This window comes from Salegentibacter salarius (genome assembly GCF_900168265.1).
GTDB classification, from domain to species: domain Bacteria; phylum Bacteroidota; class Bacteroidia; order Flavobacteriales; family Flavobacteriaceae; genus Salegentibacter; species Salegentibacter salarius.
On record NZ_FVZF01000020.1, the window covers coordinates 1 to 57,671 of the forward strand.

49 protein-coding genes and 1 pseudogene (1 of these 50 running past the window's edge) are annotated in these 57,671 nt (G+C 34.8%); 30 read left to right on the plus strand and 20 right to left on the minus strand.

The window, feature by feature from the left end; genetic code table 11:
- Positions 1 to 267 (plus strand): integrase core domain-containing protein (locus B5440_RS11230; protein ID WP_143533308.1); only part of this gene is annotated, 267 nt, incomplete at its 5' end.
- Between the two features lie 57 nt (positions 268 to 324).
- Here B5440_RS11230 and B5440_RS11235 read toward each other — a convergent pair.
- The 6 genes from B5440_RS11235 to B5440_RS11260 all read right to left on the minus strand — a co-directional run bounded on the left by B5440_RS11235 (position 325) and on the right by B5440_RS11260 (position 5,623).
- Entirely contained in the window at positions 325 to 624 is a 300-nt protein-coding gene (locus B5440_RS11235) for a hypothetical protein (protein ID WP_143533309.1), read from the minus strand.
- 102 nt (positions 625 to 726) lie between these two features.
- Positions 727 to 1,746, minus strand: coding sequence for a medium chain dehydrogenase/reductase family protein (locus B5440_RS11240; protein WP_070053914.1), 1,020 nt, complete (start codon positions 1,744 to 1,746; stop codon positions 727 to 729).
- Positions 1,747 to 1,900: 154 nt separating this feature from the next.
- Positions 1,901 to 2,197, minus strand: a complete 297-nt coding sequence (locus B5440_RS11245) for a hypothetical protein (RefSeq protein WP_070053915.1) — start codon at positions 2,195 to 2,197, stop codon at positions 1,901 to 1,903.
- 38 nt (positions 2,198 to 2,235) lie between these two features.
- Positions 2,236 to 3,231, minus strand: a complete 996-nt coding sequence (locus B5440_RS11250; protein ID WP_079711128.1) for a S41 family peptidase — start codon at positions 3,229 to 3,231, stop codon at positions 2,236 to 2,238.
- 135 nt (positions 3,232 to 3,366) lie between these two features.
- On the minus strand, positions 3,367 to 4,029 hold the full coding sequence (locus tag B5440_RS11255; RefSeq protein ID WP_070053917.1) for a hypothetical protein: 663 nt from the start codon (positions 4,027 to 4,029) through the stop codon (positions 3,367 to 3,369).
- 292 nt (positions 4,030 to 4,321) lie between these two features.
- On the minus strand, positions 4,322 to 5,623 hold the full coding sequence (locus tag B5440_RS11260; protein WP_079711129.1) for a paraquat-inducible protein A: 1,302 nt from the start codon (positions 5,621 to 5,623) through the stop codon (positions 4,322 to 4,324).
- 1,810 nt (positions 5,624 to 7,433) lie between these two features.
- Between B5440_RS11260 and B5440_RS11270 the strand changes: the two genes are divergently transcribed.
- Entirely contained in the window at positions 7,434 to 7,790 is a 357-nt protein-coding gene (locus B5440_RS11270; RefSeq protein WP_070053919.1) for a BfmA/BtgA family mobilization protein, read from the plus strand.
- Between the two features lie 403 nt (positions 7,791 to 8,193).
- On the opposite strand, the gene B5440_RS11275 is transcribed toward B5440_RS11270, so the two are convergent.
- The 5 genes from B5440_RS11275 to B5440_RS11295 all read right to left on the minus strand — a co-directional run bounded on the left by B5440_RS11275 (position 8,194) and on the right by B5440_RS11295 (position 11,531).
- Positions 8,194 to 8,850: an ATPase gene (locus B5440_RS11275; RefSeq protein ID WP_070053920.1), complete on the minus strand. Its 657-nt coding sequence runs from the start codon at positions 8,848 to 8,850 to the stop codon at positions 8,194 to 8,196.
- Positions 8,834 to 9,541 (minus strand): hypothetical protein, encoded by a 708-nt coding sequence (locus B5440_RS11280; protein WP_070053921.1) that lies wholly within the window; start codon positions 9,539 to 9,541, stop codon positions 8,834 to 8,836. The genes B5440_RS11275 and B5440_RS11280 overlap by 17 nt, the downstream gene beginning before the upstream one ends.
- 1 nt (position 9,542) lies before the next feature.
- Positions 9,543 to 9,821, minus strand: a complete 279-nt coding sequence (locus tag B5440_RS11285) for a helix-turn-helix domain-containing protein (protein WP_070053922.1) — start codon at positions 9,819 to 9,821, stop codon at positions 9,543 to 9,545.
- A gap of 265 nt (positions 9,822 to 10,086) precedes the next feature.
- A complete protein-coding gene (locus tag B5440_RS15905) occupies positions 10,087 to 10,206 on the minus strand; it encodes an RteC domain-containing protein (RefSeq protein WP_079711133.1) in 120 nt (39 codons plus the stop codon).
- 257 nt (positions 10,207 to 10,463) lie between these two features.
- Positions 10,464 to 11,531 carry a leishmanolysin-related zinc metalloendopeptidase gene (locus B5440_RS11295; protein ID WP_070053923.1) on the minus strand — a complete coding sequence of 356 codons (1,068 nt, stop codon included), beginning with the start codon at positions 11,529 to 11,531 and terminating at the stop codon, positions 10,464 to 10,466.
- Positions 11,532 to 12,005: 474 nt separating this feature from the next.
- Between B5440_RS11295 and B5440_RS11300 the strand changes: the two genes are divergently transcribed.
- Both B5440_RS11300 and B5440_RS11305 read left to right on the plus strand, forming a co-directional pair.
- Positions 12,006 to 12,245 carry a hypothetical protein gene (locus tag B5440_RS11300; RefSeq protein ID WP_070053924.1) on the plus strand — a complete coding sequence of 80 codons (240 nt, stop codon included), beginning with the start codon at positions 12,006 to 12,008 and terminating at the stop codon, positions 12,243 to 12,245.
- A 10-nt stretch (positions 12,246 to 12,255) separates the two neighbouring features.
- Positions 12,256 to 12,546: a hypothetical protein gene (locus B5440_RS11305; RefSeq protein WP_070053925.1), complete on the plus strand. Its 291-nt coding sequence runs from the start codon at positions 12,256 to 12,258 to the stop codon at positions 12,544 to 12,546.
- Positions 12,547 to 12,584: 38 nt separating this feature from the next.
- Here the strand turns inward: B5440_RS11305 and B5440_RS11310 are convergent, their stop codons facing one another.
- Entirely contained in the window at positions 12,585 to 14,150 is a 1,566-nt protein-coding gene (locus B5440_RS11310) for a Fic family protein (RefSeq protein WP_070053926.1), read from the minus strand.
- A 176-nt stretch (positions 14,151 to 14,326) separates the two neighbouring features.
- Here B5440_RS11310 and B5440_RS11315 point away from each other — a divergent pair, with 176 nt between their 5' ends.
- From B5440_RS11315 to B5440_RS11425, 24 genes are all read left to right on the plus strand, one after another.
- The gene (locus B5440_RS11315; protein ID WP_070053927.1) at positions 14,327 to 14,554 is read left to right on the plus strand and encodes a hypothetical protein; all 228 of its coding nucleotides are present in this window, start codon (positions 14,327 to 14,329) and stop codon (positions 14,552 to 14,554) included.
- Position 14,555: 1 nt separating this feature from the next.
- A complete protein-coding gene (locus B5440_RS11320) occupies positions 14,556 to 15,044 on the plus strand; it encodes a YqiA/YcfP family alpha/beta fold hydrolase (RefSeq protein WP_070053928.1) in 489 nt (162 codons plus the stop codon).
- 87 nt (positions 15,045 to 15,131) lie between these two features.
- Positions 15,132 to 16,028 carry a helix-turn-helix transcriptional regulator gene (locus B5440_RS11325; RefSeq protein ID WP_070053929.1) on the plus strand — a complete coding sequence of 299 codons (897 nt, stop codon included), beginning with the start codon at positions 15,132 to 15,134 and terminating at the stop codon, positions 16,026 to 16,028.
- 38 nt (positions 16,029 to 16,066) lie between these two features.
- The gene (locus tag B5440_RS11330) at positions 16,067 to 16,732 is read left to right on the plus strand and encodes a class I SAM-dependent methyltransferase (protein ID WP_070053930.1); all 666 of its coding nucleotides are present in this window, start codon (positions 16,067 to 16,069) and stop codon (positions 16,730 to 16,732) included.
- Between the two features lie 181 nt (positions 16,733 to 16,913).
- Positions 16,914 to 17,351 (plus strand): hypothetical protein, encoded by a 438-nt coding sequence (locus tag B5440_RS11335; protein WP_070053931.1) that lies wholly within the window; start codon positions 16,914 to 16,916, stop codon positions 17,349 to 17,351.
- Between the two features lie 167 nt (positions 17,352 to 17,518).
- Positions 17,519 to 17,845 carry a hypothetical protein gene (locus B5440_RS11340; RefSeq protein WP_070053932.1) on the plus strand — a complete coding sequence of 109 codons (327 nt, stop codon included), beginning with the start codon at positions 17,519 to 17,521 and terminating at the stop codon, positions 17,843 to 17,845.
- A 199-nt stretch (positions 17,846 to 18,044) separates the two neighbouring features.
- A complete protein-coding gene (locus B5440_RS11345; protein ID WP_070053933.1) occupies positions 18,045 to 19,085 on the plus strand; it encodes a hypothetical protein in 1,041 nt (346 codons plus the stop codon).
- 15 nt (positions 19,086 to 19,100) lie between these two features.
- Positions 19,101 to 19,478, plus strand: coding sequence for a hypothetical protein (locus B5440_RS11350; protein ID WP_070053934.1), 378 nt, complete (start codon positions 19,101 to 19,103; stop codon positions 19,476 to 19,478).
- Between the two features lie 431 nt (positions 19,479 to 19,909).
- Entirely contained in the window at positions 19,910 to 20,239 is a 330-nt protein-coding gene (locus tag B5440_RS11355; RefSeq protein WP_070053935.1) for a hypothetical protein, read from the plus strand.
- 42 nt (positions 20,240 to 20,281) lie between these two features.
- Complete coding sequence (locus tag B5440_RS11360; RefSeq protein ID WP_070053968.1) at positions 20,282 to 21,169, plus strand: AbaSI family restriction endonuclease; 888 nt, start codon at positions 20,282 to 20,284, stop codon at positions 21,167 to 21,169.
- A 27-nt stretch (positions 21,170 to 21,196) separates the two neighbouring features.
- Positions 21,197 to 21,853, plus strand: a complete 657-nt coding sequence (locus tag B5440_RS11365) for a hypothetical protein (RefSeq protein WP_070053936.1) — start codon at positions 21,197 to 21,199, stop codon at positions 21,851 to 21,853.
- Positions 21,854 to 21,968: 115 nt separating this feature from the next.
- A complete protein-coding gene (locus B5440_RS11370) occupies positions 21,969 to 22,451 on the plus strand; it encodes a hypothetical protein (protein ID WP_070053937.1) in 483 nt (160 codons plus the stop codon).
- 269 nt (positions 22,452 to 22,720) lie between these two features.
- A complete protein-coding gene (locus B5440_RS11375) occupies positions 22,721 to 26,014 on the plus strand; it encodes a helicase-related protein (protein WP_070053938.1) in 3,294 nt (1,097 codons plus the stop codon).
- Positions 26,007 to 29,639, plus strand: a complete 3,633-nt coding sequence (locus tag B5440_RS11380) for an Eco57I restriction-modification methylase domain-containing protein (protein ID WP_070053939.1) — start codon at positions 26,007 to 26,009, stop codon at positions 29,637 to 29,639. The genes B5440_RS11375 and B5440_RS11380 overlap by 8 nt, the downstream gene beginning before the upstream one ends.
- Positions 29,640 to 29,677: 38 nt before the next feature.
- A complete protein-coding gene (locus tag B5440_RS11385) occupies positions 29,678 to 30,748 on the plus strand; it encodes a hypothetical protein (protein WP_070053940.1) in 1,071 nt (356 codons plus the stop codon).
- On the plus strand, positions 30,741 to 30,863 hold the full coding sequence (locus B5440_RS15825) for a hypothetical protein (protein ID WP_262506380.1): 123 nt from the start codon (positions 30,741 to 30,743) through the stop codon (positions 30,861 to 30,863). The genes B5440_RS11385 and B5440_RS15825 overlap by 8 nt, the downstream gene beginning before the upstream one ends.
- A gap of 19 nt (positions 30,864 to 30,882) precedes the next feature.
- Complete coding sequence (locus B5440_RS11390) at positions 30,883 to 33,549, plus strand: AAA family ATPase (protein ID WP_070053941.1); 2,667 nt, start codon at positions 30,883 to 30,885, stop codon at positions 33,547 to 33,549.
- 3 nt (positions 33,550 to 33,552) lie between these two features.
- Positions 33,553 to 34,830, plus strand: coding sequence for an McrC family protein (locus tag B5440_RS11395; protein ID WP_070053942.1), 1,278 nt, complete (start codon positions 33,553 to 33,555; stop codon positions 34,828 to 34,830).
- Between the two features lies 1 nt (position 34,831).
- On the plus strand, positions 34,832 to 35,341 hold the full coding sequence (locus tag B5440_RS11400) for a hypothetical protein (RefSeq protein WP_070053943.1): 510 nt from the start codon (positions 34,832 to 34,834) through the stop codon (positions 35,339 to 35,341).
- 35 nt (positions 35,342 to 35,376) lie between these two features.
- Positions 35,377 to 35,637 carry a hypothetical protein gene (locus B5440_RS11405; RefSeq protein ID WP_070053944.1) on the plus strand — a complete coding sequence of 87 codons (261 nt, stop codon included), beginning with the start codon at positions 35,377 to 35,379 and terminating at the stop codon, positions 35,635 to 35,637.
- Between the two features lie 239 nt (positions 35,638 to 35,876).
- Positions 35,877 to 37,718 carry an AlbA family DNA-binding domain-containing protein gene (locus B5440_RS11410; protein WP_070053945.1) on the plus strand — a complete coding sequence of 614 codons (1,842 nt, stop codon included), beginning with the start codon at positions 35,877 to 35,879 and terminating at the stop codon, positions 37,716 to 37,718.
- 60 nt (positions 37,719 to 37,778) lie between these two features.
- The gene (locus B5440_RS11415) at positions 37,779 to 39,464 is read left to right on the plus strand and encodes a hypothetical protein (RefSeq protein ID WP_070053946.1); all 1,686 of its coding nucleotides are present in this window, start codon (positions 37,779 to 37,781) and stop codon (positions 39,462 to 39,464) included.
- Entirely contained in the window at positions 39,454 to 40,311 is an 858-nt protein-coding gene (locus B5440_RS11420) for a hypothetical protein (protein WP_070053947.1), read from the plus strand. The genes B5440_RS11415 and B5440_RS11420 overlap by 11 nt, the downstream gene beginning before the upstream one ends.
- A complete protein-coding gene (locus B5440_RS11425; protein WP_070053948.1) occupies positions 40,308 to 42,311 on the plus strand; it encodes a DUF6339 family protein in 2,004 nt (667 codons plus the stop codon). Before B5440_RS11420 ends, B5440_RS11425 begins: the two co-directional genes overlap by 4 nt.
- Before the next feature lie 23 nt (positions 42,312 to 42,334).
- On the opposite strand, the pseudogene B5440_RS11430 reads toward B5440_RS11425, so the two are convergent.
- Positions 42,335 to 43,466: pseudogene (locus B5440_RS11430) on the minus strand (IS3 family transposase).
- A gap of 251 nt (positions 43,467 to 43,717) precedes the next feature.
- Between B5440_RS11430 and B5440_RS11435 the strand changes: the two are divergent.
- Together B5440_RS11435 and B5440_RS15835 are read left to right on the plus strand one after the other, a co-directional pair.
- On the plus strand, positions 43,718 to 45,106 hold the full coding sequence (locus tag B5440_RS11435; RefSeq protein WP_070053950.1) for a hypothetical protein: 1,389 nt from the start codon (positions 43,718 to 43,720) through the stop codon (positions 45,104 to 45,106).
- An 80-nt stretch (positions 45,107 to 45,186) separates the two neighbouring features.
- Positions 45,187 to 45,294 (plus strand): hypothetical protein, encoded by a 108-nt coding sequence (locus B5440_RS15835; RefSeq protein ID WP_079711132.1) that lies wholly within the window; start codon positions 45,187 to 45,189, stop codon positions 45,292 to 45,294.
- Here the strand turns inward: B5440_RS15835 and B5440_RS11445 are convergent.
- The 7 genes in view from B5440_RS11445 to B5440_RS11475 are tightly spaced (at most 57 nt apart) and all read right to left on the minus strand, a layout consistent with a single transcriptional unit that may run on beyond the window.
- Complete coding sequence (locus B5440_RS11445; protein WP_070053951.1) at positions 45,273 to 46,937, minus strand: AAA family ATPase; 1,665 nt, start codon at positions 46,935 to 46,937, stop codon at positions 45,273 to 45,275. The two genes, B5440_RS15835 and B5440_RS11445, sit on opposite strands and share 22 nt — an antisense overlap.
- A 57-nt stretch (positions 46,938 to 46,994) precedes the next feature.
- The gene (locus tag B5440_RS11450) at positions 46,995 to 47,525 is read right to left on the minus strand and encodes a hypothetical protein (protein ID WP_070053952.1); all 531 of its coding nucleotides are present in this window, start codon (positions 47,523 to 47,525) and stop codon (positions 46,995 to 46,997) included.
- A gap of 2 nt (positions 47,526 to 47,527) precedes the next feature.
- Positions 47,528 to 49,303, minus strand: a complete 1,776-nt coding sequence (locus tag B5440_RS11455) for an AAA family ATPase (protein ID WP_070053953.1) — start codon at positions 49,301 to 49,303, stop codon at positions 47,528 to 47,530.
- A 4-nt stretch (positions 49,304 to 49,307) separates the two neighbouring features.
- Entirely contained in the window at positions 49,308 to 51,767 is a 2,460-nt protein-coding gene (locus tag B5440_RS11460) for an Hsp70 family protein (protein ID WP_070053954.1), read from the minus strand.
- A 15-nt stretch (positions 51,768 to 51,782) separates the two neighbouring features.
- On the minus strand, positions 51,783 to 52,706 hold the full coding sequence (locus B5440_RS11465; protein ID WP_070053955.1) for a hypothetical protein: 924 nt from the start codon (positions 52,704 to 52,706) through the stop codon (positions 51,783 to 51,785).
- A gap of 2 nt (positions 52,707 to 52,708) precedes the next feature.
- Complete coding sequence (locus B5440_RS11470) at positions 52,709 to 54,721, minus strand: hypothetical protein (RefSeq protein WP_070053956.1); 2,013 nt, start codon at positions 54,719 to 54,721, stop codon at positions 52,709 to 52,711.
- 2 nt (positions 54,722 to 54,723) lie between these two features.
- On the minus strand, positions 54,724 to 57,671 hold the 3' portion of the coding sequence (locus B5440_RS11475; RefSeq protein ID WP_070053957.1) for a UvrD-helicase domain-containing protein. The gene runs 343 nt beyond the window's last position; only the last 2,948 of its 3,291 coding nucleotides appear in the window; its start codon lies off the right edge, out of view — the gene reads right to left on this strand; its stop codon occupies positions 54,724 to 54,726.

Consider the following 57,671-nt stretch of genomic DNA (forward strand, 5'->3'; position numbering starts at 1 on the left):
GAGATCTTTACGGGTAGCATACGCTCTCGGGATATTAAGTTAAGTATGGATGGTAAAGGAAGAGCTATCGATAATGTTTTTATAGAACGCTTATGGAGAAGTGTGAAATACGAAAACATCTATCTCAATCCTCCGGAATCCGGGGTAGGTTTATACAGGCAACTCCGGGACTACTTTGATTTTTACAACCATAGGAGAAGGCACCAGGGAATAGAAAATGAAATACCTATCAACCGATATTTAAAACAAGAAAGAAATGCTGCTTAAAAAATAAAAAATAGAACTTAATTTAGCAGCTAAGCTGTCCTAACAAATGGGGGTTCTTCAAATAAATTCAAATTCTAACTCAAATGTATTTATAAAAATTGAGCTTTTAAATACATCAATTGCCCATAAATCACAACTGTCAGCGCCGATTCTTTCCTCAATTATCTCTAATTTTCTTTGCTGTGCTTTGGCAGAAAAGGAAATATCCTGCTGACTTATATAGCTTAGGGTAGAATCTTGTTCAAATGGGATTAGATTTTTATCATTTTCTGATAATTTATAAGAAGCTACGATTTGATCCCTGCAACAACCGGTTATAGAAAATAAAATAATAAGCAAGTAGGTAATATTTTTCATTAAAATTTGATTTTTCCTATAAATTTCACCAAACGTGTTATGAACAGTTGGGGATTTCTTGCCCTGACTTTTCGGTTTAGCAATGATCTTTGATTTATTCAATTATTTTCCGTCACTTACATTCAGAATTATTTTCCCCTCGACTTTGGCATTTTCAACTAACCTATGTGCTTCAACTGCGTCTTCCAATTTCATTGTTTTTCCAATTTCAGGCTTTATTTTTTTCTCCAGGAGCAATTTAAACAAGACTTGTAAATCTTCTTTAAACCATTCCGGGTGCTGTTTTCTCATGGAGGTTATCAAGTAAAAATTTGCGTGAGGTTTGTTCGGAAGTAGATTCCACCATTTTACTTTCAGAAAGTCTAAAATCATATTTCCACCATTTCCACTTGCAGAGTTTTGAAAACCAAAAGCTACTAAAGTTCCCTTTTTCTTCAGCAAACTCAGTGAACGAGGAAAATAATCGCCACCCATTGGGTCAAAAACTGCATCAATTCCATTGGGTTCTTTCTCTTTAATTACTTTTACAAAGTCTTGATTTTTGTAGTCAATTGGAATTGCCCCCATTCTTTGTATAAATTCGTGCTTCCCTTTCGAGGCTGTGCCATACATTTTTAAGTTCATTAGTTTGCCCAATTGGAGTATTGCAGTTCCAACTGCACCGGAACAAGCGTGTATCAAAATGGTCTGCCCGTTTTTAATTTTTGCAGAACGGTGCAGCATTTGATAAGCGGTAAGATATGACAGAATTAGGCTTACGGTTTCCCCATTATCCAAATTTTCTGGAACAGGAACAACCGAATTTGCAACGAGACAAATGTATTCCGTGTAAGATCCAATGACGGTCAAGTCTGCAACTTTTTGACCTATTTTCAGATTGTGGACATTTTCTCCAATTTCATCAACAACTCCAATCAGGTCATAGCCCGGTGAAAAAGGTAGCTTTGCCTTTATGTTCGGATAAATTCCCCTTCTGACAAGTGTATCGGTAAATGAAGCACTTGTCGCCAATACTTTTACCCTTACTTCACCTTTCTTTGGTATAGGCAGTTCTTTTTCAACTACTTTTTCAAGCACCTCGGGTTCTCCAAATTTTGAAATGACGATTCTAGTATATTCCATTATTTTTTAATTACCGCTAATGGTCACGTCTAAGGTAAGTAGCGTGTAGGGAAGAGCTAACTTGTCGGCCTAACCAAGATTGATTTAAACTTCTAAAATAGAGAATTTTAGCTAGATCAAAACTATTTTCTTTAACCGATGCTGCCCACTGCAGCTAAGTTAATTTCTTTCTTCCTACAATTTTTAGTGTAGACCAAAATAAAAAGCCAAAAATGATAATTATTGGAATTGTTGTGATTGGAGCTAGAGTTCGTGCTGTATCACCGGCAACTATTTCCTGTATAATCTGTTGCTTTTTTGTTCTTTCATTTTCTTCAAAAAAGCCATTTTCGTTTAGATCGTAATTTTTTAAGTTATCTTCATAATATTTTTCCTGTATTATAATAAATAAATTAGCCAGGAGATAAAGCACTAAAGAAAATATTAAACTGTACTTGATCTTATTTTTCATCAATTTCACTTAAGTTTAATTTTTGGAATAAACATCAGCTAACCATTGTTAACAGCGGTATTTTTGCTGAACCATTCTAAAATTTCATTCTTTAAGTCATCTGTTTCAGAAATCTTGAAATTCGGTTTTACTCCATTCCAATATTCCTTTTTTGTATAGTCAGCCATCACGCCAGAAGTTAGTATTAAAACATCATTGTTTTTTAGAGTAATAGTGCTATTTGATGTTGTATAGCCAGCTGTATTGTTGCCAAAAAACTTAACGTTTGGATTACTCATTAATGCAATAGCTGCAGCTTCACCTGAACTTGCGGTATTTCCGTTTATTAAAACAGCAATTTTTAAGTTCTCGTTTTTGAGTTTATATTCAAGTGGGGCATCTATAAATTTTTTAGTTTGATTCGATGAGCCGTTAATTATTTGATTTTCTTGCTTGCTCCATTCGTGCCATTTTTCTTCTATTAAGAAATAACCTAGAATTTCGTTTTCTAAAAATGGGGTTAGTGAAATGAGCATTGGCCACATATTCCCTCCATTATTCTTTCTTAAATCAATGACCCAGCCTTTTAATTTTTTAGAATCTTGTTTTTTTATATTCTCCAGATTTTCAGTAATATATTCTGCGCCTTTTTTTAGAGTTTCGTCAAGACTTTTTCTGGAATCAATAAAGGGGAGTATATTTATGTAACCTAAGGTTTCTTCATTTTCGAATGGTTCTATTTTTTTATAGCTATAAGCTTTCTTTCCCTTTGCAGATAAGTAGGTCTCTGCAGTTTGATCGTAATAACTTGAATGTTTTTCTCCATTTAAAGTTAATGCAGTAATTACGGCTGAATCCTTAGAAAATACAGCACTTTGCCAAACTTTCTTTTCAAAATTCTTCCAGTCTATTGAATCTTTATTAATGGAATTTCTTTCAAATTCTCTTATCATCTTTTTGATGGACTTCTCATCATTTTTTGAAAGCTCATTATATTGAGAATGAGAATTTTGAAAACTGAGTATTAGTATAAATAAAAGTAGTGTGTTTTTCATATTACTTGGCGCCAATTGCGAATATGCGATGTTTTTAATTATAGATTTCGGCCTAACGATTTTGCTTCTTATGGAAAATAATTTAGCACTTTCCTATTAAATCCGGCATTTGCGATGTGTTGTTGGATCCAGTATTTATTTAATCGGATGATCTATTAGAAGATTTACCATATTATAATATAGAGCAAAAGCAACTACCAGCTTAGTCATATCATTTTCGAAATCTTCTTTTTTTAATTTTGAATTCATTGCTCCTGCAATAATAGAAGGAGAAATATCACCATATTTTGTTTGAGCATTTAAAACTTCTTTGATAGTCTCGTTTGTATAATTACTATTTAAGCATTTTAAATAATCTCCGTCTGGATTTAAAACATATGTAATCAATTCTTCTTGTTCAGATTCTTCTTCTATCTCATCAGAAAAGGAAACTAGAGTTATTTCTTGTTCAGAATTATTCACTTCATACTTTGTCCATATTTTCTGAAATGTCCTATTTTCCTTCAGTTTTTTGATTATTTCAACAGCTTTTTCATTCACATAAAAGTCTGGAGAGAAATCATGATTTGGAGGCATAGCACTTAAATCTTCGATATAAGATTTGAAATTTTTATTGTCATTTTTTTGATTGTAATGCTTTGCTAACTCTTCCCTGAATATTAAGGTTGCTTCATTTAGAACCTTAATATCATTCTCATTCAAGCAACCTGATAATTTGCCGGCATAATTAGATTCTTTTTGGGAAGTACATGAAAATAAAATAGTAATAAGAAATAGAAGTAGAATTTTGTTCGTCATTTTTTAAAGTATTGGTACCAAGGGTTACGGTTAAGAGAAGTAGCGTGTAGGGAAGAGCTAATTTGTCAGCTTAACCAGGATCAATTTAGAGTTCTAAATTAAAGATTTTAAGCTAAACCTAAGCTTTTTTTTTACCGATTTTAGCTGTAGTATTTTATTCGAGTTGGATCTAGGCGAAGTGGAATGGAGTTTTAAAAATCATAGTAAACAAGCTTCCATTAACTAAAAGATCGAAGGAAAAGACAACCGATAGAGACCCTGCTTTAAAAACCTAAAACATTTAACCGATTTTTTATTTTAAACTTGACTTATCTAAAACCGTGATCTTTTTAAGAATTGTAGATAGTACAAGACTAAACAATACGAAGGCTATAAAAATAATGAATCCGGGCTGCAACGATGTTTTATTGGTAGATATGCTCACAAGAGATTCAGTTTCAACATTCGCATTAGTAAGTTGATGGTCCAGAATACCCTGAAACCCTATATAAGCCATAAATATTGCGATAACATATACATCTGCCATACTCCATTTTCCCGATTTAAAAGCGAAGAATTTCAGGATTTTGCTTCTTCTAATTTTTTCGCTCCCGGCCAGATAAATCTGAGTGGAAACAAGTTTAGCCACGGGAAAAATAATACTAAATGCGAGAATTAGAATTCCCACGAAAAAAGAATCTACCTTTCCTGTTTGAAACAAAATATCTATTACCTGCAGAATACTTTTACTTTGAAAGAAAATTACCTGATCGTTAAAAGTGATTTGTTCCCCAATCAGTAAAAAATTTACTTGCTGAAAACGCGCATCTATTTCTATCATAGGAGCAGTTAGCCCTGCAAAAAGAACTACCAGGGATAAAATCACCGAAATAATAAACATGGGCGTATGTAAGAAAAATTGATTTCTTAACAACCACCAAATAAAAAGAAAAACCACAATAATACCCAGCAAGATATAGGTATGATTATAGGTTTGATCCTCCAGGGTCATTAATTTTTCTGAAGTTTTTCGGTTAAAAGCTTCAAGGCTCTTAACCTCATATTTATCCAAAAGTGAATTTAGTCTTACAACAGCAGTTTCAGAATCTGCGTGGGTCATATCACTGTATTCCTGCAGTTTACTTTTAATGACGTATTTAAGCGCTTCTTTATTTTCCGGTTGCTGAATTTCATCTACAATAGTTTGGGCAAACATTGGTACCAGCGCCCTTATCTTTTCTTCGGGCACCAAAGTTCTTACGGCAAATTTTCTTAGTTTTCCCTTTAAACTCTTTTGCTTAAGGTTCATTAAACTATCGCCTTTATCAATCCCGGCCATAAGAATATTTTCTACCTGAATTACAAGCGTATCTTCTTGGGCCGGAGTAAATTCAAATTCATCAATACGGTTTAAAACCATATTCGTTAAATGATCTCTCCAGATATTTACTGAAAGGAGTCCGTGGGTGATGCTATTAAGCTCACTGTAATCTTTCTTGATTTCTGCAGCTTCAGAAGAATATTTATAAACCAGAAAGCTACTCCACCCAGCTAAGCACACCAAAAAACCCGTAAATAAAATAAGGAGAATGCGCTTTATATTTATAGCCATCATGTTGCGAAGTATTCTTTAAAGATACTCCATTAATCCGGATAAATTCGGTGAGGTTTTCCTGCTGAAATATTTAATTAATTATAATCTTTGTCTTGTAAAAAAGCTCCATTTCATCATAATTCTGAAAAATCGGAACGCTCCATTACAGTTCGAAATTTTTTGATGAAGTCCGCTAAATTGGATTGCATAATTAATTTAATTCCGCTTCCTGCGCCCTGCCTATGCTTCCAATTCCCTAACTAAAGAACTCCAGGCTTCGCCTGACACTATTTTAAGATGAATTACCACCATTAATTTAAGTTCATTTCTAATGTTAAAACAGAAGTAAAAACGATTAAAATCTTTAATTTAATCAAAAGAAGACGACCCTATTTAAAGCAGTTGAATCTTACCTATAAGAATAGGTAATTAGAATAACACTCTGCATTTCTAATGTTTGGTTAATTTCTCTCCACCCGGTACAATTTACCCCACTTCAAAATGAGTTGAAATTATTATATAAGCATATAAAAAACTAAATATCAGTAATGTGCACTCTTCCTTAGTAAGTATCTTAAAATACAGGTATATAATTTGGACCTAGCATAATATGATTTCCTTAAGAGTTATTATGCAATTAAAAATATATAAAATTCTGGCTTTATGCATCCTCCTTGCACTGGGCTCATCTTTATACCTGCACAAAAATTTTTATTATTCGATTTGGCTAGACAATCAGCTTACTATATTATTCCTACTCTTTACCTTTATATTCACTATCGTAATAATTAGAAAAATTAAAAATTTCTAAATATCTAGGTTTTGTTTAGTGCGGAAATAAAATTCATATTTTAAGGATTACTATACACATAACTCCCCACATTCCCCTTTCATATCTTTTAGGTAAAGACTTTCGTTCAACAACGAAACTCAAGTATAAAAACCCACCTTCCATTTTGCTTCTTCCACAGAAAATATGAAAACGATCTATTCCCGGTTCTGATTTTCCACTTAAATGATGGAAATGGATTTCATAACTAATTTAATTCCGCTTCCTGCTCCTTTCCTACTCTTCCTTTTTTCTATCTGAAGTACTCCCGTCCCTAACTGCCCCTACCTTTTTCTGTAATGCAAAATACCAAGATTTAGAAGTTAGTCCACACTGCATAAAGCCGGTTGCTGTGCTCCCTTTTTATAAGTCCTCCCTAATTCTAAATCTTGAAAATGTATCAGCATCAGAAAAAGGTAACAGTGACGGCTCTACGGGAAGTAAATCGAATAACGGAAAAATGAAATCATGCAAAAATCCACAAAAAGGAAGCGGAATTAAAAAATCAAAAAAGGAAAATGCTCAGGATACAATAAGTAAATCAATTAAAATCAGATATATAGCTTTAAATTCTGCCCGACCATTTCAGTTTTCCCGATGATGGGATTTTATAAAAAAAATAATAAGATTTTAAAAACGGATTATGATGTTCATGATCTGTTTTTCATTTTACGAAATTCTCAATCAATTGATCATTTCTCTATAGTAAACTTCAAAGATTTTCTTTTCAAATCATAAAAAATAGGATTCAGTTTTTAAACATTTAAAAGGCTATTAAATTCATTTTAATAGTCAACTTTTTTGTCCCTGCGGGACGAAAAGGTAGAGCAAGAGGGTAACGGGCAGAGCCCGTTAAAAACTACCTTTTACATTTTAATTTATTGACTATCAATTATTTAAATAATATGATTAATGCTATAAAAATATTGATTTACTGGTTTTGGGCTTGAACCCCCAATAAAATGGTTAAAAAAACCAGTAAATATTAAAAAGTACTGAATTATGAAAGCAGTTAAAAACATTACTATTGAAAAGAAAACGGCTGAACGCTTTCAGCAATTTTCCAGAATACATTACAAAACACACTCTGAAGCTTTGGCCGGAATGCTGGATTTTTTCTTCTACAATGAGATTTCTCCGAAAGAAAATTTTGGGCCTACCGGCAGGCGAATTGAAAATATTATCAAGAAAAGAATTAATGCAGTGATCGCAATAACAAGGGATATGGAGAAGAATAAAGTTAACCCAACTTTAGCTATTTTGCAGGCACTATTGGAGGCTGCTGATCCAAAAAACAATTACTCCAATCGACTAAGAGATTATGAGCAAGATGACACTCATCCCGACTTTTATAAATAATTCACTATGTATATTACAGCCAACCCAAAGAAATTAAGAAGAGTATTCTCAAAGCACCGCAGAGTATCTTGATTACCTGGAAAAAGAAAATGTTATTCCGGGTATAGAAGAAAATAATGAGGAGCTTTTCTTTAATTAGAAAGAAGATAATTTTTTTTGGAAGATGTTGTAAAAGAAGTAGATACCAATATCACTAAATTGGAAACGAAGAAACCGAAGTTTTACTCCTATGTGAGGTATTTAGATCTCAAATGAGATAAAATTTTATGAAAATGAAAATTCGGTTTTTTAATAACCATAAAGTCAGGTGAAATTATAGAAGTTAAAACGTAAGATTGGTAATTTGCAGTGGTTAGAATGAGGTTTTTTTGTTATCCAATCCTTATTGAAATTAAAATTTCGGCTATTTTCTTTTATCGGCAGTTTTTTCATCAAAAGTGACCAAATTAAAAAGCTGGCGCATTCTGCTTTTCACCCTGGAGCCATATCGCTCTTCAAGTTCATCGGAATCTAAATTTGTTGTAGCGTGAGTTTTTATTTTATGATTAAGAAATAATTCATATCGGGAAAGCAGAATTTCTCCCATCACATTGCAATCCTGACCATAAAACCTTCCTGCCGGCTCAACACCAAGGTCATCAAAGCATAAATAACTATTATTCCCATAATCTTCAATTGTTTTAAACCCCAAATGGTGAAAAGCAAAAGCAATATTTCTGCAAGGAATAACCTGATATTCTTTTTGGTGGGGCACCAGATAACGCAAAAGCTTAAGAAAGCTAGTTTTTCCACAACCCACAGGCCCGGTTAGTAAAATTCCTTTTGCAGGGTCAAGATCGAATTTCTGGCATTTTTCCTTATCCGCAATTATATAATTGCAGAGTTTGAAAAGTAATTTTTCATCTTTTTTGTACAGCTGAAACTCTTTTCCAAAAAGCATCTTTCCTTTCACCTGGAGATATTCAAGCATTAATGGAAAATCATAAAATACTTCTTTTCCTCTAAATTTTCCAATCTTGTAAACTACTCCGCCTTCTATTATTTCACAAGGGTTTTCCATAGTTTTTTTCTTTTTTAATTTTTAAATAATCAGGATTTTTCATTTTTAAATCTTGCTGAATCTCCTTGGCCTTTTTCATCCATCGATATGCTAAAGCCTGCCAGTTTACTACAGGGGTATCACGATTAATTTTCCAACCTACAGCTTCGTAGTGGTGATAAAACTTAGAAGCTTCATTATCTGGCCAGCCTTTTTCTTTAAAATATTTTAAAACTTCAAATTCACTTTTTGGCCAATAAGTTTTATTCTGTTTAATATGTTTAATATTGTTTGTTTCATATACCGGTGCTATTTCGGTACTCTTACCGGACTCTTCTGCAACCTGTTCTAAAAAAGTCTCAAACTTATCCGGGTCATTTACACTACAAATTGAATGCTCATCTTCTGCTTGTTTATCACTAGTCCAAAAAATGGACATCTTAACCTGGCTGCCTTTTAAGGGATTTTTAGAAGGCAAATACAAAATGTAATTCCAGTCACTTAATTCTCTAATGCATTTATGGTAGGTTGAAAGTGAACCAACCTTTGAAGCTTCCATAATTTCCTGCCTTTGTATATAGAATTGCTTACAAAACCTAAAAACATTCCAATACTGAAATAAAGCATAGTAAATACTCACGTGTGAGGGATTTAAACGGCTATCTTCATTAAATCGATAAAAAACCTCGGTAAGGTGTTTTATGTAATTCATATTAATCACTATTATCTATCTTATACTTCTCCATTAATCGTTGTACATCTTCCCAATCATAAAAGACGGTACCTCCTATTTTTGTGTAAGGAAGATTACCATTTATTCGTATATTCTGTAAAGTTCCCCAACTTATATCCAGCAGTTTTCTCACTTCAGAAGATTTCAAATACCTTTTATGGATTCCGGTTGAATGCTCTTTAAGTAATTTTTTAAGCTCCTCAAATAACTCTAGCTTAAAATTCATTAGATCATCGGTAGTAATTATTTCTTTTGGCATTTTTAAAATGGTTTTAGTTTAAAATCCCACCGATGGTTACACTTTTTTACACGGCGGGATTTTGTTGATTTGACTTCTAAGACAAATTTGAGCAGCTTTAGGAAATTAATTTCACTATGTCCACCGGACTACGACAAAATTTAACACCTTCTCTAAATAGATATAAACGAGGCTAAAATTGATGAGTTTGGGCAATTTTAAAGAGAAAATATTCTTAAAAGGAATAGAAATGGGCTTTTTCGGAGTTACGTTCACCTACCGAAAATTATAGCTCATTTACACGGTTCATTTTTTGTTCAAAATTCCAGGTGATTTTGTCCAGGAATTTGGTGATTCTCCCTTTCCTATCCTTTATTTCTGAAAGCTTCTTGTAGCAATTATCCAGCTTTTGATTAAACTATTTCAAATAGGGAAACGATATCAATACTGCCATATTTGGAGTTTGATTGAAACCCTGATCTTTCTTCTGTTTCAAAATTCCACGTAAAGCATTCATATCCCGGCTAATCTTGTTTTCCAAAAAAAATTTATGGCTTTTAATGGATACATTAATACATAAAAAAACCTGATTCATTTTCTAAATGAATCAGGTTTTTTCTAAACTATTTAAACTTTTAATTTCTTAAAAGCTCCAACAAATGCTTATTTATCTACAACTTCTCCAATTGGTTCAAGTAGAACCTCACGGTCAGCAATATTGATTCCCTGGCTTCCATCGGCATTCATTTCATCAAGCTCGCTTATATCTACTCCTGGAGTACCTTTCGCTAGATCGTATTGTTCACCAACACTTGCCGCTCCATAACCAAGATCTTTCATAGATCCGGCTGTTATTCGACTTAATGGATTTTCTCCTAAATTGATAAACCCGGTCATTAGTTCATTGCGCAATAGCGATTCTCTCCAATGTCCACCAGCTGTACCGGGGCCTCCTATATTTTCAATTGGAAGTTCAAATTCACCACCTTCAGCATTCCAAAATACATTCGCCTTTTTTCCTGTAAAATATGGATTACTCGCAGGTCCCTGACTAAGCATTTTATCTCCGGAATTCCATAATGTACCTACTCCTAAAACGTGTCCCATTTCATGAACAATAACGTTCTCAAATAAACCTCTGTCATCCAGAGACTGAAGATCAGCAGTATCAAATTGCATAATTCCACTAATAGTCAAACGGTTACTGGTACGAACAAATCTTGGGCCAGCAGAGCCGAGAACTTTTCCAGGACCATCAATAGGTATAAGAACTACCTCAATCACTACATCATCAATAGGACCATCAGCATTTAAAGCTGGGAAACCTAAAAAGGCTGATGGTATTGCACCAACAACTGCTTCTTCTGGTATAGAAGATTCATCTTTAATAATGATTCGTTCCCATCTAGCTGCTGCAGATTCGAATACTTCACGCTGTCTGTCGGTTACAGGCACCAGATAGTTTATCGAAATATTAAAACGACCTCTATCTACACCTGCTGCATCTGTAGCTCTTTTTTTATTAATATTACTTTTAGACGTATTTGATTTAGCATCAATTTTAATCAAACCATTATCTGGGGTAAGCAACTCAAATTCTTGCTTTGCAGTTGTATCCATATCTGATTGAACGGAATCTACAGAGTCCTCAGAACAGGAAACAAGTAAAGCCGCACCTATAGCGACGGTAAATAAACCTGTAAATTTTGATCTTGTTAAAATTTTTCTCATAAAATATTATTTCTTTAGAACTGTATTAAAACAGTTAATGATTAATAGTTCCGCAAACTAATAGAAATAAGAAGAAATATTAATACTTCTTTAAGGTTTAACAAGTGTTTAATCAATTTAATTAACAATTGTTTAAAAAAACATAAGTAATATCTATTAAATATTACGAATAATTTATTCGCATTGTATTTGATATTTTAACGTGGTTTCTTGGAAATCCGTAGTATTTTCAATTGACTTTCTCTCCCGGGAAAAGTCTCAAACACCCTAATTGGCTCTGAATTCAATCTAGTTTTATTTAAGAATACCAAATTATGTATGTTGGAAATATTGAGAATCTATCCGAAGAGAGAATTGAAAAATATTAGCTGTACTCCCCATTGCTAAAAAATATTCCATTTTTAAAATAGAGAAATCCCCCTACACGACATATTATGACGCCTACCGCCCTTATTTTTGCAGTATAAAATAAAGATGATGCGAACATTAGAAATAACACTTACCGAAGAGCAATACCAACATATACAGGAAGAGATCAAATATGGCGGAAGAACAATGCTTCAGGAAGAAACCATGGGCGGATTTGAAATTACACTTCACGTAGGCGTACCAAATATCTATACTTATCTGGAGATGAATTATATTAATAAGATTGATCTTGGAGAAGTAGAATGGAGTTTTAAAAATTTTAATAAACAATCTTCCTGTAACTAAAAGAATAATGATGTCAGAATATAGAGAAAAAATAATTCTTACCTATAGACAGTTACTTGAAATGCACGAGGAACTGCTCACCAGGATAATTAATGTGGGAATGACCGGGGAATACGCTGAAGTAAATACAGTTTTCAAGCCCGGCGACACCTATAAATTTGATCTTGAACAATTTCGAGGAACTAAAGACAATAACCTGAAAAAGCTACTGACTTTTTTCGATGAAATGGAAAACCTTATGAACTCCCTGGCAAATATTAACGGGATTACCGAAGAGGAGCTTGAGGATGCGAATTTATAAATATAGATTTGAGAATGCACATAGCAAGTTAGAAAGTACTAATTTTTCATAAATAACTCTCTGTAGGTTTCCTCTATTTCACTTATCTCCTCTGCTTTTAGTTTTGCAAATTCTTTCTCGCGGGCACTTTTAGATAAATCTCCCTCATTCTGTTCAAGAAATCTTACCAGGAGGGCTACCATTTTATCTGGCATTTCATATTCGTCATCCAACCATCTTTTAAAAGCATCATAAGCTGTAAGGTATTGGATTTCCTCAGGAATTATATTGTCTATGGTATCGTTTACGCAATCATATAAAAATTCCGTTTGCTTAGTAATGTCAAAAAAGCGGTAGTAATCCAGAGTATCGTTTATTACCTGGACATTGTTGTCTGATGTTTGTTCCCAATCAATATGATCAAGAAGTGGGTGCGAATAATCTTCTAGAATCCTTCTATAGTCATCAATATGATCAAGAATAGAAGCTGAGACAGGGAATATTACCCCTTGTTGAGAAAATTTTTTCTTCGCCAGGAGATGATGGATTATATATCTATGAATCCGCCCGTTCCCATCTACAAAGGGATGAATAAACACAAAACCAAAAGCAATTTTTGCTGCGGCCATGACTGCTGAAAAATCATTTTCAAGTAATAATTGATTTGTATCAAGCAAGCCTTTTATTAGCTTAGGCAGATCATCAGGCTTTGCGGAAATATGATCTGGTATTGGTGCCCCAGTTGTCCTATCATGTTCTCCAATAAAGCCTCCTTTTTCCCTGAAACCCATCTCTATGAATCGACTGTTTTCAATCACCACTTGCTGCAATCTCACGAATTCCTCTTCTGAAAGATCTTTTGTTCCTGCCTGTCCTATCGCTTTCCCCCATCTAGCTGCACGTTTGCTTGGAGGGTTTTCTCCTTCTATAGTGAAAGAAGCTTTAGAATCCTTTAAAAGAAGAAACGACGAAGCTCTTTGTATGATATCCTTACGTACACCCTTTAAATATTCAGTTTTTTTCTTCTCTAAATCGGCCTGAGAGAATTCAAGTTTAGCGGTTCTACGAATCAATGGACAAAAATATGGCGTGCCTGGGAGGTTATTAATCACCAAGTGACGTTTTGATTTTGTTCCATTTATAGCAAACTGAAGATTACTATCTATAGCGAAAACGTAACTTTTTTTAGTGAGGACCTTCTTTTGAGGAATCTCTTTTTCCATAATCCATTCCAACAAGAACCATATTCTCCGGCTATATTGCCCGGTAGGTTCAATATCCGTCAGCTTATATAGTTCTTCTTCAGAAAAGTACCTGGTGAGTGCACTAAACACTAATAAATTTACCCCTTCATATTTTAAACTGAATACCAAATGCTTATAAAGGGCCTCGATTCTGGAAAGTTTTACATGATCTTCGGGCAAGTAACTAGGTTGGAAAACCCGCCAGTCCTCCGTTTCAAAAGATTTGTTTTGATCACAAATCAAAGCCACAGGCTTGTGGATAGGAATATTAAGACCTAGCTTATCAATAATGGCGGCGTATCCTACGACGACACCTCTTTCTGGTTTTTCCAGACCGTGAAAAACGGGTGCATCAGAATAAAAATGGGCGGGATTAAGCATTTCAAATTAAATTTAAGCGCAAGATAAGTAAAAAATAGGAGCAGTACATAAAAAATGAGCGCTAAATATAATTTTCGATTAAAAATAGGCGCGCTACTATAGGAAAAATTAAATCATTTTACAGCGACATACTTTGTCGCTAATAATGCCTTAATTTGTTAAATACAATCGAGATAATGAGTAGATCTAAACGCAAAACTCCCATACTTCCCAATTGCCAGGCTTCTTCGGAAAAAACTGAAAAACAAAAAGCCAATCGCAAATTAAGAAGAATCGTAAAAGAAAAAATTGCAGTTTCAGATGAAGAGCTTCCGCAGAAAAAAGAAATTTCGGATATCTGGAATTGGGGAAAAGATGGTAAATCTTATCGAGCTGATTTAACCAAAAAAGAAAAGACCAAGTAATATGAATATACTTTACCTACACGGACTTAATAGTAAATTAAGTGACGAAAAAAGAGAAGTATTGGAAAAGTACGGCCAGGTTTTCGCACCTGATATAAATTATTCAGATAAACATTTTCAACCCGATCTTATCCTAAAGGAATTCCCAAATACAGAATTCAATGTGGTTATGGGAAGTAGTATGGGCGCGCTAAATGCTTATGCTATTTCAGAAATTATAGGAAGGCCGGCTTTATTGTTTAATCCGGCTTTGGTTAAATACAGCGAAATAGAATTCAGTCATAAATTTACTCGAGGACTTTCTCCAAAGCAGATATTACTGGGAGGGAGTGACGATGTCGTGAATGCAGCCGATACCCTAATCTTTTTAGGCAAAAACCTCAAAAATTCAGAATTAGATATAAAAGTGTTGCCGCAATTAGGTCATCGTATCCCTATAAATGTTTTTACTGATCAGGTTAAAAAATTCTTTAAAGATATTTGTGCTTAAACCTGGTTCGTCAGTTCGAGTAATCCCGATGGCATCGGGATGGTATCGAGAACAATTTTTGAACTCCAATTAAATAACAAAAAAACTATGTCTGTACGCCAAACTATAAAACGCCATTATAAAATTATCTCTCTGCTTAGGTTGCGCCCTATGAGTTATGAGGATGTTCAGGATGAAATGGCTATCGATCGGGATTATATAGAAGAAAAGCTACTAACTTCTCAACGTACTTTTCAACGAGATTTAGAGGATATAGAATCTATACATAACATTGTAATAAAATGTAATAGAAGTACTAATAAATATTACATCAACGAGGATGTTGAGGAAACGCATTCTCAAAGATTACGAGAAAATTTTGACCTTTTAAATGCCATAAGACTTTCAAAGAGTTTTGGAAACCAACTTATTTTTGAGGAAAGGAAACCCCTGGGCACCCATCATTTAGCGGGGTTATTACACGCCAGTCAGAATTTTTTAGAAGTAGAGTTTGAATATTATAAATTTTGGGATACCTCCATAAGTAATCGCAAGGTGAAACCCATTGCGCTTAAAGAAGCCCGGAACCGTTGGTACCTTATTGCAGAAGACACCAAAGACGATATTATTAAAAACTTTTCGCTCGATCGAATTAAAAACCTGGAAATTACCAAAGACAAGTTTAAGCCAATTGAATACCAGGCGTATGAAAAATTCAAAGATAGCTTCGGAATAATAAACGGCACAGATGAAGAGCCAGTTAAAGTTATCCTATCGTTTACACCCAGGGAAGGCAGGTATGTAGAATCACTTCCACTACACCATAGTCAGCAGTTAATTGTGAGCAATGATGATGAGATCAGGTTTAGTTATTTTATTCGTCCTACCTACGATTTTAGAATGGAAATACTCTCTTATGGTGACCAAATAAAAGTAGTAGAACCGGAAAGCCTAAAATCCGAAATCAAAAAGGAATTAAAGCGTTGTATAGGCAATTATGAATAGCTGCTTAAATATTAGATAAGTCAACTGAATCCAAGATCATGAATAAGAAGAATCAACTAAAAAAGCCCTGGCCAACTAAAGATGCTATGGCTCAGATATATGAAAACAACCTATGGGGCGGTCATCAATCTGAATTTTTCTCTGGAGATGGCTCGCATAATTCCGAATTGATAAATCCATATTTGGAAACTGTGACCTCTTTTTTAAAATCTTTTGAAACGCAGCCGGTGGTTTGTGATCTGGGTTGCGGTGATTTTAATATTGGAAAAGAATTGGTGAAGTACTCCAAAAAGTATATTGCCATAGACATAGTTCCAGAGCTTATAGCGCATAATAAGAAAACATTCAAGGCGAATAATTTAAAATTTCATTCTTTGGATATCGCAGAAGATGAATTGCCTGCCGCAGACTTTGTGATTCTAAGACAGGTTTTGCAACATTTATCGAATGCTGAAATAAAAAGTTTGGTAAAAAAATTATATGATTATAAGTATGTGATTTTAACCGAGCATGTACCGGAAGGGAACTTTGAACCCAATCAAGATATTATATCCGGACAGGGAATCAGACTAAAAAAACAAAGTGGTGTAAATCTTTTAGCGCCGCCATTTAATTTTAAGGTTGAGGAGGAAAAACAATTACTATCAATTAAGTCACCTGAATTTAAAGGAGTTGTAGTAACTACCATTTATAAAGTATTTTAAACCCTCCTAAAATTTAGGTTCTGGTCGAAAATTTTAGATGAAGATTAGCCTTTCCAAAGAAAAGTCGCGGGATAAGCCCAGATTTTACTTGTATCCGACGAGTGAAATGAGAGGAATACCTACGTTTTTTTATCAATGGAAAAAATGAATAATTAATAATTATTATCCAATAAGTTTTAAAATGACTATCAAACAAATTGCACATATTTTTCTCATCAGCTGTCTAATCAATGCTAGCGTTTTGGCTCAGGCGGTAAAAGAAGAGAATAAATATGGAGAGCAGCTTTATTTTGTTGAGGGCAATACGCTAAAGCAAAAGGATGAATATGGAGAGGAGCTATTCTACTGGAACAGCGAAGAAATTAAACTAAAAAATAAATACGGGAAAAGCCTTTATTATTTAGATGGCAACACGGTAAAGCTGGAGAATAAATATGGAGATCGTTTATACGAGTTTGATGGATATTACATCCGGTACCGTGATAAGTACGGACCGAAAATCTGGTATTTAGATGGTAGAGTATTAAAACGAAAGGATAAATACGGCGAACCGGTTTATTATTTTGAAGGCATCCCTGATAAATGGGTATTGGTCGCTCTACTAGATCTTTCTAAGTAAACTACCTAGGAGCAAGCTCAAAAGGCATAAATAAAAAACAATATTTTAATTTCAAGGTAAACCTCGGAGCATTTACCCCGAGATTTCGGCACAATTATCAAGTAAATGGGCCTAAATAATTCTCCTCAAAGAAACCCCTGGTTAAGAATAGATAAATTAAAATTAGCATGACAGAAATCATTTTAGATCGTGAATTTGAAAAATTTTATTGTCCAGTTACTGGTGAAATTGTGCTGCATCCAGAAGGATACCACACTCCTCCCAGCCTGCTCTTTATTTACGTAGAAGAGATCCAGGACTTTGAATACTGTATTGAGAAATTGAAAGAAAAATTTCCTTTACACTTTAATGAGAACGGGGAAACAATTAACGGAGAATTCTTATATAAAACAATGAAAAGACACCTCCGCTGGGCGCAAGACAAACTTCTGATCACCTATGGCACTATGGGATCAGCTACCCTATGTTTTGATATGGGATATTCCAGCAATTGAATTTACGCAAATCGGCCATTATTTAAAAGACGACACACCTTGTCGCGTTCTCCATCTATATTTGTTTCAGCAAAAAAGCAAAAGCTTATGATGATTTAACTTTCTCACCGGGAATGATTGTTTTGATTAATTTGATTTGTCAACTAATACCCACTGCTCCCGGGGTGGGTATTTTATTGTCCACATCTAAACTATAAATATGGATCAGCTCTCATACCAAAACCATCTAATTGAACTCAAAAAATTAGGGGTACGTACTGACAAAAAAATTGAGGTAATGTATTCAGATCTTTATCGCATCACTGAGAATATTTTTCATACCGAATGTTTGCTCCGTGAAGGATATGAAGCTGAAGATTTTTTCCAGGATCCTAAATTCAGTAAACTGCGAGAACTTAAAAAGCATCTTGAAGAGGTAATGGAATGGATGTTCCCGAAAGGCCTTCCTGAGTGGCCAAGACGCTGCCAAAGTAGCTATGAGCGATTCCGAAATCCTTATCTCAGCGTTGATTTAGGTTCTATATGGAATGGAATTCATTCCTCAGAACTATTAATCGCAGCTTTTAATATCCGTTGTGGAAAACCGGGAGAACAATTCAGAAAAGATAGGGAATACATTCTGGAAGAACTGGAGAAGAAGCATTATTGCCTGTCTAATTTAAAAGAATATCGCAATAAAGATTCTGCCTTAATCCCTCCTATAGGCATAGCAGTTATGGAGCAAAAGATCTATTTTCCTAATGCCGGAAAAGCTTATGCAGGTGGAGTTTATCACCAAGAAGATGCCTTTGAGGTTTGGAGAGAAAAATATCACGTGAAGTTTAAAAATTTCAGTAATAACCACCTTCAGGCATTTTATAATACCCGGGTAGGAAGAGATAATAATAGTGTTGTATGGAAAGGTATTATTCAAGCATTACAAAACGAATTTCAAAACCGGGAGATAGATATTTCTTCTATCACTATTGAAGAAAAGCTTGCTACGAATAAATGCGCGATTTTGGTCAGTCAGAAACTACATGGTATAGAAGAACTTCCTATGAAGATCATAGAACAAATGATCATGCTATACAACCAGGAAAAAGCTCATGGAAAAAGAATTGTGAGTGACTGTAAAATTAAAGAGGGAAATATCCTTTATTTGTCAGATTACTCTGATGCATCTATAAATGGAAATCATCTTTTAAGCTTCTTTTCAGATTATTTAATAGGCTCTCCAAGGGCAAAGTTCAGACTTTAATATAATTTATAAATAATGGAGAACCCAGAGCAATACAAAAAGCTTACCCAGCCATTCAATTTGCTTGAAATAGATGCTGAGCATAAAACTATAACCCAGTTATACCAAGAGCTGAATTTTAGGGCGAGGGAAGAATACCTGGAGCATTGTTACAGAAGTAAAAAGAGTTATAACCGGGCAATGTTTACCCAAAGTATTTTCTATAAAAGATTTATTTTTCTCAAGGTACATTTACGTGACCTGTGTTATTGGCTTTACGAGAACAGGGAATCTATGCCCGAGCAATTACTTAATGCGATGAAAGCAGCACCAGATTATCATAATCCCTGGGGAGTGAATGTTAGAAAAAATCTATTCAGGAACTTGAAAATTTCAGAAAGGAAAAAGAAGTGAATAATCTTGAGGATGAAGAACGAAATAACTCAGCCCTATACCAACATTGTGAGAAACTGCCTTCCTATAATTTTTAAGCTTGGTTGACAAATATAAGTAAGGTGACTTTAGGTGAGGATATGCATCAGCTTATTAAAGCTGAGTAATACTGAACCTCTTTCATTACTACACCAATGTTGAAGAAATTATGATAATTTATTAACATAAAATTATGCTTTGTGAGAGAAAACTTATATTTTTGGAAGGTCCTCAAAATAGAGGTTCTTCTTTTGCCCCTACACGAAAGAAATTTCAGCAACTTAACCAACTAAATATGAGAAATTCATTTCCAGGGGAATTACCTGCCATAAATTTTCAATTTTCTTTTTTAAGAGCACACAGTTAAATACTCGTTCACAGAACCATCTCTATAATTAATTAGAAACGCAGCTATGACCGAAGTTGATTTAAAAACTGAATTAGAAAACCTTTACTGCCCTATAACCGGGCAACGGGTATTAGATCCAGAACAGTTCCAGCCATCCCCTGCAATGGTATTTTTGTTTTTACATTCCTATCGGTATTTTGGACACTTACAAGAGGATTTAGAGGAAAAATTCTCTGAAGAATTTAAAGACGAAGACAAACACGGGGAACTTTACCTGAAATTAACCGAAGAGGTACTAAAGGATGAGCCAAATTACCTATGGTTAACATACGGTGGACCACCTTTTGGGTTTGCAAGTATGTGTTTTGATATGGGTTATAAAAATAAAGAATAAGTTTCAAGAAGTTTAAATTTTATGACAAATTCAAAATATTACTTGAGCAAGAAGGAATATATAAGAAAGCAAATCGCCCGAACGAATAAGAAAGATTATGAAAACTACGTCGTATCGAGAATAGTACATCTTCTGGACAATTTAGATGTCAAATTCGTTACACAACAATACGTACAAAAAGAAAATGGCTATTATATGGCCGACCTTTATTTTCCACAGCTTAATTATTTTGTAGAAATAGACGAGAGCCATCATCTGAAACAGGAGAAAGCTGATCAAATTCGTGATGCAGACTTTCAGAATGTGGTGGGAATTCGACCTCGGCGAATTGATGTCTGTAATGCCACGATTGAAGACATCAATAACCAATGCGATAAAACTGTGGAAGAAATCGAAACAATTATTGATAATAAACGCACTAAAAATGAATTCGTCCCTTGGGATCCCTCAAAGGAGTTTAATCCTGATACCTGGATAAAAAAAGGAAAAATAACAACAAAAGATAAAGTTGCTTTTAGACGAATTGTAGATGGATGTAAAGCATTAGGTCTTGACTATAAAGGGTTTCAGCGTGCAGGTGCTAAACACCCATTTGAGCAAAATACATTGATTTGGTTTCCAAAACTATATCAAAACGGAGTATGGGAAAATTTTTATGATGAGGAAAAAGGTGTAATCCAGGAAAAAAATATCGAAAGCAAAGAAAAAAGAATTAAACATATTGAGTATCATTTAAATGATCCTTTAAAGCGAAGAATAGTATTTGCCCGCGTAAGAGATCCTTTGGGATTCATTCTCTATAGATTTAGGGGTGTTTTCGAATTAGACGAAGATACGTCTAATTATAAAGATGGGCTTTGTTGGCGTAGGACGAGCAATGAAGCTAAAACCTATAATTATAGAAAAATAGAACTTCCGTCTCTAATATAATATTTCTTCACCCAAAAAACGAGTAAAATGGCTATAATAAAATTTGACAACAGCTACGATTTAATTCATTATTTGTGCAAACAGGAGGTTTTAGGTGAAGTTGCAATAGAATATTCTCAATTAACATCAACAATGCTGGAGGCATCCAGATTTAACTTTAGTTACCCAGCCCTGGAGAAACATCTAGACAATATCGCCTGGGATATAATAGAATACAGCGGTGCAATTGCATCTTCAATCCAGGTAAAGTTTTATGATGATAAACAAGACTACAATTACACTATAGAAGGCACAGAAGACGATTTTGATTCTATTGATGAGGATTTTCAAAATCTCCTTCAGAGTGTCTTGGGACCAGATGCTTTCGCTATTATCACTTTAGAAGGTTCAGATTATAATCTCGAATCAAGCCAGATAAGAAGATGGAAATTTTTCAAGCCTACACCTGATGGAGAAAAAATATTGAATCTTGCACAGGAAGAGGAAAAGAAAATTCTCCTAGGAATTTTTTCAATTCTGCAGGGGAAGGATTCTGTCATAGAATGTCTTGAAGAATTTGAATTTAGAGTAGATGCCGACACGGTGAATTTAATCGAAAAAGGAGCTTTAATCGCTAATAATGTTCTCTCCCTTAAAGATGATGCATCTTTTGAACTGGATACAGATCAACTAAAAAAGCGATAGTCAATACCTATGAATGAGTATGAATTGACGGTACAGAGGAACATGAAATCACGGCTGTACTCCTGAAATGGGGAAGAGGATTTCTAGGTTAAATACAAAATCAAATAGATGATCTATGGAGAAACAAAAAATTACCTTAAAAATTGATGATACTCTCGTAGAAGGTGAAATTATTGAAAGAAGCAAATTTTTTATCAGAGTAGGAATAATTTCTCCTTTCAAGAATTGGGAGGATTACCGTGGCATAAATGGACCAGGGAGACAGACACCTGACCATTATCTTACTGCAAGAGGTGAGGAAGTTGCTAAAGACCTTTTACTCAATTCCTTTAAAAAGTTAAAGATGATTGATGAGAGCATTAATAGATTATCTATAGTACAAAATGACCTGAGAGAGGAACTTGAAGAAATTAAAGCATTGCCGAATAATCCGGTGCGAGAAAGAATAGCTTCAAAACTAAATTACTGGTTCTATAATAATTTTCTATTTTCCAGCCGTACAACGGGAATGGTAGCTACTTATGGAGAACAGGAAAAAATTGAGGAGATATTCAAAACCTACAAAGAAAAGGGAGTGAAGATATACCAGCTAGACTAATGGGTTCTCTGCTAAACTTATTTATGTAATAACTAACTTTATCTAATATAAAAGATAATCCAAAACTACTATAAGTATCACCAAATGTTGAATTTCTGGATTTAAAACGTTGCTAGATTTATGCAAAATTTTTCTTAAAAAAAGCTTTCTTTTAATTTTTAAACAATGTCTAAAATTATTAATTTTACTGCAATTACTGCTCTTTTTCACACTTCCCTACACTTGAAGAAGAATAGCTTAAATAAAGCACCCAAATTTTTCCAATCTTAATGTCTACAAAATTTTTCACCAATCGTGATGATAATACACTCCTGAAGAAATTTCAGGGAGTTTTTGAACATAACCCAGATATAAATAATTTTGATGCACTTGTAGGTTACTTCAGGGCCTCAGGCTACTTTAGAATAAGACCTTTTCTTGAAAATGTTCCTCAAATACGCATTCTTGTCGGCATTAATGTAGATAAGATTCTTGCTACATATCAGTCTAAAGGTCTTTTATTTCATGGAGATGCCAATCAAACTTTACACGAATTTTTGGCGGCTGCAAAAAAAGACATTCAAACTTCCAAGTATAGTAAAGAAGTTGAACAGGGAATCCTTCAGTTTATTGAAGATATCTGTACTGATAAAATTGAGGTAAAAGCCCATCCTAGTAAAAAATTACACGCTAAAATTTACATATTTAGGCCTGAAATATGGAATGAACATAGGCCTGGCGATGTTATAACAGGTTCCTCTAATCTAACCGATGCGGGACTTGGTGGAAATACCGATCAATTTAATTATGAATTCAATGTAATCCTTAGGGATTATGAAGATGTGAAATTTGCCTCTGAAGAATTTGAGAAACTCTGGGAAGAAGGTGTTAGTATACTCCCTGTTGAAATTCAAAAGATCAAGAAAGAGACATACTTAAACGATAATTTCACCCCTTTTGAGGTGTATATGAAGTTTCTCATTGAATACTTTGGAAAAAGCGTTGAATTTGACCCTAACTCCATTACAGATTTACCGGAAGGTTTCAAAAGACTCTCTTATCAAATAGATGCTGTCACTGAGGGTTTTAAACTACTTGAAAAACACAATGGCTTTTTCCTCTCAGATGTTGTAGGACTTGGAAAAACTGTAGTAGGAACTTTAATAGCCAAAAAGTTCTTTTATTCCAATGATTTCCCTAGTCATATTTCAAATATCCTCATTATTGTTCCTCCAGCCCTTAAAGAAAACTGGAGAGAAACTTTGGAACAATTCAACCTGCACAATTACAAAATCATTACGAATGGGAGTATTCATAAACTGAGAAATCCCGACAAGTATGACCTCGTAATTGTGGATGAAGCCCACAAGTTTAGAAATGACACTGCTGAAGCTTACAATGAGCTTCAAAAGTTATGTAAGACAGACACAAGAAGAATCTTAAAAGGTGGTGGAAAAGCTAAAAAGAAAGTCATTCTTATTTCAGCCACACCACTAAATAACAGGCCCAGTGATATTGCTAACCAGGTTTACCTTTTTCAGGATTCTAAAGACTCTTCATTGGAAGTTTCAAACCTGCAGCATTTTTTCAGAATAAGAATTGATGCATATAATAAATTAAAAGACAATCCAAATATCGCGGAAGTTCAACACGGGGTAAAAGAGATATATGCAGATATCCGTGAAAAAATCATTAAGCCATTAACCGTTAGACGAACCCGGACAGATTTAAGGATCCATGAACAATATGCAAAAGATCTTGAAGAGCAGGGAATTAAATTTCCCGATATAGAAAAGCCAAAGAAAATCCTGTATAAGTTGGATCCATTTCTAGAAAGTCTATATGACGAAACCATGGCCTTGGTTGGAAATGAGCAGACTGGAATTAAATATTATCGCTATCAGGCTATTAAATTTCTTATCGGGCCTAAAAAAGAAAAGTATAAGAATGCAGATACAGCATCTTTTGCTCTTGCCAAGCTAATGAAAACCTTATTGGTAAAAAGGATAGATAGCAGTTTTCATGCCTTCAAAATTTCTTTACAACGCTTTACCGATGCGACCAGGATGATGATAAAGATGTTCGAGAATAATCGAATTTATATTGCTCCTAATGTTAACGTTAACGAATTTTTAATGGAGGAGCGGGAAGACGAACTTATCGATAAGCTCACCAACATGCAGATGACAGACCCCTCTATAGAAATCTGTTCCATAGATGATTTTGCAGATGAATTTTATGAAGGCTTGAAAAAAGATTTTGAACTTCTGGAGCCGCTTAACGAAAAATGGCAGGCAGTAGACCAGGATCCAAAAATGGATGAATTTCTTCACCAGATACAAAACGGTTTGCTGGACAAGAAAATCAACCCTCAGTCAAAATTAGTTGTATTTTCTGAATCCCAGGACACCACAAAAAAAATTATTAAGGAACTTAAGAAAACGGGACGAAACGATGTTTTGGAAATTAGTTCCAGCAACAGGGACAAATTAAAAGATGTTATTCGGGAAAATTTTGATGCTAATATTCCAAGAGCAAATTACAAAGATGACTACAACATTATTATTGCGACTGAGGTTCTTGCAGAAGGAGTGAACCTGCACCGCTCCAACGTTATTCTTAACTATGACACTCCCTGGAACTCCACAAAGCTTATGCAGCGTATAGGGCGAGTTAACCGTATTGGTTCTGTTGCTCCCAAAGTGCACATTTTCAACTTCTATCCCACGGCAAATGTGAACAACGACATTGAGCTAGAGAAAAAAGCCATTATGAAGCTACAGGCATTTCATTCGGCTTTAGGAGAAGACAGTGAAATTTATTCTCCCGATGAAGAAACCCAAACTTTTGGTTTATTTGAGAAGGACATGGACGAAGAAAAAGATGAAAAACTGGCTTATTTGATGGAGTTGCGAAAGTTCAAAAAAGAAAGCCCTGAAATGTTTAGGAAAATAAAGAATATGCCTGTGCGAGCCCGGGTTGCCCGAAAGTCTCAAACTAACAGGGATACTACTATTTGTTTTATGCGAAACAGAAGAAGAGATGCCTTCTACCAGGTCAATAAAGACCTGAGTTTTGAAGAACTCACCTTCGTGGAAACAGCCAAACAATTTAATGCTGTGGTCAGTGAAAAAGCCCTTCAACTTCCGCAATTTCATCATGAACAGGTTGGTACCGCAGTAAAAGATTTTAATGAAAAAGTAGAAGAAGAAATGATGAATGGGCAGGTGGTAGACACTACCCAGGGGCCTAACGAGAAAAGGGCTCTTGCCTATCTCGATGGATTTCTACACTTCGAGTTTCTTTCTGACATTGAAAAAGATAAGATAAAAGCTGCAAAAACGGCTATAAAACTTGGGAAATTTCAAAAGCTACAACGTGAAATAAATAAACTCAAGAAAAACAACAAGAAAGCAAAACTAAAGGCAGTTGACCTGGTAGACGCACTTTTAAGGATTATTGATCAATACCCTATTCTGTCTTCAGACGGGGAAGAGGAAAATATGCCTGCAGTCAGCATTCGCAAGATGGAAAAACTAAAACCTGAATTGATCATTTCTGAATCCTTCATTTTTAATGAATAGAATAATGGACAAACAACAATTACAACATAAGCTCAATCAACCTTATAATTCTGAAAACTGGAAAGAAGTAGTAAAGTTCGTATTCCCGAACGTTTCCATTTTCTCCTCTCCAAAAGAAATTCCTGTAAAAGAAACAGACCGGGACGAGGTTGAACTGTTTCTTCAAATAGGAACTGTGCAGCTCAAAGATGGAAAAATACTGGATCTTTTCGAACTGCATCTTAAAGATAAAGTTAACCTACTTAAAAACAGGGTGCGCCTTAACGATATTGTCTCTTCTACTGTAGATATGGATCGTTCTCATGGAGTATTATCTGTATTTGAAAAAGGTACGGAAGATTTCCGGTTTACTTTCTCTGCCAAGGCCAGTGAATTTAATGAAGAGGAAGGAGATTTTGTTATTGACAGGACAGACACCAAGCGCTTTACCTATTTACTAGGTAAGAATGAAAGCTGCAAGACCCCGGCCGAGCGATTTTATGCCTTGAGTGAGCAAAAACAGAAGGCCGATATTAAGGCGGTGGAAGATGCTTTCTCTGTAGAGAAGTTGAGCAAAAGATTTTTTGAAGATTATAAAAAACAATACGAGTCTTTTGTTTCCTATCTCATTAAAACTCCGGGTTACTATACCGCCATCTTTAATAATGACGACAAGAAAATTCGTGATTTTGTCAAGATCCTCCTGGGTAGGATCGTCTTTATAAAATTTGTACAGAAAAAAGGCTGGATGGGAGTACCAAGCAATGAGAAAGGCTGGGATAATGGTGATTATCGGTTTTTGGAGAATGCTTTTAAAAATTTTGAGCATAAAGACAATTTTTATTCTGAGTTTCTAAACTCCTTATTTTTTGAAGCGTTGGATAAAGGTGACCGTCCGAATAATATATTTGAATTAACCGGTACAAAAGTTCCTTTTTTGAGCGGTGGATTATTCGATAATCACGATCCTAAAACACGTGCAATTAATTTCCCAAAAGAATATTTTGAAAGCCTGTTTGATTTCCTGGATCGTTATAACTTCACCATTGATGAAAATGATGTCAACGATCATGAAATAGGTATTGATCCCGAGATGCTAGGGCATATTTTTGAAAATCTCCTTGAAGACAATAAAGATAAAGGTGCATTTTATACGCCTAAAGAAATTGTGCGCTACATGTGTCGCGAAAGCCTGAAAGAATATTTAAAGACAAGCCTGATAAAGCAGAATGTATGGCCCCAAAATGAAGAGAAAAGCAAGCAGCTTGAAGAAGGACTGGATGCATTTGTAAATAAAAGGGAAGCTGGCGGAATTATAGATTTTGAAGGACCCATCGCGCTTGCATTAAAGAATGTAAAAATTTGCGATCCTGCAATTGGCTCCGGAGCTTTCCCGATGGGCTTATTACAGGAAATATTTCACCTGGTTCATCTGCTATACTCTGCAAGTTTTGATAAAGTTGGAGATATCTGGGAAATTGACTCCTGGAAACCAAACGTTGTAAAGCAAAATATAATCCAGAATAGTATTTATGGGGTAGACATCGAAAAAGGAGCTGTAGATATTGCTCGCTTGCGTTTCTGGCTTAGTTTGATTGTAGATGAACCAGAACCCACTGCCCTGCCCCACCTTGACTATAAAATTGTAGTTGGGAATAGTTTGTTGAGCAAGTTTGAAGATACCATTATAGACATAGATTGGGAACTGGAAGATCCAAATCCCGGACTTTTTGGTTCTAAATTAACAGAAGAAAGAGCGGCTATTCTAAAAGAAATTAGCGAAAAACAACAACAGGTCTTTGAACCCGATAGCGATGATGAAAAGTTATCCCAGGAGATTCGAGACTTAAAGATTGATTTGTTGGTAAAACAGTTGGAGGTGATGATCGATAAACAAAATATTCCCTCTGAACCAAAAGCCATAGACTATAAGAATAAATCTAAATCTAAATTTGTCGAAGATCAAAAAAGATATTTGGAAACGCTTGGCTGGAAGAAACAAATTCAAAAACTCAAAAAACTAAAAGAAAATCCAGAGGCGCCTCTCACCTTTTACGATTGGAAATTGGATTTTCCCGAAATATTGAATGATTCCATTTCCAAAGAAACAGGTTTTGACATTGTTATTGGTAATCCTCCATATGTTTCAAACAAAAGTATAGATGATGATATTAAAGAGCATTTTAAATATTCTGATGATTTATACAATTATTTTTTTCTCAAAGGTTCAGAAATACTAAAACATAATGGGATTTTTTGCTATATCACATCAAATACCTTTCTAACCCTTCAAACCAAAAAAAATATAAGAGATTTATTGTTAAATAAAAGGTTACTCACTTTAGTTAATTTAGGTCACGATGTTTTTGAATCTGCGATGGTATCAACCGCTATAACCATATTTAAAAATACTTCTTTTAGCAAAGAGGATAAAGTAAAAATAATTGATGCAAGAGGAAAAAAGAAACTCTCATTAGCACCAAGATATTGTTTAAATAGTAAAGAATTTTATGGTACACCCGAGAATGTATTTTTTGTTCCTAACAGCTTGAACCTTTCAATTCATAAAAAATACTCCAAAATACTACGAGATCTTATTAATGAGCATTGGAACAAGATCTCCACCAGCCGCAATATTTCAAAAAATAGAAAGCTGATCGATAATTATCATAAAACTTTAAAACCTGGAAATGTAACTTTAATGGGTTTGATTACTGATGGTGGCCAGGGCCTAGCAACAGGTAACAACGGTTTCTTTGTAGGTGTTCTAAAAGGTACTAAAGAGGCAGATCGAACTGAAATTACAAGGTTTCAAAAAATTAAAAAGTTTAATCAGGAATACAATACAAATCATGACATTTCTGGACTCTCTGAATTTGAAATTCGTACTTTATTTGATGAATTAAAGGAGATGCATGGACGTGATATTTTTGGACAAGGTTATCTTTTTAGAATTGTATCTCCATCAGAACTAGCTGATATCGACACATTAAGTTCAGAAGAAAAGGAAAAAGGTATATCGGGAAGAAGTTCATTTGTGCCATATGATAAAGGAGATAAAGATGGTAACCGCTGGTATTTAAAGACCTCTTATTATATAGATTGGTCTGTAAATAAAATTTCTGATATTAAAGCTAGGTCACACAAAAAGGGAAAAGGAAAAGCTCTTTGGCAGAATTCACAGTTTTATTTTCGAGAAGGTTTCTGTTGGAGTGATATCCACACGGTACTGATAAAATCCCGCTTAAAAGGAAAAAGTGTACATGATGTGAAAAGTATGAGCTTATTCCCTACGAGTGAATTAATTTCAGCTAAATATCTTGTATGTATTATAAATTCCACCTTTGCCAGTGAATTTTCATTTGAGTTTTTAAATAATACTTCCACGCTCCAAATTAACGATGCGAGACAACTACCAATTATTATCCCGGATAGGACACAATTGAAAGCTTTTGAAGATCTATTTGATAAAGCATATAGTATTCAATTAGAAAAGTTTGAAAAAAAATCCTCAGAAGAAGCGGTTAATGAGAAGCTTGTAAAAATTCAACTAGAACTTGATGAAATGATTAACGAAATATACTTAGGGAAAAAATTCAAAAAGGCAAAACTAATAGATATCGAAAATGCAGTAAAAACCGCATGAATAAAGTATCATTTATCTAATTACAATTTTCACCACCTATGAATAACGACACGAAAACTACTGGCCTAATAAGAGTAAATGACAAAATAAATCTTCGAACCTCCGGAGATATTTCTAAAATACCTTCTAATGATAAGCTATTTAGCAAGTCTTTTTTACAATATAATAACAACCTAATCGCCAAGAATTACGAAAAAAACCAGGAAACCTTATTCGATATCTTAAAAACGGTTCCCGGGGTGGCAAATATTATCTCCAGCGTTGGTGATAAGGGGAGGTATATTGCAGATCTTACTAAAAAGCAAGCCGAGAAAATTAATTCCGGTGAATGGGAGTTTGTTAAGGCCAAAGATGGTTCAGGCCTAAAAGCTATTTTGCGAGATGCTAAAAATAAAAATTTTAAGGGACAGGCCAATATTACTTTAGAAGATGTCTCTCCTGCCCAAATGCAAAATTTGCTTAATGCAACCCAAATGCTTATGATCCAGCAAGCGATTACACAAGTTTCTAAGCAAATAGAATATTTAGACGAGAAGGTCAGTGATGTTTTATATGGTGCGCAAAACGATCGTTTAGCCTATATTCAAAGCGGTTACAACCTGTTTCTACAGGCACAGGCGAGTGAAGAAATTAAGAAAACGCTATATCCCATAATGATAGGTCAGCTAAACCTGGGGCGTGAACAACTTATTTATTCTTTGCAATATACCTTGAAAAAAATAAGCGATGACAAAACAGGAAAAGCTGCTTTCTGGGATGAATTTACCAGCTGGGGAAATAAGAGAGAAGCTAATGAAGCCCGAATTAATGAAATTAAGCAATCGCTGAGTTTTGTCATAAGAAGTACCCAGCTACTGGCAATTATTTACCAGGATAATAATGAACACTGGTCTATGATGCAATCTATTCTTAGGTTAAAAGAATTACTAAATCACTTTCAAAAAGCTGAGTTTGAATTCCTGGGGGAATGGTCTGCCAGTGAAAGGGAAATACAATCTTTAAGGAAAGGGATTGTAGAGACAAGATCTGCCATACATCAAAATATTAGTGTGCTGATGGAAAATCCAACAGATATCAAACTCCAATTAAAAACAGAATTTCATGACTAAAAAGAAAAAAAACACACGTATTTGGTCTAAGGCCGGGAATATCGCCAAAAAAGTAGTTCCCGTTATTGTTGCAAGCGTCCCTTTTGTAGTCAAAGCCTTGAAAAAAGGCAAATAAGAATCGAAATTATAAATTTATGACCTTCCACGACGAGATCCTAACCAACCTTTTAAAATACAAAGAACATAACCCAGATTTCATATTTATTCCCAGGCAAAGAAATAACCAAAATAAATTAAATGATGGCTATTGGTTTCAGGGAAATTCAGACTATGCATTCGTTGGCTTACTTAACCGGGGAGGAGGTATTAATAAAACTCGAAGTATGGGTTTTGTTTTTTGGCCCGATAAGACTTTTTATGGTATCACTGTAGAACTAGTACATAAAGGAGAGAAAGACCAGGAAGTATTAGGAATTTACGAAACTATCAAAAAGAAAATAGGTGGTTTTGAAGAAAAAGAGCCCGAGAAATTTGTTAAATATATCGGAAACACTTCGAAGGGATACGACGATGTCTTTAAATTCTTAGATGAGTATTACCAAAAGATCATTGATATTGTGGAAGAGTCTGGGCGTACAGATTTGCTGCTAAAAAAAAGCAAGTTTAATAAGTTTCTTGATAGAATAAAATCCCGAAGAAAAAAGTTAATTGATGAAAAAGAAATAAATAAACTACTCATCAATATTACCTGGAACAGTAAAGACTGGAAGGAAGAAAGCCAGGACGACAGCAATCACCGCTATGTAAAGGAAGGCAACATCCCTGGTGAGAGTTGGAATTTTGCCAAAAATGAAGCTTACAATAATGGAGAATATTTACATGGTTTTGCTCAATTCACTAATCCGCCAGGCATTAGCGGCAAAAGTATTTTTATCTTCTATTCTCAGGGAAAGATTGTTGGTTTTTACGGGAATGCCGAAGTTGGAGAATATAGTCCAGCGAAAGATTCTTATTATAACCTAAGGGGTCAGAAAAATATAAGTTTTGTTTTAAACAATAAAATTGAGGACGTCAAAGAAAAAGGCTATTTAGAGGATAAACAACGTTTAGGAATGGCTGGATTTAATTATCTCCACCAGGATGCTACAATAATAAAGATCCTTGACGAAGCGCTAAAATTAAATCCCGAGCAAAAGGACGAAATAGAAAATCTGAAGAAATGGTTTACTGAAAATACAGTAACACAACCTACTCCCCTCAAAACTAGAAACGAAAACTCCAACAAAAATCAACCAACTAAAATGAATACTGAAAGAATCAATGAGATCTATTTTGGACCTCCCGGTACCGGGAAAACCTATAACTCTATCAATCGTGCTGTAGAAATTGTTGATAAGGAGTATTACGAAGACCATAAGAATGATCGGGCTAAAATCAGGGAACGCTTTCAAGAGCTACTTATAAGAGATTGGAATGAACCTAAAGGTCAAATAGCTTTTTGCACCTTCCACCAGTCATTTACATATGAAGATTTTGTAGAGGGAATTAAACCGGTAAAACCCACCGAAGATGACACTTATTTAAAATATGATATTGAAGATGGAGTATTTAAAAGAATCTGCAGATTATCTGATGACCAGTTAAAGGCGAAAAAAGTTAAGGAGAAAAAACTGCTCACCTGGAATCAGGCAGAATACGACAAAGCTTCTTTTTATAAAATATCACTTGGGGATATCAAAAAACAGGAAGACAATGAAATTTATGAATACTGTATTGAAAATGGAGTAATCACTATTGGTTTTGGCGGTGGAGAGGATTATAGCGGCTTAAGCGAATCTGAAGTTCGTCAGCAAGCCAAAGATCTGGATTTACAGGATTATGATGCACAAGCTTTAAATTACTTTATACATTATCTTAAAAAAGGTAATTATGTGTTGGTTAGCAAGGGTAACGGTTATGTTCGAGCTATGGGTAAAGTTACTGGTGATTATTATTATAAACCTGATTCGCCAATACGATATAGCAATTTTAGATCTGTAGATTGGATTTTTACAGATGAAGAGATACCAATTGACCAGATTTACGACAAACAATTGTCGCAGATGACGATTTACAAGCTTAATGAAAATAAAATAAAAGAAGAGTTTTTTATTGGGACGCATTCTAGCGAAAAGCTGATTACAGAAGCACCTGTTGAGCAACGAAAGAATTACGTTCTTATAATTGATGAAATCAATCGCGGTAATATTTCTTCTATTTTCGGTGAATTAATTACCCTTATTGAAAACGATAAAAGAGCAGGAGGAAATGAAGAATTGGAGGTTACTCTACCCTATTCTAAAGAAACATTCAAAGTACCTGATAATGTTTTCATACTTGGCACCATGAATACGGCGGACCGAAGCATAGAGGCCCTGGATACCGCTCTTAGGAGACGTTTTTGCTTTAAAGAGTTTCCTCCTCGACCATCTATCGTTCAAAAAGAAGGAACCTCAGGTAAAATCCAGGGAAATGTAGAAGGTATAGACCTAAAGGCTCTACTTACTAAAATCAATAAACGGATAGAAAAATTAATTGATAAGGATCATTTAATTGGTCATTCATATTTTCTAAAGGTGGACTCTACCAAAAAACTAAAAAGCGTATTTAAAAATGAGATAATTCCTTTGCTGGAGGAATACTTCTTTGGTGATTATGGCAAAATAGGATTGGTACTCGGTTCCAGCTTTGTAGAAAAAGTCAATTCCGACAGTAATTTCGCAAATTTCCCTGAGTATGACCAGGACATTCAGGAAGATCTTTTAGAAAAATCCGTGTATAAAATTAGGAAACAAAAAGAATGGGATTTCCATAAAATCTAATGTATGGCCAGATTAATTAGGGTTTTTGAACATGAAAAATTAACTTCTTCCTCTCGATGCTCTAAAGGTGAATTAGTAGGAACCAAAGTTATTAATAAGCTCATTCAATATAATGATGCTCATAAGAATATTTATTTTGAAGCAATTCATAAAGGAGTAAAGTTTAAAAATTACGTTGGGGTTATTCAGGTAGGTCATACAACCATAGAAATACTTCCAAAGGCCGATAAAAGATCTTCTGAAAACGAAAAAGCAGAGTGGCATTCCATTTTGCTTAAAATGCTTAAGAAATGTAAAAGAATTAAAGTTGATTCTGTTAGTGAAGCTGCATTAAGGAAAAGATATAATTCCCTTCTGGATCTGTATTTCGAAGAATTTTTAAGGGAGGTAAATAGCTTACTAAACCAAGGGCTGGTAAAAAAATATAGAAAGAATAGTGGGAATGTTTTAGCCCTGAAAGGTCAAATTAATTTTTCCCGGAATATACAGCATAATTTAGTCCATCAGGAAAGGTTTTATACCAATCACCAGGTTTATGACCATCAACACTTGATACACCAGATAATTCTTAAAGCCCTTAGAATCCTAAAAGTAATTTCATACAATTCTTTTCTCCAGGATTCTATAGAAAGGATAATTGCGAAATTTCCAGAAGTCAAAGAAGTAGAAATTGGAAAGCATCATTTTGACAGGATTGTTTTAAATAGAAAAACTACAAAATATAGGGAAGCACTGAAGATTGCAAAAATGATTATTCTTAACTATTCACCAGATATTAAAGGTGGAGCTGAGAATATGCTGGCTCTGTTATTTGACATGAATAAATTATGGGAGGAATATATCTACAGAATGTTGAGTAGGTTACAAAATGAACATCTCAAAGTTAGCTTTCAGAATAAAGATAATTTCTGGGAAAAGAAAGTTATTAAACCAGATATCGTTATAAGCCAAACATTTTCTGATCCCGAAAAAAAGCCACAAACTTTAGTTATCGATACAAAGTGGAAAATCATTGATCCTGATCGACCTGGCGATGATGATTTAAAACAGATGTATGTCTATAATATGTATTGGAATTCACAAAAAAGTATACTGCTTTATCCATCGTCAAATCCACCTAAAACAACTTTTGGTAAATTCCATAAGGGCCGTGAAGAAGACAACCTATGTAAATTAGGGTTTGTAAAAGTAAATGTGGGAAAAGAGTTAGACCTGGATATAGGAAAAAATGTTTTAAGCTTATTAAAAAAGGCTAATTCAATAGAAATTTCACCTAAATAATATGAAAAACAAGGAGAAAAATAACATTTTCTATCGAAATCCAGAATTCTTAATTCCATGCTTTTGGGAATTTGGCTATAGATATGATAGCCTTTCCAGACACTGCCATTTAAATAAAGGGTTTATTGAAAAGCGTATAGCAGAAATTAAAAAATATCCGACAGATCTTTTGGATCATGTTGAAGAAGGGCGAAAAAAATATTTTGAAGAAAAAGCTGCCAGAAAAGTTCAGGATAAAGAAACTATGATGTTTTATGAAGATAACCGGAGTGAAGAAATGATGGTGGACTATACTGAAAATATAGAAGCCGATATAAACTTTTTTCCCGAATCCTTAAAGGCTTCCACCCTCGCCATGGCGCTGAGCACATTTGAAAATTTGTTAGGTGATATTAGTAAAGATATTGCAAAAAATTTGAATGTTGAAGTTGACCTTCCTAAAAAGCCTATGCCATATAACAGCAAATACCTTATAGAAAAAAAGAGGATGATGACTTTTTGGACAAACTAGGAATTCCTAGAGATTTAAGATAAAATATATAGAACATGTCAACCATTATTATTGGAAATATCCACGAAAATATCAAATGTGAAAGCTTTAAAGATCCTGAAACTGGAAGGATAAGGGTTCGGCCTCTGAAAGGTCAGGGTCTACCAACAAACCTTTTAATTGAATGCAGCAGTAAAGAGCGTATGGCTCACCTGGAGGGAACGAAATTTATTACCGAAAATGTGAAAGTTTGTAAGAAAACAGACGGTAGAGTTTATCTAAGGGCGAAAGACCAGAAAATTACTAAAATAATGTAAAAGTTGTACTGGAACTGTTATGAAAAAACCTTGTGAAATTATTCCTGCTTCATCAATTTACAACAATTACATTTTTTTATAGAACTAAACGTGATTAAGATTTAAATTATAAATTAGGCAAAAATAGAAAAATCTAAACTTAAAGTACAGTAGTTACAGTCTTGATTTATATCGTTCCCTACATCGATGAAAATTTTGACTTCCAATATGAACTGAGTACAAAAAATAAATTACCTAAAATGAATGAATTCCATGTAGGGGAAGTTAGAGCTTTTGAAGTTCTTGGCATTATAGAAGTAAATGAGCGTAAATTTATATCCCTTTCTGATGGGGAAAAAGACACCTACAGAGTGTCACCTTACGATTATCAATTAGAATGGGAAGGTGCTAACTTACCTGGCTTTTTACACTGCTATGTTAAAAGCGTTAATGTTTGGGGGCTACCTTATTTAATACAGTCCAGGAAGCATGTACTTGAAGATTGCTATACCGAAAATAATACTGAATATGCCTTTAAAGTTGTTGCCGTAAAAGAAGATCCCAATACCGGTAGCACCTTTTACGACCTGAAAGATGCATTTGGATTACACCATCGCTATTATCCAGAAAAACATGAGACTCTTCGAGAAATCGGGGATATATTCTCATTAATCTATAATGGTATAGAGGAAAAAGGTAGAAATAATACTTTTCTCAAATTAAGTTCGGTTGAAGTTCCTCCATTTGAGCTTGATGAAAATGTCACTACCTGTTATAGTTACGAAATACCTGCATCTTTATCAGAATCGAAAAAAGATCCTAGAAAAGAAAGCAGTTTCGGTTATGAAGATGAATTTAAAGAGTTTAAGAGTTCTATAGTATTCCCTGCCGGAGATGTCGAGGAAAATATTGACAAACAGCTTTTAATCATTTCAAAAACCATTGCCGGTTTCCAGAATCACAAAGGAGGAACCTTATTTCTTGGCGTAAATGACACCGGAGAGGCAATGGGAATACATCATGATTACCCTTTCCTGAATTCCAGCAAAAATGATGAGTACCAGTACTCGGCCACAAAAGATGGGTATGAACTCAAAATAAGAAATGCGGTAAAATATTTTCTTGGAAACACTGCTAATAGCAATATTAGTTTTGAATTTGACAGTATCGATGAAAAGGAATATGGTGTTATTAAAATCAAGGAAGTACAGAAACCCGTTTTCCTACATAATATCAAACTATATCAACGTGCCGGAAATATGACCCAGTTACTTAAGGGAGATGAGATCACTTATTTTATTGAAGAACGTTTTCTTAGCCGAAATTACAATTTACCTCAGCAACACCCGGTAGAAAATAACGAACTCGAAGAGGTGCAGGAAACCGAAGACGAAATTTCAGAGTTAACCGATAGTTCTGTTGTTCAGGAACCACCTGGAGAGTATGAAAATGATAGAAAGGCAGATATTAGAATACCGGAAACCAAAAGAGCTTCGGTTAATGATAAACTATGGTTCTATCTCACATTTTATAAAAACGGAGGTTGGTCTTACCAGAAAAATGCCGTTCAGAACGAAGAAGTAGAAAAAGAAATCCCCATCCTGGATTCCATGAAAAAAGAGCGTCTTATGATGGTTTATGATAATGGGTGTGTGAACGTGGTTTGTCCATTAGATATTATTAAACCCAAAGGAGTCAGAGGAAGAAAGTTTCGTTCTAGGGAAAAGATTTATAGTAATGGATGGAACACCAAAGCAAAGCTTCTAAATCTATTTTGTGCAGATCGTGATGACCTGATTGTTTTCGACAGTGTAGATCAATTTGGTTCAAAATGGGTTAAAGCCCATAAGGTTTCAGCAATATCGGTACATACCACCCTCCACCTGGAAGGAAATGTCCTAATCAATCCAAGATTGAACGCAAGCATAGAACGAGCGGTACCATTGCCTCTTGAATATTATCACCTTTTTTCCAGCCTGGTTTTAAAGGATCATCAAACCTCAGGATATCTTGGGTTTAGGCGAACTGATAAGAATTATCAGAAAACATTTATTGCGTTGGAAAAGCTAATTGAAAATTATAAGAAACTCTGGAAGATTTAAAATCGTCTCACCTTTGAAAGGTCTGGTTAATTAATTGTTGATCCCCATAATATATACTTTATGCAATGGAATTTTAAAACTCTTACTCCTGGTGACGATTATCAGGGAATTAGGGATGGTGACATCGAAGTTTTTGATAAAACCCGTTATCAATCTGTGGTACGTGAGACCATTCAAAATTCAATGGATGCACGTCTGGATGAAAATAAACCGGTACGAGTAAACTTCCGCTACTTCAAATTGCCCAAAGACAAATTTCCCTCCATTGCAGCAATAGAAAAACATCTTCGAGCCTGTAAAAATTGGAAAAAAGCGAATGAAGATGATAGGGAATTAATTCGTACTATGTGTTCTACAATTGAAACCAGTTGTTATAGCTGCCTCGAAATTGCGGATTACAATACCATAGGAATGGAGGTTTCCACCTCATTTGATTCTTTTGCTCATTCACGGAATGTATCAACTAAAAGTTCTCCAGGTTCAGCCGGTTCAAAAGGAATGGGTAAAGCAGCTTATTTCGCTGCTTCTTATCTTCATACCATTTTTGTGACTTCAAAATTCTGTGAAACTAATCAAACGCTTTTCCAGGGTATTTGCCGATTATCTTCTCACGAAGACAAGGGCGAATTAAAGAATTACAAAGGCTATTACAGCGATGATTACAAGCCAGTGCTAGAAACCTGGAAAATTCCCCCGCCATTCCAGAGAACCGAAATTGGTACATCTAGTTTTATTCTGGGGCTTTGGCCAGAAACAAATCGGCAGGAGATTATGGAGAAAGAGTTACTTAACAATTTTTGGCTTGCAATTTTGGAAGGGGATTTGGTAGTGGAAATAGCAGGAAAAGAATTTAACCAATTAAATCTCTACAATGAAGTTAAAAAAGTCTTTCCTGATGTTCTGGAAGGTGCGCATTATAATACTAACGGAAATCCACGCCCATATATAGAGTCCTATCTTAGTAAAAACTGTACAAGAGAAGATTATAGCGATTATATTCCATTGCTAGGGCATGTAAAATTTTTCCTGGCAAAGAATGAAAATTTCCAGGGGAGGATATCCAACTTCAGAAAATCAAAGATGCTTATCTTCAAAGACAATACTAAAATACCCAAGGGATATTGTGGAGTTTTTGTTTGTGAAGATCCCGAGGGAAACGAAATTCTAAAAAAATTAGAAAATGCAACTCACACCGAATGGCGTCCTGGAAACTGGAAGGATGGTAGGGGAAGATTAGCTTTGAAAGCTTTAAAAGAATTCCAGGATAAGTGCATCAAAGAATTTATTGGAGAACAACAGGGAGATGTCATAACAGTTCCAGGTTTTGATAAACTTCTAAACCTGCCTGGTCTTTCAAAAAAGAAAGGAAATAGAGAGAATCCGGAAAGTAAGAAAAAGACACCAAAGCCGGTTAGGATTAAACAAAAGCCGGGAAATCACACCCCAAAATCCTTTCGTTGGATTAGAAGCAGGACAATAAAAAGAGAAAACTCTTTTAGTTATGTGATAGATATGAATTCAAAAAAAGACCACAACAAGATAGCCTTTGAAATTCTTGTAGGATCTGACGATAAATCTTCTAAAGAAACAATTAATATTTCAGCTGCTTCACAAGGTGAATTTTCAGAAAATAAGATTTTTCTCAACTTGAGTAAAGGAGAGAATGAAGTGGAACTTGTGCTTGAGGATACTCTAAAGCACGCGATTAGATTGAAAGAAATCAAAGAGAAGTACAATGAAAATTAACGGTTACAAGTTTGGACATCCGGTTTTTGGAGATCATGACTATTATGATTTTGGTCCACAATTCAACGTAGAAGAGTTTATACAGGATGGTCATCTGGTGATAAAATCTGATGAAATCAATTTCGGTGCTAATAGGAAACTTGAAGAAATGCTCCTAAATGGAGATGCACGGCTTATTGCTGAGATCTACTGTACTCATACCATGTATAGAAAAGTTTTTGAACAAGAATACAGTTACAACATTAGCATACCATTGGACAATCTGAAAAATAAAGTGGAGGCGCTTTTCCTTTTAGTAGCTACAAAAGATATTGAAGGTTACTCCAATCCTTCAGTTAAGGAAGAAGCCAAGCATTTAGAGTTTTATATTGAACAAGGAGAGGCACTTGCTTATTTGGGAGAATACCATTTTGAGTTAGATTTAATTGGAACAAGTTTAGACAGTATAATTAAAATTAAAGCTGCAGAAGCCCCAAACACTTCAGATGTAAATTATAGCTATATAGATGACAGTATAACCATAGAATTACCTAGAAAGAAATTTGAGGACTTAAAAATGTACGTAGAAGATCCGGATTACCAGAAACTTTTAATTTCTTCCTTACTTCAAACAGCCCTTATTCACGCATGTTACAAATTATGTGGTAAAGACAAAGAGGCTTACTTTGAAAAACAATGGGCAAGGGTTTTAAATGTTCATTGGCAAAATCAGGAAGGGGAATCTGAATATCCAAATGTAGATGACATACCACCATTTGTTGAGAACATCCTTCAAAAACCCACGGGTTTACTATTAGACACTTTAGCCGAAATGGAAAATAGGTATAAAAATAACGATATAGAATGAGTTATCAGTTGAAGTTTGCCCCCTCAGTAACCCCCCTACTTCGGGAAAAAGTAAAGAGTGAAGATGAGAAGTTCCTAAATGCATATCTAAGAAAGGATAAATTCACTTACCCCTTTAGAGAGGAAGATTATGTCTATTGTGATTTTGAAAAAATTCCATCAAATCTTGGAAATCAGCTAACAGAAACCTTTGTAGACAATCTTTCTTCGGAAAAGAAGAACGACTATCGCACTGCTGATTTTGAATGTGCCAAGCTTCTTTATGAAAATTTAAATCTTACTCCTCGACAGGCGGCTGACAAAGATTTTTGGAATTATCTACACCACCATGATATGTACCAGTATCTACACTCCCGGTGGAATGAAATTGAAAATCCATCAAAAGGTTCTCAGGAAACTTATATTTTTAGGCATTGGATAATGTCACTTTCTTCTCAGAAGCATCTAATAAACTATCCTCTTACAACTTTGTGGTGGTCTATACATTTAACTATTGATAATGAAAGGCAAGAACGCTACGAACTAAGCCGAATCTATTTCAACAACAATAGATATAGAACTGTGACCTTTGGAGGAAGTTCTTATGTTCGACATAAAGAAGCCATCTTAGGAATTCTGGAATTTTACCAGGAAAACAACATTCCCGAAACCAAGGAATTAGGTGATAAAATTTCAAAATTTATTAATCTATTAGGGGGAACCAAACCTTTAGCTTTTTTTACCAGAGATTGGTTTAAATTTAAATTAGAAGAAAGATTTCCGAAACTGGTTAATAAAGAAAAAATTGGTAAAAGAACCAAAATTGACAATTTCTCTAAGAAACCTACTTTTATTGCAAAACCAAATGAGAAAACCAACATAGGAAGAACGGACTTAGTATATTTTTCAGTTTTTAAAGAAGGAAAATATTTCCTGAGAAGTAGTCCAATGAAGGATGCTGCTTTTAATATTACTATCCCAACTAGCTATCAAAATGGATATTTATTGTTATGCTATGAAAATGGGAGAGTAAATAAAATACCTTTATCTCAACTTCTAAATAAAACAATAGATCAATCAATTCCCTATTGGGGTGGATTAAATAAGGAAGCTAACCTTATAGATATTAAATGCATCGATATTGAATGTCTTTTATTAATTACAGTGGATGAACCTTCTCAAGGAAAATTAGGAAAAATTTTTAGAACAAGCTGGTTGCCTGAGATGGAATTTCTAAATTCTCGTGGAATAAAGATATCATTGCATACTAACAAACTAAATTATTCTATTCTGCCTGAGACGCTCGATAAGAGACTATCAAGATTAATTAGTCCGGGTACCTCAGGGTTCTGCCCAAAAAATAATACTTTTTATTCCAGGGAATGGACCATTATTCAAAACCATTTTAGAGAACAAATTAACCGTCCGAATTCCACAAAACAACCAGAGATTACTTTTTCTTCCGAATTTCCTATAGAAAAGGAAAACACCCACATATATTTCAATATTTATGAGACTGGATTATTCTTTTATTCCGATCAAAAACCTACTGAAAAACTTGCATTTTCTTTACAACTCCCGCAAAATCGCGAAAATAAATATCTTTATTTATGTTATGATAATGGACAAATAGCAAAGTTATCTTTGAAAAACCTTCCCGACCTGTCAATTGATGTTAGATCGAGAAATGGAAAATATCCCCGTGCAGGTCTAATTAATTTGGGAGTGGGGGAATTTGATGCAAATATATTAATTTGTCGTCAGATGCGAAGCAGAGGTCGATGTTTTAAAATTCATAGTGGAGAATGGATTCCTGAAAGCAAGAATTTGGCTGATCGTGGAACGGAGGTAGTTAACTCTTATAATCGCCTATCGTATGCCATCCTTCCTTCTGTTATCGATGACAAATTAGTCCGTTTAAAAGAAAGACATACCGGAAAAGGGATATTATTAGATCATCCGGCGAATCATGTACAGAAAACACTACTTTACAAACAAATCCCCGATTTTTTCAATAATTAAAAGGGTCGTTCTGTAAGCTTCCCCTAATTAGAACTGCTTGATTGTCCAAAAATATCATTTTTCATTCTCCTGGCGGTACCGCCAGGAGAATGAGTTTTTGCGTATGCTACGGGGGCCATTTTTCCCAGTGCATTATGTGGTCTTACATTGTTGTAATCTTCCATCCAGGTCTCGGTTTGTTCCCTTACCTGATTTAGATCTTCAAAGAGGTATTTATTGAGAACGCCTCTTCGATAGGTTCCATTGAATCGTTCTATAAAAGCATTCTGGGTTGGTTTCCCGGGTTGAATATACTGAAAGTCGATCTCTTGCATCTGGCTCCATTCTGAAGCGATCTTGGCAACAAATTCAGGTCCATTATCCATTCTTATTTTTTGAGGTTTTCCCCTGCGGTTAATCAAATGGTTCAATACCCAGACGACACGTTTGCTGGGCAGTGAAAAATCAATTTCTATATGCAATGCTTCCCGGTTGTAATCATCAATTACGGTTAAGCCACGGAAGCGCTTTTATTTTCTAAAACATCCGTTACAAAATCAATACTCCAGCTTCGATTAGGTGCCATAGGAGCCTCCAAGGGTTCTTTGACCCTGGCAGGTAAACGCTTTTTTACTTTTCGTCTCAAACTTAAGCCAAGCTTTTTATAGACCCGGTACACCCGTTTATGATTCCAGGGCTTGCCTTCACTCCTTAATCGATCGTAAGCCATCCAGAAGCCTTCTTCGCTATGTTCTTTAGCTTTTTGTTGTAAGGCCGCTTCGATAGCAGTATCGTCCTTTGGAATTGGCCGGTAATAAAAAACGCTTTTGCTCATATTTAAAACACGGCACGCCCTGCTAATACCGTAACGCGTAAGTTCTTTGGCTATGGTTCTTTTACGGCAGGGCTTTAAAGCTTTTTTTCGATAATTTCTTTGGCCATTTGATGATCCAGGGATAGATTGGCATACATCTGCTTCAGCCTTCGGTTCTCCTCCTCAAGGTCCTTCAGGCGCTTCAGCTCTTTGCCGTTCATCCCGCCATAGCGTTCCCGCCACTTGTAGAATGCAGCTGTACTAATGCTATATTCACGGCTGATCTCTGCGGCCGTTTTTCCGTTATCAAACTCCTTTAAAATCTTTGCGATTTGCTGTGGTGAATATCTACTCTTCTTCATAATTACTGTTTAAAGTTATAAAATATATTATACTTTTAAACAGTTCGTTTTTAAGGGAAGCTTACAGTTCAAGGTAAACTTATATAATTATAAAAAATAGCCTATACAGTTTTTATATGATTTCTTAGAAAAAAAGATTTATAAAAAGTGACCAAAAATTAGCCTTGGTAAAAATTTCTAATCCCTATTAAAAAGACGACGCGCATTGTCGTATGTCCCACTTATTATTGCCCTAGTTTATTAAGAATATTATGTCACAACAAAATAAGGAGAAGGAGAAAGAAAAAGATAACGACTGGGCTAGAAATATTCAGGGAGTGGATAAATATATCAGCCAGGTTGATAGTGGAAGAAAAGGCTATTTCTGTATTGGATGCCAAAAAGAAATGGAAGCCGTTAAAAAAAGAAATCCAAGGCACAGATCTTTTTTTAGACATGTGGCAGTGGATGTTTCAAAAGGAGAGATTCCTTGCAGCTTTAGCAGCAGAGAATATCGAGAAAATCTTGTTAAAGATATCCTGCAGAGAATAAAAAAAATTAAGGTTCCGGCTTTATATAAATTCCCTCCAAAAGGAAATCAAGGTGTTCCCAGTTTTCTTCAGAATGCGAAATTCCTAACTGCCGCCTACGTTCGATCTGAGGTGACATATTATGAGAATAAAAATGGCGAAATTATGACTGGAAAGAATCCAGAAATAAATGATCGTTATCTTAACATTCGTCCAGATGTTGTGTTTTACAATGAAAAACATAAACCTATTTTATTCATTGAATTGGTTGTTACTCATAAAATTTCAGAGGAGAAAAAAATCATTTTAAAAAGAATGGGAATTGACACTGTTCAATTCATCGTGCCGAGAACTAAAGGTTCGGAAATTGAAGAAAGTTTAAAGACTACGAAACATACTAAATGGATCTATAATGAACTCGAAGCCAACACCCCTTACTCACAATTATCCTCTTCAGACGCAGAAAGATTACCATTCTTTGATGAACAGCAAAGAAAACTTTTTGAAGAATCTTACAAGTGTAGAGCAACGCAAATTAGTAATCTTATACGCTCAATTACAAGAAACCTGGAATCGCAACAATACCTCAGTACTCAACGACGATTTAACTCAGAAATATCAAGAGTTTCGAAAGCTACAAAAGAAGCTGAACAAAGATTGGAGCAAATGGAAAGAACTGCAAAGGAGGAAGTATATTCGGAATTTAAAGGAAGATTCAGAGAAATTGAAGAAGAAATTTCAGCTGTTGAAAGAGAAACAACAATATGTGAAGAATTACTCCAAAATCCTCTCCCTGAAACAGACTTACAACAGGCTGTTAACAGAGAAGAAAGAGAAACAACAGACCTTGATAAACGAGCAGGAGAAGTACGAGAAGCAAATGAAAAATTTGCAGAATACGCTGCACACGCAGAGAGAATTCTTGAAGAAGAATTTGGGCAAATCAGTGAGTCAACAATCAGAAAAATTGCTGCAGGAACTCTCGAACCAACTCCCGGAATGCTCCCCGGAATTAAAAGCATACTGGAAGCATGGGGATTTCTCAGCAATCATTATGAAGCGAGACAGAATTATAAAAGATACCGAGCATATCAAAACTTTATTAGAGGCGGAACTTGGAAAGAATGGTAAAGATTTAGAATGGCTAAAAGAAAACCTCCAAAACCGGCAGGTTCAAATAAATATTGAAAAATAAATCTAAAAATTAAACTATGGGATTTTTTAACACAGAATGTCCAAAATGCGGCAGCGAAGACGCCTACCACAATGGAGTATGTTACGAGTGTCCGGAATGCGATTATGAATGGGCTTCCGAATAATTTTCTGGCTCTAACACATAAAGTAAGCCCTTTGCCCGGCTAAGCTGGGTATAAAGTCTGTTCTTATGTTTAGTTTCTCCGTTTTGGATCTTCTCCAGCCTTTGCTTAAGAAGCAGGATCACCACAGGGGCCTCGCAACCTTTAAAGCGGCGGATGGAGGAATAATATATCTTTTCTTTTTCCCTCGCCTTTACTGGGTCTAAGACCTGGTATTCAAAACCGTTTTTATGGATCGTTAGGTCCCAGTCTTTTGTGGAGCCGTCTGTAAGGATCATGATATCCTCTTTTGGTACTTTTCCCACATTGTGTAGTTCAAGTAAGCACCTCTTTAGGGTTCCTGCAATATCCTCAGGGGAATAATCTTTAATCCTAACCTCTTCCCCATCTTCAACTCCATAAGAAACAGCATCTGTTCCAACGTACTCATTTATAAAAGTATTTATCTTTCCGGTATTCCGGTAGTTACAATTTAAAGGATGAAAGTGCCAATTTTGCCCCTGGGGCAATATAAAATTCCGCTCAAAAATGTTTTGTCGCTTGTCATAGAAAAGAAAATACTGAGCTTCTGGATTAAGATATTTGAGCAGCATATTAAGCCAGGCAACTTCGAAATCCTGGGCCTCGTCTACCAGGATCACATCAAACTTCTCTTCTTCCTGAAGTGGGTAGACCTTCAGTAATTCTTTAAACTTTTCCGGCAAACCTTTATCCCAAAAATCCCTGTCTTTTACCTGGGCCCCAAACCAGTCAGTCTCACGGTCATCCGTAAATTCTCTCATCAGGTTATGGATATTATCGGTTTTTATTTCGGGATCCAGACCTGTCTTTAGCTGGGAGCACAAATAAGTATTATAACACAAGAAGAGAACTTTTTTCCCTTTCTTGTTCAAAACCTCAGCCGCACATTTGGCCAGCACGGTTTTGCCGCTACCGGCGCCACCTTCCACTGCTAAACGGGAATGATTCCAAAGTCCGTTTAAAAAAGCTTTCTGGCTTTCTTCGGCCTTATCTATATTTATATCCATATTCTCCAGTAGCGTCCTGAAATTTTGTGAAACCTCAAGTCCCTGAAGCAGATCTTTTTGGATTTTACCTTTATATTCATCTACGGAGATTCTATTAAAATGCCCATAATCGCTTTCCCCGGCCTCTGCTGCCCTGTTCAGAGCCTCCCTGGGATCGTCTAGGTCATTCTGATCCAGCATATTCCAGGATTCACATTGGGTAGGCATATTTTCTTTGTCGATAATTCCATCAGGAAACCACAGCATCCAGCTAACTGGAACTTTCTGTTCGATAACCTCTTTATACCTTTTAAGAATATTTGAAACATATCCCATCGCCTGTAGATCAGGGCCTGTTGTCATTTCCCGGGAATTCTGGAACCAGGCATTTTCTTCAGCCTTATAAACTATCTTACCTCCTTTGACTTCTATCAAATAAATATGATCCAGCCGCTCTTCCCGAAGGTCGAATATCAAAAAGTCTATCTCGTAGTGCTTATCTTCTTCTTTGGTCTTTCCCGTAAATCCGCGACTCCAAAAAACGTCGAAATTGTGAGGGTCAAGTTTCTGAAGGGCTTCAAAAACTTTTCTTTCGCCATGATTATCGTTGTAGGTTGGAAATTTTGAGGGGTAAATCATGTGAGTGAAAAATATTTAAAATAAAACAACATAAGTTTTTCAGATTAAACTTCTTTTCTATTCCTTTTTACTATTCTTTAAAAAGTCATTATCCATTTGCCTCATCAGGTCAAATTCATTTGAAATATGAGTATCAAAAAAGTCATCTTGCAACCTTGATAAGTATGAATCAGTTATAATATCTTGTGCCAAATAGTCTTCAAAATCAGGATGTTTTTCAAGAATTCGCTCGTTCTTAATTTTCAGTTTTGAACGAATTACCTTAAAAAACTTGATTTCGCTGTATTCAACTTTTTCGTCTGCTTTGATGGTGTCTATTGCAACTTCAATCAATTTCAATTCATTTGCTTTTGTTAATTCAGTAGTCGTAAGTTCATTGAAATACCCTTTTAAAAATTGATGACCGTCTTTATTGATAGCAAGTAACAAAGTGTTCAATTCGGTATTGATGTCAATCTCTCCAAAGGTCTTGTTGTCCTTATGCAGTCGCTTTATCAATTTGATTTCCCTTTTGTCTATATCACCATCACAAGCCATACACGAAAAAGCTGTCTTGAGCAATAGTTTATTGAAATGTAATGCTTCCATATCTAATTGTTTTTAAAACCGATTCTTGGTTTGACGTTTTTTTGTTCAATATTTTTACCTTCCATTTTCGCCTTAATATTTTGGTATTTTCTTAATTCTTCTTTCGGAAAAGGTTTAAATGATTGTATAACTTTCTCCAATAAGTCCATAGTTATTCTTGAATCATCAGCCATTGCTATTGAAGTTGCTTCATTAACTATTGATTCAATATCAGAGCTAACATAGTTTTCTGTTAGTGTAGAAAGCCTGTCGTAATCAATGCCAAAATCTAAAACCATCTTTCTAACATTTAGACTCATTTCAAAAAGCGCTTTTCTCAATTTTAAGTCTGGAGGTGGTAAATAGAATTTCTTTTCCAACCGACCTGACCTAAGCATTGCAGGGTCTATCATGGCAGGGTAATTTGTTGCTCCAATTATGAAGATACCCTTTTCTCCTGTTCTGTCCATTTGAGCTAACATTTCATTTACTGCACTTTTTGACATCTCGTGAGAATCACTATCACGATTGGGAAGAAGTTCATTTATTTCATCAATAAAAATGATTGTGGGAGCATCTTTTTCGGCATCTTCAAACATCTGAGCAATGTTTTCCTGTGTAGCATTTACATACCTGCTTTTTAATCTTGATGGGGTAGATAAAATAAAATTGAAGCCTACTTCTTCGGCAAAGTGTTTCGCGAAAAATGTTTTACCACATCCCGGCGGACCATACAAAACCATACCGTTTGGTAGTTTAGCTCCATATTTTTTCGCCTTTTCAGGATTTTGTAAAACATCAATGACTGACCTTCTCATTTCGTTTTTTAAATCATCTAATCCTGCGATTGCTGAAAACCCTTTTCCTTTTTTTAATTCCTTAAGTTTCGGTTTAGATAGTTCTTGCGTTGATGAAAGCTGTTGCACTTCCATTTCTCCATTTATTGCTTTTAAAAAGTCTTTAACACTATTAAAACGATTTTCAGTATTTGGTTGTAAAGCTTTGCCGATTATATTTTGGGTTGGTAAGTCTGTAACTGAGGAAAATTTTAAAGGTTTTTTTCGCTCTTCAATGATAGCATCTTCCAACTTTATGGAATCTGCTATGTATTTTGAAATTTCAACAAACCAAGGTGGCAAACCCTCTAATAAATGATAATACAATGCTCCAACGGAAAATATATCACTTTTAACTGAGAACACTTTGTTGAAGCCTTCATTGGCTTGGTAAAATGGATTTAAACCATCCTTTAAAAAGTTTTTGTATGATTGACTTAAATAACGAGCATAACCCAAATCAATGATTTTAGGAATAGCAACTTTGCCTGATAAATCTAACATTACATTCAAGTTTGTAATGTCGTTGTGGATTATTGGGTTGTCAAAAGAGTGCAAATAATTTAATCCGTTTAAAACACCTGAAATAATATCTTTGGCCTCATAGGGATTAAGCGTGTCTTCTCGCTTCATTCTATCAGCCAAAGTCTCACCACTGATGAAATCAAGAATTGCGTATGCATACTTTTGATTTTGTATAAGTAGTTCTCCGCTTTCGATGAAATTAACCAAATTGGGATGTTTGATTTTTTTTAAAACCTGAATTTCTAGAACATCACTATTTTCATCAAATTGAGTTCTATCCAATTTTGAATAAGCAAATAGTTTCAATAATTTGGTCTTACCTTTCGGATCTTTTACCCGATAGGTTTCGGCATAACTCCCTTTTTTGAGAAAGAAAGTAATTTTATATTTGTCATTAATGAATTGACCTTTTTTCAATATTTGATTTGATTCTTTCATCTAATTAAACACCAAATACATTTTCTCCTGGTTTATCAACTTCTTCCAAACAATCAATAACTGAAATTACAATTGGATGTAATTCGTCTGTTGTTGGGTTCTCACTAATAATTTGCATTCCTTTATTCAATAGCGTTCTTGCTTTACTGCTATCTTTCCAATGGAATGAAGCGAAATTCTCATTATGGTTTCTAATAAATCCTACCAATTGATAAATTAAAGTTAGTTGGACAAAAAAGCCGCTTATCTCTTCCAGGAGTACATTACCGAGTTTTATATCTTTTGCTCTAATTACTTCATCCAACTGCGAACGGAATTGATTGACTACCTGGGTGGTATTTTCATTTCCTAAATCGTTATTTGCTTTTTCAAGTCGGTAAAATTCTTCTTTTAAAACTTCTTCTAGGTTAGGCCATTCATTCAATTTTTCAACTTGTTCAATTTCTCTTGCAAGTTTTTGAAGTTCTGAACGGGTTTCTAATCTACCTGCCTCTGTATTCTTGTTCTCAAAAATGCTTTTTACCTTATTAAGTTTTTCTTCAAATTCTGAACTACGTGGGGAATCAATATTTCTCAAACTACGTTCAGTTTCACTAATTTGCTGTTCGAGCCAATCTTTTGTTACTTCTGATTCATTACTACTAATCTCTAAAGGCATTTCAAAATCAATATCAATGAAATTTATTTTACCTGTAAAATCGCTTCCTTTAGTAAAGTTCAATGTTAAGTCAGCAATGCTACCTTCAGGAAGAAGCTTTGGTAGATCATCGCCAGTTATTCTAACTGTCGTAACGTGATTATTACTTATCGCTTTGGTTTCGGGAATTCCTTGATAAATTGGTATATCAATAAAATCATCCATTCCCGGTCGAATTTGCTTTCTAGTGGTTAAGCCATTGAATACACCTTGAGCAGGAAGCGTTTTGTCTTTTTCTAAACCCTTAATCGCTTTTAATATTTGCTTATTTGCCTTTTTATCAAAAACTTCAATACAAACTGTATGAGTCAAGGTTGCACCACCAAGAGCCGTGTCTGGTTGGATAGAAAAACTATGTGGCTCACATTCTAATTTATTACCTTTTTCATCATAAAGTAATATTGAAAAATTGTTTCTTTCGCCAGATTTTAAATGCAATTCAATTACTTCTCCAATATTATTTAGCTCAACTCTTTCACTTTTAAAAGCATCATCGCCTCTTGCTATTTCCGCAAAGACAACTCTATCTTCTTCTTTAGTTCTTATTGTAACAAATGTTTCATCACTAGCCACCATTGAATCATAATCTATATGTAACTGAACTTTCGAAGCATCTACATTTTCATCTTCGATGGTGTTATTAATTGTAGAAGCATAAATAGCAGCTCCTTTTGCTACTACGGTCATCGGATCAACACTGGTATTTGGTTTTTTTATTTGTGCTTCAAGCATTTCTCTAACAATTGGTGATAGTGTTGGGCCACCAACAAGAATTAATTCCCCGAGAGAATTTCCATCTAAATTGTTACGCTTTATCAGATCTTTACTATAGTCTATGGCTTTCTGAATAAATGGTTCAATAACTTCTTTTAGTTGTTCTCTTGTTATGGTCAAGTCAATTTCAAATTCTTCACCTTCATCATCTTCTCCATATTCATCGTATAAATTTGTTAGAATTGGGTATTTCTCTTTATAAGACAATTGGTTTTTAGCATCTTCAGCAAGTGGTTTCCACATTTCTTTAAACGCAGTAAGTTTTTCTTGATTTTCAATAATAGAATCAATTGAAAAATGCTCCTTTAGGTATGGGAGGAATATATGATCAACAATAGCTTCATCCAGGTTCTTACCACCTAAGAAGTTGTTCCCTTCAGTGTCTATGACTTTAATAATACCATCAGAAACTTTCACCAAGGCAGAGTCAAAAGTACCTCCTCCAAAATCAAAGACTAACCAAAATCCATTTTTATTTGCAGATTCAACTCCATAGGCAATAGCTGCGGCATAAGGTTCCTGAACTAATTCCACATATTCTATTCCCGCTAATTCCGCTGCTTTTTTGGTTGCATTGATTTGATTCATTTCAAATGCAGCTGGAATTGTAATGATAGCCGACTTAACACTTTCATTATCAATATATGATTTTAAGGTTTTCAAAACTTCGGCAGACAGCTCTTCAGACGATAATTCTATTCCAATTTTGTCGTCCGTTTTATATTTTACTGAATTACCCATTGTTCGTTTGAACTCAATAAAGATGTTGGACTTAAAATCAAGGGCTGTAAATACTTTCTTTTTATCTTTTGACAATTGAGCATACGCTTTATCGCCTAGCAAAAAACCTTTTTTTGTTACCATCACACAAGACGGCATTGTGTCACGCTGTGTATCTGTGCGGTGCATTTTGATCTTACCTTCATCCATTACTGCAATTGCAGAGTTGGTTGTTCCTAAATCAATCCCGTAGTCTATTTTTAATCTTGCCATTTCTTTATGATATTTTTATTCGTTGTAAGCAACTATAACTTTTGCAGCTTGTATCATTTTGCCATTATAATTGATTTGAGGTTTTATTATTCGTTTAATAATTTCTTTTCCTTCTTCAATACTATCGTCAGATTCCATTGTTGCCACCATATTCATTCCTGAATTATAGTTTTGACCTGTGAGCTGTGGTATTTCGTAGCCATAAGCTTTAAGGTTATCTAAAATTGATTCAGAGTATTTTTTAAGATGTTTGTAGCCTTTTATGTTCTTATCCATTACTTCAAGGTTCATCAGAATTCGTGTGACTTCATCCGCAACTTTTACAACTAAAGAATGATCTTTCTTTTCGTCTTCAGGTTTTCCTATTTGACTCAAGTCTTTTAATTTGAGTTGTGTATCCAAAACTTCCATTAGTTTGCTATCTAATTTCACACTTTCTTCTTCTAGCGAAGCTTTGGTTTTTTTGATTTGGGATTCAACATCGGTTTTACTAGAAGATATTCTTTTGCTGAGTAACCAATAAATTACACCTCCCAGAACTAATAAAATTAGAGTACCTATAATCCAAAAATTGCGGTTTTTACTAAGATTTTCGTCCAATTCAGAAATGCTGTTTTTTGCATCAGTATCTGCTTTTTGAATTTTACCAGTTAAATCATTATTTACAGAAGCGAGCTCAATATTGTTCCGGTTTAAAATATTACTTAAGCTATCGATGGTTTTTCTCTGTTTTCTAACTGTATCATTAAACTGATTTCTTACCTGTCTGTACGTCCTATATTCCTTATCAAGTTCCCCATATACTCTTAGAATGTCTTGCCCCTGCTGTTTCACTTCGGTTCTAAGACTTTGAATTTCTTTTACTATTGTTGAATCTGACTGTTGGGCCAATAAATTTGTCGCTCCTAGAAAGAGCGATATGAGTAATAGTTTCTTCATCGTTAATATTTTGCTGCTGAAAGTTCTGTTTTTAATTTGTATATCGTTTCTTCTTGAATTCGAATGTTGATTTTCTTTTCCTCTTTTGACTTCTGTAATAGTTTATCAATTTTCACTTGTTGAGATTGAACCTGACTTTGCTTTTTTGAGCTAACTCTAAACCATTTAAATTTTTTGATTTCATTCATTTCATTTTGAGCATTTCTAATTTCTGACTCAAAATATTCGGTTCGATTAATTTGCTTTAATTTTCTTTCAGCACTTGCCAATTTCTTTTTTATTTTTTCTGACGGTGCTAAATCAACTATAAACTTTTCAGTATGGATTAAATATTCATCTATATAAACTTCAATACGATGTAGTCCAGTATCGTAAGTACACTCTTCAGCATTTCCCCAACCTGGAAAATCGACTTTGCTAGTTTGTTTATTTAATGATTTTGTCACTACCTGAGTATAGCCTATTGGCGATGTTTTTGAGTTACGTTTAATTCCACCACGAGGGGTTATATATTTAATATGAAATGTCACTGTGGAATTCTCCTTCACTTCTAGATTAAGTTCCAGACCGATGTATCTTATGAACTTAGTAAATAAAGGCTTTTTGCCATTGGTTATCTTCGCGGATAGAATCTTAAAAGGAATTTTTGGTGGTATTATTTTGTATTTATCTATGATTCCGGCTATTACAGAATTGCTCTGGGAATTTTTTCTTAGCCAATTTGCTAATTCAATAAAATCTGATTTGAGCTGGTTGTTGGAACTATCTTTAATCTTACCTAAACTCTCCTCAGGCAAAATTGTTTTAAGCAAATCATTAACTTTTACCCAATCAATTGAATTTCTAATATTTGCCTCAACTGCTGACTTATCTATTGTTTTGTAACCTGCTATAATTTGAATATCGCTTTCTTCTAGCTCCCTAACCTGTCTCCTTATTTCTTTCTTATTTGTCTCATAAGAGTCTTTTACAGATCGTAATAGTTCAATAACTTGTAAAACTTCACGGTCTTTCATTTCTTCTAATGAGGCAAGACTGTCTTTTGCTCTATCTTTGGTTAACTTACCAACAGCTATAGAATCAGCTAATTTGGTTAGTTCTTGAGACGACTCAAGGTAATTCTTACTTGAATCATTTTCTTGACTTTCATTAAAATAGTCAATCCCACATTGCATTATCTCATTTGCCAATTGATCAGCAACTGCTTTATATTTTAGGTCGCTTGTTCCGAGTAGGGATTCTAGAAGTGATAAATCATTTTTGGTGTTTGTGTATAGCTTTAAGCCATAATCATATGTTCCAATTTTGTTCGCTTTCCGTTCCATTTTACAGCTTTCAATCTGGCTTTCGATTTTATGGATTGGTTCTTCTGTAAATTTTTGTGAAAGGTAGCTTTGTGTTAAACCGTTGCAACTAATAAACAATTGTAAGGTTACAGAATTTGAATATTGATTGGTAAATTGCGATAACAATTCATCAATTAATATTTCAGTTTGTTTTTGTTTATCTATTTTGAAAGTTTCATCTGCAACAGAATGGACGAAATTTTTAAAATAATCAGACTCTAACAGTTTTATTTTAGCTTCAATACCTGTTTTAATAACTGACTTGTTTTTACTTAAAAGCTTGACCGTTCCCAAGTTATTGAAGGCAGAGAAGTTTTTCGAATTAACGGCTTTATTAGTTGTTACTTTTTCCCATATCTCAACCGCTTTTCCCTCATCACCTTTTTTCAAATATTCAATAGCAGTGCTGTCAAACGGACTTGTATTTAAAAACCAGAACAGTGAGTAATTTACTTTGTCCTTGTTCTGCTCAAGTTTGGAAAATGCTGAATTTAGAGATTTTTTTGTTCTCTCTAAAGAACCTATTTGTTCAAAATCAACATTTGATTTAGGATTTTTACCTACCTCTACAAATTTTAAAAACTTACTTTTATTCTTTTCTAACTCTTTAGTTGTAGCGTTTGATAAAAGACCTGCAATTCGATAAGGGTTATTTTTTATTAACTCCATAGCTATATTAAATTTTCCGTGGTAAAAAAACTTTCTATTTGTTGAATTTCTTTTAAAAAAGGTTTACTGGTATAGATCCCGGTTTGCTTATTTTCTCTGACACCCCGCAAAAACACATAGATCACCCCTCCAAAATGTTCCTCATAATTAAAATCAGGAATTCTTTGCTCCAGGTAATTTTTCACCGCTACGGAATAAATGAGATACTGAAGATGGTAATTGCCTTCATTCATTGCCGCTTTCATTTGGTCTTCTCCATCGTAGTAACTTAGATCATCTCCGAGGTAATTTGACTTCCAGTCCAGGATATAAAATTTATCTTCGTGCTTAAAGAGTAGATCAATGAAGCCGGTTAGCAATCCGCTTTTGGCAGGGTGCTGCGTGTTGCAACCCAGTTCTATTCCTTCTCCACCATCAAAAGCATTTAGGCCTACAAGATCAACGTTTTGAGTGCGTAAGTCGAATTCCATTTCATTTTTCTTATTGGAATTTGGGATGTCCCTTAAAGAAATTTTTTGGCCTTCGATCTCTATATCGGCATTCAGAACCTGTTTGATCATTATAAACAGACCTTCCCGATATTCCTCCTTTTTATGTGGATAAAACCTATCTAGCAGTTTTTCCAATTCCTCACGGTGATGATCCTCAGAGCCTGTAAAATCTATATTTTCGAACAGCAGGTGAAGCATATCCCCTATCACCGTACCCCTCGGCATATCTTTGAAAATGAATAGATCATATCCCGTTGGATCACCGTTATTTTCTTTTGGGATATAGGCTCCGTGAGCGCTTATCCCGGAGAAGCTGAGATTACCAGTAAGGTGATCTGCAAGCTGAAAGTTTTCTACACCTACACCTTTCCATTTCGGTAATTCAATTTTCTTTTGCTCAGTTGGCTGAGGATCTTCATTAAACTTAAAAGAATCAATTATCGCATTTTCAGTAAAATCATCCAGAGAAGTCCTTTTATTCTTGGTAGGGATTTTAAAAACAAAACAGTTATACTTCGCCCTGGTTAATGCAACATATATTAAGCGGCGGTTTTCCTGTTCCACCTGTTCCTTATATAACTGAGACATTTCTGCACTTCCTTTTTTACTAGGATAAAATTTATAATTACCTTCTTCATCCCTGAAAGAACAAAAATTATACTTTTCTTCGACTTTTAAATCTAAGAATGGCGCAATAACTATTGGATATTCCAGCCCTTTTGCCTTATGAATAGTGATGATCTTTACAGCCTCCTCGTCGCTTTCGATACGTTGCTGAAATTCATCCTCCTCATTTACACCGGTAATTTGTTTCTGAAGATAAGAAAAGAGTCCACTCGGTTTAAGCTCCTGCCTTAATTCTGCTTCTTGTAAAAGTTCAAGGATCTGTGTAAGATTAGTAAGACTACGGAATTTATTTGCCTCCATTAGGACCCGTGTAACATTAAAATCAATCATGTACTGACGAACCGCCGCATACACACCTGACTTTACCCAGGTTTCCCTATATTCACGAAACTTATCCAAGAGATCTTCAATTTCTATTTGTGCAAGATCCTTATATCCATAGCCCGTAAATTCACTAAGCAGTGCTTTATTAATAGTATAGTCATTGGCAGTTAAAATTGCCTCAAGGATGTTCAGGAGAGCCACTGCTTCTAATGAATCTTCAAATATTTTTGATTCATCAACAGTAACTGCGGGAAAACCTGCACTAATTAGAATATCTTTTATTTCCCTGGCTTCAAAATTTGCTCTAACGAGTATTCCGATATCCGACTTCTTAACAGGTTCTTTACCAATAGTGTATTTACCATTCAGTAACTCCTGTACAAGACATAGGGTTCTTGTCTTTATCTTCTCTTTCGTTTTCTCCTGAATAATCTCAAGTGCCTTTACCTTTATTTCTTGATTGTGCAAACCTGTACTATTGTCCCCAATAGCTTCAACATCATAGTACTGGATATCATTTTCGCCATCTCCCCCAGTCCTAAAGGGATTCTTGACCTGACTATACAATGTATTGACTGCTTCCACATAAGCTTCGGAAGAACGGTAATTGATGTTCATTTTAAATAACTTCCCTTCCTCAATTTTCTTTCTGGCAGCGAAATAAGTATTTAGATCTGCTTTTCTCCAACCATAAATGGACTGTTTAGGATCTCCTATATAGAAAAGGATCTTCCCCTTTCCGAATAGCGTATAATAAATTTCATACTGCAGCCTATCTGTGTCCTGAAATTCGTCAATAAATACGGCATCAAATTTCTCCCTAATAGCTTCTTTAAAATGGTTATTATTTATTACAGCCTGGTGCATCCTGGTGATGATCTCATCATAAGTGAGTAAATGCTTTTTTTGAAGGTGGGTATTCGTTTTTTGATTTACCTCTTTTATACATTTTTTGATCAAAGTATTTACCACATTTTGGTGGCATTTGTCTAAAGCAAGGGCTCTCTTCCTCTCTTCCGGAAAAATTTCATTCCAGCAATTTGTAATATAAGCAGCACCTTTCGGATTGTTCAAAAGCCAAGATTTAAAGCTATCAAAATCCTCAAGCCGTTCAATGACTTCATCCTGTTTTTCTGTAGTAAACCTGCTAACCTTTATTTCTCTGATCCTCCCGATTATATCTTTTTTTTCCTCTTTTAAAAACAGCTTAAAATCAGAAAGTTCATTTCTGTAAAGCTCTGCATCACTATCCGAAACATCTGCAAATTCTTTCCCGCCAAGCTTCTCTTTAACTGCATCATAAAAAACGTCCAGACGAAGGCTATCTCCCCATTCCTCAAGATCTTCTACTGGCAGAACAGCAATATTCTCTCGCCAAAATTCATGGACGTAATTTTGTGATATACCCAAAACGTTAGGTTGTAATTCGAGACCAAAAGGCTGACCTGAATCCAATGCGAAATTATTAAGAGACTCCTGGCAAAAGCTATGGATCGTCTGAATAGAAG

Excerpts from the sequence above, each read along its gene's own strand:
- B5440_RS11235 (WP_143533309.1), bottom strand. The coding sequence starts at position 624 with ATGAAAAATATTACCTACTTGCTTATTATTTTATTTTCTATAACCGGT.
- B5440_RS11240 (WP_070053914.1), bottom strand. The coding sequence starts at position 1,746 with ATGGAATATACTAGAATCGTCATTTCAAAATTTGGAGAACCCGAGGTG.
- B5440_RS11245 (WP_070053915.1), bottom strand. The coding sequence starts at position 2,197 with ATGAAAAATAAGATCAAGTACAGTTTAATATTTTCTTTAGTGCTTTAT.
- B5440_RS11250 (WP_079711128.1), bottom strand. The coding sequence starts at position 3,231 with ATGAAAAACACACTACTTTTATTTATACTAATACTCAGTTTTCAAAAT.
- B5440_RS11255 (WP_070053917.1), bottom strand. The coding sequence starts at position 4,029 with ATGACGAACAAAATTCTACTTCTATTTCTTATTACTATTTTATTTTCA.
- B5440_RS11260 (WP_079711129.1), bottom strand. The coding sequence starts at position 5,623 with ATGATGGCTATAAATATAAAGCGCATTCTCCTTATTTTATTTACGGGT.
- B5440_RS11270 (WP_070053919.1), top strand. The coding sequence starts at position 7,434 with ATGAAAGCAGTTAAAAACATTACTATTGAAAAGAAAACGGCTGAACGC.
- B5440_RS11275 (WP_070053920.1), bottom strand. The coding sequence starts at position 8,850 with ATGGAAAACCCTTGTGAAATAATAGAAGGCGGAGTAGTTTACAAGATT.
- B5440_RS11280 (WP_070053921.1), bottom strand. The coding sequence starts at position 9,541 with ATGAATTACATAAAACACCTTACCGAGGTTTTTTATCGATTTAATGAA.
- B5440_RS11285 (WP_070053922.1), bottom strand. The coding sequence starts at position 9,821 with ATGCCAAAAGAAATAATTACTACCGATGATCTAATGAATTTTAAGCTA.
- B5440_RS11295 (WP_070053923.1), bottom strand. The coding sequence starts at position 11,531 with ATGAGAAAAATTTTAACAAGATCAAAATTTACAGGTTTATTTACCGTC.
- B5440_RS11300 (WP_070053924.1), top strand. The coding sequence starts at position 12,006 with ATGATGCGAACATTAGAAATAACACTTACCGAAGAGCAATACCAACAT.
- B5440_RS11305 (WP_070053925.1), top strand. The coding sequence starts at position 12,256 with ATGTCAGAATATAGAGAAAAAATAATTCTTACCTATAGACAGTTACTT.
- B5440_RS11310 (WP_070053926.1), bottom strand. The coding sequence starts at position 14,150 with ATGCTTAATCCCGCCCATTTTTATTCTGATGCACCCGTTTTTCACGGT.
- B5440_RS11315 (WP_070053927.1), top strand. The coding sequence starts at position 14,327 with ATGAGTAGATCTAAACGCAAAACTCCCATACTTCCCAATTGCCAGGCT.
- B5440_RS11320 (WP_070053928.1), top strand. The coding sequence starts at position 14,556 with ATGAATATACTTTACCTACACGGACTTAATAGTAAATTAAGTGACGAA.
- B5440_RS11325 (WP_070053929.1), top strand. The coding sequence starts at position 15,132 with ATGTCTGTACGCCAAACTATAAAACGCCATTATAAAATTATCTCTCTG.
- B5440_RS11330 (WP_070053930.1), top strand. The coding sequence starts at position 16,067 with ATGAATAAGAAGAATCAACTAAAAAAGCCCTGGCCAACTAAAGATGCT.
- B5440_RS11335 (WP_070053931.1), top strand. The coding sequence starts at position 16,914 with ATGACTATCAAACAAATTGCACATATTTTTCTCATCAGCTGTCTAATC.
- B5440_RS11340 (WP_070053932.1), top strand. The coding sequence starts at position 17,519 with ATGACAGAAATCATTTTAGATCGTGAATTTGAAAAATTTTATTGTCCA.
- B5440_RS11345 (WP_070053933.1), top strand. The coding sequence starts at position 18,045 with ATGGATCAGCTCTCATACCAAAACCATCTAATTGAACTCAAAAAATTA.
- B5440_RS11350 (WP_070053934.1), top strand. The coding sequence starts at position 19,101 with ATGGAGAACCCAGAGCAATACAAAAAGCTTACCCAGCCATTCAATTTG.
- B5440_RS11355 (WP_070053935.1), top strand. The coding sequence starts at position 19,910 with ATGACCGAAGTTGATTTAAAAACTGAATTAGAAAACCTTTACTGCCCT.
- B5440_RS11365 (WP_070053936.1), top strand. The coding sequence starts at position 21,197 with ATGGCTATAATAAAATTTGACAACAGCTACGATTTAATTCATTATTTG.
- B5440_RS11370 (WP_070053937.1), top strand. The coding sequence starts at position 21,969 with ATGGAGAAACAAAAAATTACCTTAAAAATTGATGATACTCTCGTAGAA.
- B5440_RS11375 (WP_070053938.1), top strand. The coding sequence starts at position 22,721 with ATGTCTACAAAATTTTTCACCAATCGTGATGATAATACACTCCTGAAG.
- B5440_RS11380 (WP_070053939.1), top strand. The coding sequence starts at position 26,007 with ATGAATAGAATAATGGACAAACAACAATTACAACATAAGCTCAATCAA.
- B5440_RS11385 (WP_070053940.1), top strand. The coding sequence starts at position 29,678 with ATGAATAACGACACGAAAACTACTGGCCTAATAAGAGTAAATGACAAA.
- B5440_RS15825 (WP_262506380.1), top strand. The coding sequence starts at position 30,741 with ATGACTAAAAAGAAAAAAAACACACGTATTTGGTCTAAGGCCGGGAAT.
- B5440_RS11390 (WP_070053941.1), top strand. The coding sequence starts at position 30,883 with ATGACCTTCCACGACGAGATCCTAACCAACCTTTTAAAATACAAAGAA.
- B5440_RS11395 (WP_070053942.1), top strand. The coding sequence starts at position 33,553 with ATGGCCAGATTAATTAGGGTTTTTGAACATGAAAAATTAACTTCTTCC.
- B5440_RS11400 (WP_070053943.1), top strand. The coding sequence starts at position 34,832 with ATGAAAAACAAGGAGAAAAATAACATTTTCTATCGAAATCCAGAATTC.
- B5440_RS11405 (WP_070053944.1), top strand. The coding sequence starts at position 35,377 with ATGTCAACCATTATTATTGGAAATATCCACGAAAATATCAAATGTGAA.
- B5440_RS11410 (WP_070053945.1), top strand. The coding sequence starts at position 35,877 with ATGAATGAATTCCATGTAGGGGAAGTTAGAGCTTTTGAAGTTCTTGGC.
- B5440_RS11415 (WP_070053946.1), top strand. The coding sequence starts at position 37,779 with ATGCAATGGAATTTTAAAACTCTTACTCCTGGTGACGATTATCAGGGA.
- B5440_RS11420 (WP_070053947.1), top strand. The coding sequence starts at position 39,454 with ATGAAAATTAACGGTTACAAGTTTGGACATCCGGTTTTTGGAGATCAT.
- B5440_RS11425 (WP_070053948.1), top strand. The coding sequence starts at position 40,308 with ATGAGTTATCAGTTGAAGTTTGCCCCCTCAGTAACCCCCCTACTTCGG.
- B5440_RS11435 (WP_070053950.1), top strand. The coding sequence starts at position 43,718 with ATGTCACAACAAAATAAGGAGAAGGAGAAAGAAAAAGATAACGACTGG.
- B5440_RS15835 (WP_079711132.1), top strand. The coding sequence starts at position 45,187 with ATGGGATTTTTTAACACAGAATGTCCAAAATGCGGCAGCGAAGACGCC.
- B5440_RS11445 (WP_070053951.1), bottom strand. The coding sequence starts at position 46,937 with ATGATTTACCCCTCAAAATTTCCAACCTACAACGATAATCATGGCGAA.
- B5440_RS11450 (WP_070053952.1), bottom strand. The coding sequence starts at position 47,525 with ATGGAAGCATTACATTTCAATAAACTATTGCTCAAGACAGCTTTTTCG.
- B5440_RS11455 (WP_070053953.1), bottom strand. The coding sequence starts at position 49,303 with ATGAAAGAATCAAATCAAATATTGAAAAAAGGTCAATTCATTAATGAC.
- B5440_RS11460 (WP_070053954.1), bottom strand. The coding sequence starts at position 51,767 with ATGGCAAGATTAAAAATAGACTACGGGATTGATTTAGGAACAACCAAC.
- B5440_RS11465 (WP_070053955.1), bottom strand. The coding sequence starts at position 52,706 with ATGAAGAAACTATTACTCATATCGCTCTTTCTAGGAGCGACAAATTTA.
- B5440_RS11470 (WP_070053956.1), bottom strand. The coding sequence starts at position 54,721 with ATGGAGTTAATAAAAAATAACCCTTATCGAATTGCAGGTCTTTTATCA.